Origin of the sequence: Enterobacter sp. MGH85 (assembly GCF_001037655.1) — a bacterium.
GTDB classification, from domain to species: domain Bacteria; phylum Pseudomonadota; class Gammaproteobacteria; order Enterobacterales; family Enterobacteriaceae; genus Enterobacter; species Enterobacter intestinihominis.
The window spans coordinates 2001311-2058981 of record NZ_KQ089925.1; the positions used below are offsets into that span (position 1 = coordinate 2001311).

Annotated in this window: 49 protein-coding genes (2 of these 49 running past the window's edge); 20 read left to right on the top strand and 29 right to left on the bottom strand. The window is 58.0% G+C overall.

Annotation, left to right across the window (positions count from 1 at the left end; translation table 11 throughout):
* From nrdE to SK51_RS09500, 4 genes are all read right to left on the bottom strand, one after another.
* On the bottom strand, positions 1-1525 hold the 5' portion of the coding sequence (gene nrdE, locus SK51_RS09485) for a class 1b ribonucleoside-diphosphate reductase subunit alpha (protein WP_048206660.1). 620 nt of this gene lie to the left of the window's left edge; the window shows 1525 of its 2145 coding nt (coding positions 1-1525); it begins with the start codon at positions 1523-1525; its stop codon lies beyond the left edge, outside the window.
* Positions 1498-1908, bottom strand: coding sequence for a class Ib ribonucleoside-diphosphate reductase assembly flavoprotein NrdI (gene nrdI, locus SK51_RS09490; protein WP_022649128.1), 411 nt, complete (start codon positions 1906-1908; stop codon positions 1498-1500). Before nrdI ends, nrdE begins: the two co-directional genes overlap by 28 nt.
* Positions 1905-2144, bottom strand: coding sequence for a glutaredoxin-like protein NrdH (gene nrdH / locus SK51_RS09495; protein ID WP_017382770.1), 240 nt, complete (start codon positions 2142-2144; stop codon positions 1905-1907). Before nrdH ends, nrdI begins: the two co-directional genes overlap by 4 nt.
* Before the next feature lie 243 nt (positions 2145-2387).
* Positions 2388-2714, bottom strand: coding sequence for an ElaB/YgaM/YqjD family protein (locus tag SK51_RS09500; RefSeq protein ID WP_017382769.1), 327 nt, complete (start codon positions 2712-2714; stop codon positions 2388-2390).
* Positions 2715-2872: 158 nt separating this feature from the next.
* On the opposite strand from SK51_RS09500, the gene SK51_RS09505 reads away from it, so the two are divergent.
* A complete protein-coding gene (locus SK51_RS09505) occupies positions 2873-3217 on the top strand; it encodes a DUF2002 family protein (protein ID WP_006811693.1) in 345 nt (114 codons plus the stop codon).
* Between the two features lie 32 nt (positions 3218-3249).
* Here the strand turns inward: SK51_RS09505 and alaE are convergent, their stop codons facing one another.
* The gene (gene alaE / locus SK51_RS09510) at positions 3250-3699 is read right to left on the bottom strand and encodes an L-alanine exporter AlaE (protein WP_022649127.1); all 450 of its coding nucleotides are present in this window, start codon (positions 3697-3699) and stop codon (positions 3250-3252) included.
* A 497-nt stretch (positions 3700-4196) separates the two neighbouring features.
* On the opposite strand from alaE, the gene stpA reads away from it, so the two are divergent.
* A complete protein-coding gene (gene stpA / locus SK51_RS09515; protein ID WP_022649126.1) occupies positions 4197-4601 on the top strand; it encodes a DNA-binding protein StpA in 405 nt (134 codons plus the stop codon).
* Between the two features lie 37 nt (positions 4602-4638).
* On the opposite strand, the gene SK51_RS09520 is transcribed toward stpA, so the two are convergent.
* Positions 4639-4818, bottom strand: a complete 180-nt coding sequence (locus SK51_RS09520; RefSeq protein ID WP_006811690.1) for a YodC family protein — start codon at positions 4816-4818, stop codon at positions 4639-4641.
* 82 nt (positions 4819-4900) lie between these two features.
* The gene (locus SK51_RS09525; protein ID WP_048206661.1) at positions 4901-5419 is read right to left on the bottom strand and encodes a rhodanese family protein; all 519 of its coding nucleotides are present in this window, start codon (positions 5417-5419) and stop codon (positions 4901-4903) included.
* Between the two features lie 179 nt (positions 5420-5598).
* Between SK51_RS09525 and SK51_RS09530 the strand changes: the two genes are divergently transcribed.
* Positions 5599-5757: a YqaE/Pmp3 family membrane protein gene (locus SK51_RS09530; RefSeq protein WP_003862203.1), complete on the top strand. Its 159-nt coding sequence runs from the start codon at positions 5599-5601 to the stop codon at positions 5755-5757.
* On the opposite strand, the gene SK51_RS09535 is transcribed toward SK51_RS09530, so the two are convergent.
* Complete coding sequence (locus tag SK51_RS09535; protein ID WP_022649124.1) at positions 5754-6683, bottom strand: LysR substrate-binding domain-containing protein; 930 nt, start codon at positions 6681-6683, stop codon at positions 5754-5756. The genes SK51_RS09530 and SK51_RS09535 overlap by 4 nt on opposite strands.
* A gap of 320 nt (positions 6684-7003) precedes the next feature.
* Between SK51_RS09535 and SK51_RS09540 the strand changes: the two genes are divergently transcribed.
* The 7 genes from SK51_RS09540 to SK51_RS09570 all read left to right on the top strand — a co-directional run bounded on the left by SK51_RS09540 (position 7004) and on the right by SK51_RS09570 (position 15457).
* A complete protein-coding gene (locus SK51_RS09540; protein WP_032676476.1) occupies positions 7004-7609 on the top strand; it encodes an ankyrin repeat domain-containing protein in 606 nt (201 codons plus the stop codon).
* Positions 7610-7717: 108 nt separating this feature from the next.
* Entirely contained in the window at positions 7718-9259 is a 1542-nt protein-coding gene (gene fdrA, locus SK51_RS09545; RefSeq protein ID WP_023306799.1) for an acyl-CoA synthetase FdrA, read from the top strand.
* A complete protein-coding gene (locus SK51_RS09550; RefSeq protein ID WP_023298441.1) occupies positions 9259-10674 on the top strand; it encodes a YlbE family protein in 1416 nt (471 codons plus the stop codon). Before fdrA ends, SK51_RS09550 begins: the two co-directional genes overlap by 1 nt.
* An 11-nt stretch (positions 10675-10685) precedes the next feature.
* A complete protein-coding gene (locus SK51_RS09555) occupies positions 10686-12266 on the top strand; it encodes a hypothetical protein (RefSeq protein ID WP_048206662.1) in 1581 nt (526 codons plus the stop codon).
* Entirely contained in the window at positions 12263-13219 is a 957-nt protein-coding gene (locus SK51_RS09560; protein WP_023306797.1) for a carbamate kinase family protein, read from the top strand. The genes SK51_RS09555 and SK51_RS09560 overlap by 4 nt, the downstream gene beginning before the upstream one ends.
* A 1-nt stretch (position 13220) precedes the next feature.
* Positions 13221-14600 carry an amidohydrolase family protein gene (locus SK51_RS09565; protein WP_023306796.1) on the top strand — a complete coding sequence of 460 codons (1380 nt, stop codon included), beginning with the start codon at positions 13221-13223 and terminating at the stop codon, positions 14598-14600.
* Between the two features lie 125 nt (positions 14601-14725).
* Positions 14726-15457 carry a class I SAM-dependent methyltransferase gene (locus SK51_RS09570; RefSeq protein WP_023306795.1) on the top strand — a complete coding sequence of 244 codons (732 nt, stop codon included), beginning with the start codon at positions 14726-14728 and terminating at the stop codon, positions 15455-15457.
* Here SK51_RS09570 and SK51_RS09575 read toward each other — a convergent pair.
* Positions 15454-16056 carry a short chain dehydrogenase gene (locus SK51_RS09575; RefSeq protein WP_023306794.1) on the bottom strand — a complete coding sequence of 201 codons (603 nt, stop codon included), beginning with the start codon at positions 16054-16056 and terminating at the stop codon, positions 15454-15456. The two genes, SK51_RS09570 and SK51_RS09575, sit on opposite strands and share 4 nt — an antisense overlap.
* Positions 16057-16153: 97 nt before the next feature.
* Between SK51_RS09575 and SK51_RS09580 the strand changes: the two genes are divergently transcribed.
* Together SK51_RS09580 and SK51_RS09585 are read left to right on the top strand one after the other, a co-directional pair.
* On the top strand, positions 16154-17041 hold the full coding sequence (locus tag SK51_RS09580) for a LysR substrate-binding domain-containing protein (protein WP_032676474.1): 888 nt from the start codon (positions 16154-16156) through the stop codon (positions 17039-17041).
* Between the two features lie 20 nt (positions 17042-17061).
* Complete coding sequence (locus SK51_RS09585) at positions 17062-18243, top strand: aminotransferase-like domain-containing protein (RefSeq protein WP_022649114.1); 1182 nt, start codon at positions 17062-17064, stop codon at positions 18241-18243.
* A gap of 54 nt (positions 18244-18297) precedes the next feature.
* Here the strand turns inward: SK51_RS09585 and SK51_RS09590 are convergent, their stop codons facing one another.
* Positions 18298-18717: a nuclear transport factor 2 family protein gene (locus SK51_RS09590; protein WP_023306792.1), complete on the bottom strand. Its 420-nt coding sequence runs from the start codon at positions 18715-18717 to the stop codon at positions 18298-18300.
* Positions 18718-18922: 205 nt separating this feature from the next.
* Here SK51_RS09590 and SK51_RS09595 point away from each other — a divergent pair, with 205 nt between their 5' ends.
* Positions 18923-19522, top strand: a complete 600-nt coding sequence (locus SK51_RS09595) for a helix-turn-helix domain-containing protein (RefSeq protein WP_230679786.1) — start codon at positions 18923-18925, stop codon at positions 19520-19522.
* Here the strand turns inward: SK51_RS09595 and nudI are convergent.
* The 6 genes from nudI to SK51_RS09625 form a co-directional block, all read right to left on the bottom strand.
* A complete protein-coding gene (gene nudI, locus SK51_RS09600; RefSeq protein ID WP_023306790.1) occupies positions 19500-19925 on the bottom strand; it encodes a nucleoside triphosphatase NudI in 426 nt (141 codons plus the stop codon). The genes SK51_RS09595 and nudI overlap by 23 nt on opposite strands.
* Positions 19926-20058: 133 nt before the next feature.
* Entirely contained in the window at positions 20059-21258 is a 1200-nt protein-coding gene (locus SK51_RS09605; protein WP_022649110.1) for a beta-barrel domain-containing protein, read from the bottom strand.
* Complete coding sequence (locus tag SK51_RS09610) at positions 21239-23431, bottom strand: type I secretion system permease/ATPase (protein ID WP_023306789.1); 2193 nt, start codon at positions 23429-23431, stop codon at positions 21239-21241. The genes SK51_RS09605 and SK51_RS09610 overlap by 20 nt, the downstream gene beginning before the upstream one ends.
* Positions 23428-24831 (bottom strand): TolC family outer membrane protein, encoded by a 1404-nt coding sequence (locus tag SK51_RS09615; RefSeq protein WP_022649108.1) that lies wholly within the window; start codon positions 24829-24831, stop codon positions 23428-23430. Before SK51_RS09615 ends, SK51_RS09610 begins: the two co-directional genes overlap by 4 nt.
* Positions 24832-24913: 82 nt before the next feature.
* A complete protein-coding gene (locus SK51_RS09620) occupies positions 24914-35713 on the bottom strand; it encodes a BapA/Bap/LapF family large adhesin (RefSeq protein ID WP_023306788.1) in 10800 nt (3599 codons plus the stop codon).
* Positions 35714-36607: 894 nt separating this feature from the next.
* Entirely contained in the window at positions 36608-37525 is a 918-nt protein-coding gene (locus SK51_RS09625; protein ID WP_023306787.1) for a LysR family transcriptional regulator, read from the bottom strand.
* 98 nt (positions 37526-37623) lie between these two features.
* Between SK51_RS09625 and SK51_RS09630 the strand changes: the two genes are divergently transcribed.
* The gene (locus SK51_RS09630; RefSeq protein ID WP_023306786.1) at positions 37624-38346 is read left to right on the top strand and encodes an SDR family oxidoreductase; all 723 of its coding nucleotides are present in this window, start codon (positions 37624-37626) and stop codon (positions 38344-38346) included.
* A 39-nt stretch (positions 38347-38385) separates the two neighbouring features.
* On the opposite strand, the gene SK51_RS09635 is transcribed toward SK51_RS09630, so the two are convergent.
* The 3 genes from SK51_RS09635 to SK51_RS09645 all read right to left on the bottom strand — a co-directional run bounded on the left by SK51_RS09635 (position 38386) and on the right by SK51_RS09645 (position 40739).
* Complete coding sequence (locus SK51_RS09635) at positions 38386-39132, bottom strand: SDR family oxidoreductase (protein ID WP_023306785.1); 747 nt, start codon at positions 39130-39132, stop codon at positions 38386-38388.
* A 101-nt stretch (positions 39133-39233) separates the two neighbouring features.
* Entirely contained in the window at positions 39234-40115 is an 882-nt protein-coding gene (locus SK51_RS09640) for a helix-turn-helix domain-containing protein (protein WP_022649103.1), read from the bottom strand.
* Positions 40116-40133: 18 nt separating this feature from the next.
* On the bottom strand, positions 40134-40739 hold the full coding sequence (locus SK51_RS09645; protein WP_023298426.1) for an NADPH-dependent F420 reductase: 606 nt from the start codon (positions 40737-40739) through the stop codon (positions 40134-40136).
* A gap of 108 nt (positions 40740-40847) precedes the next feature.
* Between SK51_RS09645 and SK51_RS09650 the strand changes: the two genes are divergently transcribed.
* Positions 40848-41777 (top strand): LysR family transcriptional regulator, encoded by a 930-nt coding sequence (locus SK51_RS09650; protein WP_023306784.1) that lies wholly within the window; start codon positions 40848-40850, stop codon positions 41775-41777.
* 14 nt (positions 41778-41791) lie between these two features.
* Here SK51_RS09650 and SK51_RS09655 read toward each other — a convergent pair whose 3' ends face one another.
* From SK51_RS09655 to SK51_RS09680, 6 genes are all read right to left on the bottom strand, one after another.
* The gene (locus SK51_RS09655) at positions 41792-42970 is read right to left on the bottom strand and encodes a cupin domain-containing protein (protein WP_023306783.1); all 1179 of its coding nucleotides are present in this window, start codon (positions 42968-42970) and stop codon (positions 41792-41794) included.
* A gap of 11 nt (positions 42971-42981) precedes the next feature.
* Complete coding sequence (locus SK51_RS09660; protein ID WP_023306782.1) at positions 42982-43773, bottom strand: HpcH/HpaI aldolase family protein; 792 nt, start codon at positions 43771-43773, stop codon at positions 42982-42984.
* A complete protein-coding gene (locus SK51_RS09665) occupies positions 43755-44498 on the bottom strand; it encodes an alpha/beta fold hydrolase (RefSeq protein ID WP_023298422.1) in 744 nt (247 codons plus the stop codon). The genes SK51_RS09660 and SK51_RS09665 overlap by 19 nt, the downstream gene beginning before the upstream one ends.
* 8 nt (positions 44499-44506) lie before the next feature.
* Entirely contained in the window at positions 44507-45271 is a 765-nt protein-coding gene (locus SK51_RS09670) for an SDR family NAD(P)-dependent oxidoreductase (RefSeq protein ID WP_047353156.1), read from the bottom strand.
* A 3-nt stretch (positions 45272-45274) separates the two neighbouring features.
* Positions 45275-46597, bottom strand: a complete 1323-nt coding sequence (gene hisD / locus SK51_RS09675; RefSeq protein WP_022649096.1) for a histidinol dehydrogenase — start codon at positions 46595-46597, stop codon at positions 45275-45277.
* A gap of 75 nt (positions 46598-46672) precedes the next feature.
* On the bottom strand, positions 46673-47911 hold the full coding sequence (locus SK51_RS09680) for an MFS transporter (protein ID WP_048206663.1): 1239 nt from the start codon (positions 47909-47911) through the stop codon (positions 46673-46675).
* Between the two features lie 308 nt (positions 47912-48219).
* On the opposite strand from SK51_RS09680, the gene SK51_RS09685 reads away from it, so the two are divergent.
* The 5 genes from SK51_RS09685 to SK51_RS09705 all read left to right on the top strand — a co-directional run bounded on the left by SK51_RS09685 (position 48220) and on the right by SK51_RS09705 (position 54174).
* Entirely contained in the window at positions 48220-49290 is a 1071-nt protein-coding gene (locus SK51_RS09685) for a LacI family DNA-binding transcriptional regulator (RefSeq protein ID WP_023298419.1), read from the top strand.
* Positions 49287-50258 (top strand): nuclear transport factor 2 family protein, encoded by a 972-nt coding sequence (locus SK51_RS09690; protein ID WP_022649093.1) that lies wholly within the window; start codon positions 49287-49289, stop codon positions 50256-50258. The genes SK51_RS09685 and SK51_RS09690 overlap by 4 nt, the downstream gene beginning before the upstream one ends.
* A 106-nt stretch (positions 50259-50364) precedes the next feature.
* Positions 50365-51507, top strand: coding sequence for a nuclear transport factor 2 family protein (locus SK51_RS09695; RefSeq protein ID WP_015571629.1), 1143 nt, complete (start codon positions 50365-50367; stop codon positions 51505-51507).
* Positions 51508-52803 (top strand): histidinol dehydrogenase, encoded by a 1296-nt coding sequence (gene hisD / locus SK51_RS09700; protein WP_023306780.1) that lies wholly within the window; start codon positions 51508-51510, stop codon positions 52801-52803.
* 54 nt (positions 52804-52857) lie between these two features.
* Complete coding sequence (locus SK51_RS09705; RefSeq protein WP_048206664.1) at positions 52858-54174, top strand: amidase; 1317 nt, start codon at positions 52858-52860, stop codon at positions 54172-54174.
* Positions 54175-54288: 114 nt separating this feature from the next.
* Here the strand turns inward: SK51_RS09705 and SK51_RS09710 are convergent, their stop codons facing one another.
* The 4 genes from SK51_RS09710 to SK51_RS25590 form a co-directional block, all read right to left on the bottom strand.
* Positions 54289-55344: an ABC transporter ATP-binding protein gene (locus SK51_RS09710; RefSeq protein WP_023306778.1), complete on the bottom strand. Its 1056-nt coding sequence runs from the start codon at positions 55342-55344 to the stop codon at positions 54289-54291.
* Between the two features lies 1 nt (position 55345).
* The gene (locus tag SK51_RS09715) at positions 55346-56557 is read right to left on the bottom strand and encodes an ADP-ribosylglycohydrolase family protein (RefSeq protein WP_023306777.1); all 1212 of its coding nucleotides are present in this window, start codon (positions 56555-56557) and stop codon (positions 55346-55348) included.
* Positions 56554-57021 carry a type 2 periplasmic-binding domain-containing protein gene (locus SK51_RS25585; protein ID WP_023306776.1) on the bottom strand — a complete coding sequence of 156 codons (468 nt, stop codon included), beginning with the start codon at positions 57019-57021 and terminating at the stop codon, positions 56554-56556. Before SK51_RS25585 ends, SK51_RS09715 begins: the two co-directional genes overlap by 4 nt.
* A gap of 81 nt (positions 57022-57102) precedes the next feature.
* Positions 57103-57671 carry the 3' portion of an extracellular solute-binding protein gene (locus SK51_RS25590; RefSeq protein ID WP_230679787.1) on the bottom strand. The gene runs 283 nt beyond the window's last position, so only the last 569 of its 852 coding nucleotides appear in the window; the start codon falls outside the window, past its right edge; the stop codon is at positions 57103-57105.

The window sequence follows — 57671 nt, forward strand, 5'->3', positions numbered from 1 at the left end:
AGGTATGCAGCGCATGCCAGGTGATGGTATAGAAATAAAGGTTGGTGAAATCCAGCCCTTCCGGGCTGCCGTAGGCGATACCCTCCCGCGCCAGATAGCCGTGCAGGTTCATCTGCCCAAGGCCGATGGCATGCGACGCGGCGTTGCCCGCCTCAATGGACGGTACGCTGCGGATGTGGCTCATGTCCGATACCGCCGTCAGCCCGCGAATGGCGGTCTCTACCGTGCGGCCAAAATCGGGGGAATCCATGGTGTGGGCAATATTCAGCGAACCGAGATTGCAGGAGATATCTTTGCCGATATCCGCGTAGTCGAGGTTCTCGTCGTAACTGGACGCGCTGTTGACCTGCAAAATCTCCGAGCACAGATTGCTCATGTTGATGCGCCCGGCAATCGGGTTGGCGCGGTTCACCGTATCCTCGTACATGATGTACGGGTACCCGGACTCAAACTGAATTTCGGCAAGCGTCTGGAAAAAGTCGCGGGCGTTAATGTATTTCTTACGAATGCGCTCGTCCGCCACCAGTTCGTCATACAGTTCGCTGATGGCCACATCGCCAAAGGCTTTGCCGTAGATACGCTCGACGTCATACGGCGAGAAAAGCGCCATGTCGGCATTTTCTTTGGCCAGCTTAAACGTGATATCCGGGATCACCACGCCGAGCGACAGGGTTTTAATGCGGATCTTTTCGTCGGCGTTTTCACGTTTGGTATCCAGAAAACGCAGAATGTCCGGATGATGCGCGTGCAGATAAACCGCACCCGCGCCCTGACGTGCGCCAAGCTGGTTGGCGTATGAGAAGGCATCTTCCAGCATCTTCATCACCGGGATGACGCCGGAGGACTGATTTTCGATGCGCTTGATCGGCGCGCCCGCTTCCCGCAGGTTCGAAAGCAGAAATGCCACGCCGCCGCCGCGTTTCGACAGCTGTAGCGCCGAATTCACCGCACGGCCAATCGACTCCATATTGTCTTCAATACGCAGCAGGAAGCAGGAGACCAGCTCGCCGCGCTGGGCTTTGCCGCAGTTAAGGAAGGTTGGCGTGGCAGGCTGGAAGCGGCCTGAGAGGATCTCCTCCGTCAGCCTTTCGGCCAGAGCTTCATCGCCCTGCGCCAGCGTCAGGGCTACCATCACCACCCGATCTTCAAAGCTTTCTAAATAGCGTTTGCCGTCGAAGGTTTTCAGGGTGTAGCTGGTGTAATACTTCCACGCGCCGAGAAACGTCTGGAAGCGAAAACCGCTGGCGTGCGCCCGTTCAAACAATGCCACCGCGAAGGCGCGGTCGTAGCGGGTCAGGACGCGCTCTTCGTAATAACCCTCTTTTACCAGCCAGTCGAGACGTTCCTGCTGGCTGCCAAAGACGACGCTGTTCGGGCGTACATGAGCGGCAAAAAAGGCGTCCACCGCCTCACGATCTTTGCCAAACTGAATGCGCCCCTCCCGGTCATAGAGGTTTAGCATGGCGTTTAATGCATGGTAATCCGGCGTCGCCTGAATCACGCGCTCTGCGGTTGTCGTTGCCAAAATTCGTTCACTCCTTTACGCACGTTCTCTACGTCCTGCTGTGTCCCCATCAGTTCAAAACGATAGAGATACGGCACGCCGCATTTTTGAGAGATGACATCCCCGGCGCGGGCAAAGGCCTCGCCGAAGTTGCGATTGCCTGCCGCGATCACGCCGCGAATCAGCTGCCGGTTATGGGGGTCGTTCAGAAAGCGGATCACCTGACGAGGCACAGCCCCCGCGGTGCCGCCACCGCCATAGCTGGGCACTACCAGAATGTAGGGTTCGTCTACCTGAATACGCTCCCGCTCGTTCAGCGGAATGCGAATCGCGGGCAGCCCGAGACGCTCCATAAACCGAAGCGTGTTTTCCGAGCTGCTGGAAAAGTAGACCAGCCTGCTCATGCACTGACGCCCTGAGCGGCAAGGCGGTTGATCATGTCCGGACGAAAGCCAGACCAGCTGGTGTCGCCGGCAACCACGACCGGAAGCTGACGGAAACCCTGCGCCCGCAGGGTGTCTGCCGCGTCAGGCACCTGATCTATATTGACCATCTCAAATGCCACGCCGCGACTCTCCATCGCCCGTTTCGTGGCGTGGCACTGAACACAATCGTTACGAGTGTAAATAATAATGCTCATGATTCGTATTTCCATTTAGAATGAGAGAACGGCGCGAGTAAACGCGTCATGTTGTGTCTGTCTTGCTAAAGGGAATACTAGATGTAGTTGAGATAACTTTCAACCACACAAGATATGGGAAATTCAGATTGATAAGGCCCCAATGATGAGCCTGGCGGGGCAGGGCGAACTGCGCGGGTTTTTCAGGCTTTCAGGCAAAGAAAAGCCCCGGCGCCTGAGGCTACCGGGGCTGAAAACGCGTGCTTACTTACGCAGGCTAAGCAGGGCGCCGACAAAAATCCCGACTGCCGCGACCGTTCCCAACGTACACAGCGGTTTTTCACGTACGAAGGTGGTGGCGCAGCTTGCCATATCGCAGGCCGCCTGAGTGGTACGTGAGCGGCCATTCATCCTTGCTCGCGTTTCACGCAGCAGAGACTGAGCCTTACGTTTCGCGGCATCTGCTTCGTCCTTCGCGTCAGAGCCCCAGGATTTCAATACGGCTTCCAGCGTGTCCGCTAATTGGCTGACATCGTTACGGATATCCTGGGTGTCGTCGTTAATATCGTTTCGGTTCGGTCTGTTAAACATACGATCCTCCATAATTTGTGTTCCCGTTTAGTTTAGTCCAGAAATGTAATATCTGAAGCGAGTCACGGCTTATCGGGCAGTTTATGGAATATTCTGAAAGCCCTGCTAATGCTGAATACTGTAAGGTTGCCCGGCAGGTATGATAATGAGGAAAAGATATGTATTTACGACCCGATGAGGTGGCGCGCGTTCTTGAAAAAGAAGGGTTCACCATGGATGAGGTAACATCAAAAGCGTACGGATATCGCCGTGGTGAGAATTATGTTTACGTCAACCGTGAAGCAAGAATGGGGCGTACTGCTCTCATTATTCACCCGACACTCAAAGACAGAAGCCTGTCATTTGCTGAGCCCGCCTCGGATATTAAAACCTGCGATCATTATCAGCAATTTCCGCTCTATTTAGGCGGCGAGACGCATGAACATTATGGTATTCCGCACGGTTTCAGCTCGCGTATGGCGCTGGAGCGTTTCCTGAAAGGGCTGTTTGGCGACGTACAATAAATCAGCGACTGGCATGAGCCAGTCGCCTTATCTTACGCTTTTGCCTGGCTATAAGGGCTGACTTTAAACAGGCGGCGGCAGTAGTCAAGGAAGTAACCGTACACCGCACCCATCAGCATAGATACCACGATATTTGAACTTACCGCGGCGGCGATTTGATGCCAGTCTGCGCCCACCGTCAGCAAAATAACCACATACACCGGGGACTGGAACGTCACGTAAGCCAGCACGTCCGCCAGGTTTTTTACCCAACCTGCCGGGCTAATACGTCGGGCGAAACGCATCACCGCATCGCGATACATTCCGTACGGCCAGGCAATCATGATATTCACCGGAATGGCCACCAGGCGCGATGAGAGGGACTGCTCAAAGGTCATTCCGGACAGGAAAATTTCAATCAGCATGTTTACGACGGAACAGTAAACGACCATCGCGAACGTATCCGCTACCGCATGGCGCAGGCGAGACTGCGGTGAGAACATGTCTGAACTCCTCGAACAGGACAAAAAAGTGGCGTTTTTACCTGCGGCGTTTAGTGCTTTAGGTTGGTTTGTTTTGAGTGTATAGCGTATCCCTCTGGCTTTTAACTAACAAGTAGTGATTAATTTTTATTTATGGGCGCTTTGTCCATAAAATTCTCTAAAGTTGGCTGTTTTTTGTGCGAGTCGTTATTTTCTTTCCCATTCACCGTTTTATTAAACGAAATCAAACTATTAGCTTATCTGAGCAAGCGTATAACGTTTGTTATTCGGAGGATGCCAGGCGGTTTTTTGAACGGCATTAAACAGGGATTTTTGACCAGGTGCAGGACGGAATATTACGCATTAAAACTGACAGGTAATTCGGGGTTATATTAACGGGATATTCTAAAACATTTACAATAATGTCAAAACGACAGAGTGGGTAGATATCAGAACAAAAATCAATTATTCTGTTGCCTGATTTATGTTATACACACGAAGAAAGGTTTCTCATTATTATGGCTTTAACGTTACAGAATCTTAATAATATCCGTACCCTCCGGGCGCTGGCGCGTGAATTATCCATGGATGTTCTGGAAGAAGTGCTGGAAAAAGTTCGGATTGTCACAGAAGAAAAACGCAGCGAGCAGGCTGAATTAGAGCGCCAGCGCGCTGAACAGCAGGATAAAATTAATGCTCTGCTGGAACTGATGAAGGCAGACGGTATTTCCCCGAGCGATCTGTTAGGCGGAGAACTGGCTCATGCGGGCCAGCCGGCTAAAAAACGTAAAGCGCGTGCGGCGAAATATCGTTTCATCGACGCGAACGGTGAAGAGAAAACGTGGACCGGTCAGGGACGTACGCCAAAGCCAATTGCGAACGCACTGGCAAACGGTAAATCGCTGGACGATTTCCTGATCTGATGATTATTCGGGCGGTGTATTCCGCCCGATTATTGACTTAGCAGACGCCAAAGTCACCTTCTTCGGAGTACAGAACTACGTCCGCCGCTTTCAGGTGATATTTCTCGCCCTGCTCATTGCTGGCCTGTACGGCCACAATGTTTTCACCATTTACTTCGAGCACTTTCAGTTTCGGACCGCCCTGACGCGGTTGGACATAATCACCGACAGAAAACATAGCACCTCCTCATCATTGTCACGATCTTCACCATAGCCCACGTCCGGGGCGGGGTACAGCCTAATCTTTCAGATACCCCTTATCAGGTACGTCGGTTCCACGGCATCACTTTCAGCAGTCGCGCCATACCGCAAAAACCTGTCACTCCGGCGAACAGCAGCCCGGCGCCCACAAAACCGCTTAGCAGGAAAAAGCCGCTTGAGACGCTGTAACCCAGCACCACGCCGCAGAGAATCAGCAGCCCGGCGGCGATCTGCACCTGACGCATCAGCGGAAGCGGCTGCGATTTATCTTCAACGGTCAGCAGCCCAGCCTGCTTCCAGCCCTGAATGCCTCCCTCAACCACAAAGGCGTTCGCAGGGGACGCTGCCCGGGCAAGACGAGCATCATTGTTTACGGTTCTTGCGCCAGACTGACAGTGGAAAATCAACGTTTCTCCCGGCGCTGCGTTAAGCCCGCCGGGTAACGAATCCAGCGGAATGGAGTGCGCCACTGGAATATGCTCGCGGGCATACTCGTCGGGGTCGCGAATATCGATAAGTTTGGCGCCTTCAGCAATAAGCGCGTTTGCCTGCTGCGGCGAAATAAGAGGAAGAGACATTGTGTTTCCTTACGGTCAATTTCAGAACAGTAGAGCATTTAAGGCAGGGTTTCAGCCAGTGTAAAGAGGGTAAAGGCAGGTAAAAGCGCGAGAGACGAATGGCAGTTACCCGTAAACTGGCTACGCTTAGAGAAGTGTCTTTTATAATTTTCAATTGGTTAGCTTGCACGGAGTTATTTATGGGTTTTTGGCGCGTTGTTTTTACGATTATTCTCCCGCCGCTGGGCGTGCTGCTTGGCAAGGGACTGGGCTGGGCGTTTATCCTGAACATCCTTCTGACCATCCTGGGTTACTTCCCGGGTCTTATCCACGCGTTTTGGGTTCAGACGAAAAGCTAGGTACGCCACAATAGATCACTGTAGATCCGGGTCAGCGCGCCCTCGGGGCCAAACTGCTGTTTGATCCAGCGCGTGACCTGACCGGTCGCCGCATGCTGCGTGGCGAGCAGCATGCGCGAGTCCTGGCGCGGATTATTGATTCGCCGCTTTACCAGCAGCCCGTCCTCCATCGCCTCACGCGTCATATACTCCGGTAAAAATCCAATACCCTCCCCCAGGATCTGACACTGACACTTGGTGTTAAAGTCCGGTACCAGAATCGCCTCCTGACCGTGAAGCAGCCAGCCGACCTTCTTGTTGATGGTATGCGCGGTGTCCTCGACCATGATATTGGGATACAGACGCAGCTGACTTTCGGAAATGGGCTCCGGGGCGAACGCCAGCGGATGCGTGGGCGCGATGGCAAATACCCAGCGGATCGCGCCTATCTCGGTGTAATCGATGCCTCCGCCATCCAGCAGCGTATCCGGCGCGCCAATGGCGATGTTGGCCTGATTATTGATGATGGAATCCCAGACGCCGTTATACACCTCGGTCGTCACCGTGATTTGGCAGGTAGGAAACTGTTTTTTCAGCACCTGGAGCAAACGCGCGGTATGGCGTGGCGTATACAAAAGCTGATTAATGCAGATGCGCACCCGCGTCTCAATGCCCTGCGAAATGGTATCAATCCCGCGCTTGATGGCATGAAAGTCATTCAGCAGGTCGGTCGCTTTACGATAAAAATAAAAACCGGATTCGGTCAGCTCAATGCTGCGCGTGTTGCGTACAAACAGCACCACGTCCAGCCCGGTCTCCATGCGTTTGATGGTGTAACTGATGGCGGAAGTGGTCACGCCCAGCTCGGCAGCCGCTTTGCTAAAACTGCCAAAGCGTGCCGCGGTGGTGAAGGCCAGCAAATTCTCTTCGGTAAAGATGGAATTCATATTATGGCTCCTGGTTACCATCAGTTTTGAACATATTTTAACACCGGCGTTACATCATAGTTGATGTCGGTCACAGTTCTGGATTTTTACGTAGAGCCGCGCTGTGTAAGGCTTTTTCATTCATAAGGATAATGCAGCCCGAGGCGCATAAAAGCGGTAAACCATAAGAAAAAGGTTGCACAGACGCACGTTTTTGCCGGACTGTTGAATTTAACTCAACAATGAATTGCGTGTCGATGAATGATTTTTAAGCGGATTCTTTTATGACCAGGCTGTTGCTATTCTCAGGTCATCAGAAGTGAAACATAGGGAGTCTGAATATGTCTGCAACTGCACTGGTTACAGAATTTTTGCTGGCGGCAGAAGAGGGTAATATCGACGCGCTAAAAGCTTGCCTGGAAAAAGGCGTGGATATTAACGCGACCAACCGCCAGAAAAGAACCGCCATTATTATTGCCAGCCTGAAAAAGCATTACGCCTGTGTGGAATTTTTAATTGCCGCCGGGGCGGATATTGATAAACAGGACCAGACCTGTTTTAACCCCTTCCTGATCGGCTGCCTGACCAATGATTTAACCCTGCTGCGCATTGTCCTTCCGGCGGATCCGGATCTCGACCGTCTGACGCGCTTTGGCGGCGTGGGCATTACCCCCGCCAGTGAAAAAGGGCACGTTGAAATCGTGCGCGAGCTGCTGGAAAAAACCGACATTAACGTCAACCACACCAATTTTGTCGGCTGGACGCCGCTGCTTGAGGCCATCGTGTTAAACGACGGCGGCGCAAAGCAGCAGGAAATTGTGAAGCTGCTGCTGGATCACGGCGTGAATCCGCACATGACTGATAAATACGGCAAAACCCCGCTCGAACTGGCGCGGGAAAAAGGCTTCAACGCGATCGCAGACCTGCTGCTGGCGGCAGGCGCATAGCGCATTCGGTCAGCCTTCCCCTGGCTGGCCGTGAATCAAAAAACGCATTGTTACCGACGTGCCTTTAGCACGACGGCGGCCCCCTTTTATCTTAAACAGGTGAAAATAATGCCAACCAAAATCGTCATAAAAAAGAATACGTATTTCGATTCGGTTTCCTTAATGTCGGTTTCCACCAAAGCCAATAAATTGCCGGGCATCGAGCAGGCGTTTGTGGCGATGGCGACGGAAATGAACAAAGGGGTATTAAAAAACCTCGGGCTATTAACGCCGGAATTAGCGGACGCGAAAAACGGCGACCTGATGATCGTTATTAAAGGCGACGCGGCGAATGAGGAAACCCTTGCCGCCATTGAAGCGTTATTCACGCGTAAAGAGAGCGCTGGCTCCCATGAAGCACGCTACGCGACGATTGCCAGCGCCAAAACCCATCGTCCGGACAGCAACCTTGCGGTGATATCCGTCAACGGCACCTTCGCCGCCCGCGAAGCGCGCCAGGCACTGGAAAACGATCTCAACGTGATGCTGTTTTCCGATAATGTGTCGCTCGACGACGAGCTGGCGCTGAAGCAGCTGGCGCATGACAAAGGATTGCTAATGATGGGGCCGGACTGCGGCACCGCCATTATCAACGGCGCGGGGCTGTGCTTTGCCAACGCGGTACGTCGCGGGCCGATTGGCATCGTTGGCGCCTCCGGCACCGGTAGCCAGGAGTTGAGCGTGCGCATTCACGAGTTCGGCGGCGGCGTGTCGCAGCTGATCGGCACCGGCGGGCGCGATCTCAGCGAGAAGATTGGCGGCCTGATGATGCTCGACGCCATCGACATGCTGGAGGCGGACGACGCGACCCGGGTGATAGCGCTCATTTCCAAACCGCCTGCACCCGCGGTGGCAGAGAAAGTGCTGGCCCGGGCACGCGCCTGCCGCAAACCTGTGGTTGTGTGCTTTCTGGGCCGCAACGAACCGCCAGCCGATGAAGACGGCTTGCAGTTTGCTCGTGGCACCAAAGAGGCGGCCCTGAAAGCGGTGCTGCTTACCGGCATTAAAAAAGACTCCCTGGATTTACATCCGCTCAACTGGCCGCTGATCGAAGAGGTGCGCGCCCGCCTGACGCCACGGCAGAAGTACATTCGCGGCCTGTTCTGCGGCGGCACCCTGTGCGACGAAGCGATGTTTGCCGCGCTGGAGAAGTTTGACGATGTTTACAGCAACATCCAGCCGGATCCGGCCAGGCGTCTGAAGGACATCAGCGTCAGCCAGGCCCACACCTTCCTTGATTTCGGTGACGACGATTTCACCAACGGCAAACCACACCCGATGATCGACCCGACCAACCGCATCAGCCGCCTGCTACAGGAGGCGCGCGATCCGCAGGTGGGCGTCATCGTGATGGACTTCGTGCTGGGCTTTGGCGCACACGAGGATCCGGTGGGGGTGATGATCGAGGCGATCAAAGAGGCACAGGCAATCGCGAAAGCCGACAACCGTCCGCTGGAAATTCTCGGCTACGTGCTCGGCACCGATCAGGATCCGCAGTCGCTGGCCCAGCAGTGCCAGCTGCTGACCGACGCAGGCGTCATCTGGGCCAGCAGCAGCACCAATACCGGATTACTGGCACGCGAATTTGTCTGCAAAGGGGAGAGAGCATAATGACGACCTTATTCAACCAACCGCTGAACGTGATTAACGTCGGGATTGCGATGTTCAGCGACGACCTCAAAAAACAGCACGTTCCCGTGACCCAGCTCGACTGGACGCCGCCGGGGCAGGGCAATATGCAGGTGGTGGACGCGCTGGATCGGCTGGCGGAAAAACCGCTGGCGGAGAAAATTGCTGCCGCGAACAACATTGCCCTTGAGCGCATTATTCAGTCCCATCCGGTGCTGGTGGGCTATGACCAGGCGATTAACGTGGTGCCGGGCATGACCCGCACCACCATTCTGCACGCCGGTCCGCCTGTTACCTGGGAAAACATGTGCGGGGCGATGAAGGGCGCGGTTACCGGCGCGCTGGTGTTTGAAGGGCTGGCGACGGATCTGGAGGACGCCGCAAGGCTGGCGGCTTCAGGGAAGATCACCTTCTCGCCGTGCCACGAGCACGACTGTGTGGGCTCTATGGCGGGCGTCACCTCCGCGTCGATGTTTATGCACATCGTTGAGAACAAAACCTACGGCAACCGCGCCTTCACCAACCTCAGCGAGCAGATGGCGAAGATCCTGCGCATGGGGGCCAACGATCAGAGCGTGATCGACCGCCTGAACTGGATGCGCGACGTGCTCGGCCCAATGCTGCGCGACGCGATGAAGATTATCGGCGAAATCGACCTGCGCCTGATGCTGGCCCAGGCGCTGCACATGGGCGACGAGTGCCACAACCGCAACAACGCGGGCACCACGCTGCTTATCCAGGCGCTGACGCCGGGGCTGATCCAGGCGGGCTATCCGGTGGCGCAGCAGCGTGAAGTGTTCGAGTTTGTCGCCAGCAGCGACTACTTCTCCGGTCCGACGTGGATGGCAATGTGTAAGGCCGCGCTGGATGCCGCCCACGGCATTGAGTACAGCACCGTCGTCACCACCATGGCGCGCAACGGCTACGAGTTCGGCCTGCGCGTCTCCGGCCTGCCGGGGCAGTGGTTCACCGGCCCGGCGCAGCAGGTGATCGGCCCGATGTTCGCGGGCTATAAGCCGGAAGACTCCGGGCTGGATATCGGCGACAGCGCCATCACCGAAACCTACGGCATCGGCGGCTTTGCGATGGCGACGGCACCGGCAATCGTGGCGCTGGTGGGCGGCACGGTGGAGGAAGCCATCGATTTCTCCCGCCAGATGCGCGAAATCACTCTCGGCGAAAACCCGAACGTCACCATTCCGCTGCTGTCGTTTATGGGCATCCCGTCCGCCATCGACATCACGAAGGTCGCGGGCAGCGGCATTCTGCCGGTCATTAATACCGCCATTGCCCATAAGGACGCCGGTATCGGCATGATTGGGGCGGGCATCGTTCACCCGCCGTTTAGCTGTTTTGAAAAGGCGCTGTTAACCTTCCGCGATCGCTACGTTCTATAAGGTATGCATCCATGAAAAACATGAAACTGGAGTGGAAAAGAGGTGACTGGGCAGCTTATTTCGGGTTGATGACCAACAACCTGACCAATTTGCTGACCATGATGGGGTTGCTCATTTTTGTCGTCGGCATCCCGAAGGAGATTGTTTATGGACGCATCGCGCCAGCCTTCGGGCTGGCGGTGCTGGTGGCGAGTCTTTGCTATACGTGGTTTGGCCTGCAAATGGCGCGCGCCACCGGACGAACGGACGTCACCGCGCTGCCGTCCGGCCCGAGCGCGCCGTCGATTTTTACCGTGACCTTCTTGGTCTTAATGCCGGTTTACCAGCAAACCGGCGATGCGGATTTCGCGATTCAGATTGGCCTGGTGTGGTGCTTTGTGGAAGCGATGATCCTCGCGGGCGGTTCCTTCCTGGGGGAAAGCATCCGCAAGATGATCCCGCGTACCGTGCTGCTGTCGTGCCTGTCCGGTCTTGGCCTGCTCCTGCTGGCGATGAACCCGATGTTGCAGGCGTTCGAAGCGCCGACCGTGTCGTTTATCGTCCTGCTGCTGATCTTCATTAACTGGTTCGGTAAAAAGCCGATTTTCGCCCGCATCCCGACCGGCCTGCTGCTGTTGATTGCCGGTACTCTGCTTGCGTGGATCTCCGGCCTGCAAAGCCCGGATGCCATTAAAGCGTCCATGTCATCCTTCGGCTTTAACCCGCCGGAAGTGCATGTGGACAGCTTTATGCAGGGGGTGCCGCACGCGCTGCCGTATCTGGCGTCCGCCGTACCGCTGGGGCTGGCGAACTACATCTTTGACCTGGAGAACATCGAAAGCGCCCATGCGGCGGGGGATGAATACCCGACCCGCAAGGTAATGCTGGCGAACGGTCTGGCCTCCATGCTCGGCTGCTTGATGGGCAATCCGTTCCCGGTCACGGTCTACGTCGGCCATCCTGGCTGGAAAGCGATGGGCGCCAGCATCGGCTACACCCTGGCGTCCGGCGTGACCATGTTCATCGTGCCGCTATTCGGGCTGGGGGCCTTTATGCTCGCCATCATACCGATGACCGCCATCGTGCCGATTCTGGTGTTTATCGGCGTCGTCACCGCCAACCAGGTGGTGAGGGAAACCCCGAAAGTGGAGGTGCCCGTCATCTTCATCTGCCTGTTCCCGTGGATTGCCAACTGGGCGCTGACCATGATGAACAGCGTGATGAGCGCGGCGGGGACCAGCGCGGCGAAAATTGGCACCGACGTGCTGCACAGCAAGGGGATCTACTACGAAGGCCTGATGCATCTCGGCAACGGCGCGCCGCTCGCCAGCATGCTCTGGGGCTGTATCGCCATCTTCGCCATCATCAACAAACCGCTACGCGGGGCCGTCGCCGCCGCAGGAGGTGCGCTGCTGGCGCTGTTTGGCGTGATCCACGCCCCGGTGGTGGGCTTTGCCGAGGGCAGTTCCCTGATGTTCGTCACGGCCTACCTGATGATGGGCGGGATGTTTGTGGTGAAGCATGTTCTCGATATCTCTGTTAATCCCCCTCTCCCAGTGGGAGAGGGCCAGGGTGAGGGCGCCAGAACGCACCTTCTAAAGGAAACAAAATGAAAGAGCTTATGGTCGTTGCCATCGGCGGCAACAGCATTATCAAAGACAACGCCAGCCAGTCGATTGAGCATCAGGCGCAGGCGGTCAAAGCGGTGGCTGAGTCGGTGCTCGAAATGCTGGCCTCGGACTATGACATCGTGCTCACCCACGGCAACGGCCCTCAGGTGGGGCTGGATCTGCGCCGCGCCGAGATCGCCCACGAGCGGGAAGGGCTGCCGCTGACCCCGCTGGCAAACTGTGTGGCAGATACCCAGGGTGGGATCGGCTACCTGATCCAGCAGGCGCTCAACAACCGCCTGGCGGCGCGCGGGGAACAAAAAGCGGTCACGGTCGTCACGCAGGTGGAGGTGGATAAAAATGATCCTGGCTTTATGCACCCGACGAAACCCATCGGCGCGTTCTTCAGCGAGGCGCAGCGCGACGAACTGCAACTTGCGCACCCGGACTGGCATTTTGTCGAGGATTCAGGCCGGGGCTATCGCCGCGTGGTAGCTTCACCGCAGCCGCGGCGCATTGTCGAGGCGGATGCCATCAAGGCGCTGACGCAGAAAGGATTTGTGGTGATCGGCGCAGGCGGCGGAGGCATTCCTGTGGTGCGCAGTGACCAGGGCGATTATCAGAGCGTGGACGCGGTGATAGATAAAGATCTCTCCACCGCGCTGCTGGCGCGCGAGATCGGCGCCGACGTGCTGGTGATCACCACCGGCGTGGAGAAAGTGTGCGTGAACTTCGGCAAGCCGAACCAGCAGGCGCTGGATACCGTCAACGTGGCGCAGATGACGCGCTACAGGGATGAAGGCCACTTCCCGGCGGGCAGCATGTTGCCAAAAATCGTCGCTTCGCTGGAATTTTTACGCCATGGCGGCAGGCGCGTGATCATCACCTCGCCGGACTGCCTGCCCGCAGCGCTGCGCGGTGAAACGGGTACCCACATTGTTAACGAAGGAAGATAAGATGAGTGAGAATAAAAGCCGCCGCGAGTTTATTAGCCAGAGCGGTAAAATGGTTACCGCCTGCGCGCTTTTTGGCGCCACGGGTTCCGTCGCGTATGCTGCCGATTCTGCTAAGGCAACCTGCGTGACGGGTAAACCGATGAACATCACCGCAAAACATTACTATCTCGACAACGTGCTGCTGGAAGCCGGGTTTAACTTCGACGGCAGCGTGGCGACAAGCACCCGCACCGAGCTGAAAACGCTTGAGATCAAAGACGGGAAAATCGTCGCCCTGCGCGATAACAACAGCCACGCCGATGCGGCCCTGCCGCACTTCGATGCGGGCAAAAAGCTGATGCTCCCGGCGATGCGCGATATGCACATCCATCTGGACAAAACCTTCTATGGCGGCCCGTGGCGCTCCCTGAACCGTCCGGCGGGTACCACCATTCAGGACATGATCCGCCTGGAGCAGAAGCTGCTGCCGGAATTACAGCCTTACACGCAAGAACGCGCCGAAAAGTTGATCGACCTGATCCAGTCCAAAGGGTCCACCATCGCCCGCAGCCACTGCAACATAGAGCCGGTTTCCGGCCTGAAAAACCTGGAAAATTTGCAGGCGGTACTGGCGCGCCGTAAGCCAGGTTTTGACTGTGAAATCGTTGCCTTCCCGCAGCACGGTCTGCTGCTCTCCAACTCTGAAAAGCTGATGCGCGAGGCGATGCAGGCGGGGGCGCATTATGTGGGCGGGCTGGACCCAACCAGCGTCGACGGCGCGATGGAGAAATCCCTCGACACCATGTTCCAGATTGCGCTGGATTATGACAAAGGGGTGGATATCCATCTGCACGAAACCAGCCCGGCCGGCGTGGCGGCGGTGAACTACATGGTAGAAACCGTGGAGAAAACGCCGGAGCTGAAGGGGAAGCTGACCATCAGCCACGCCTTCGCGCTGGCGACGCTTAACGAACAGCAGGTGGATGAGATCGCCACCCGCATGGCGGCGCAGCAGGTGACCATCGCCTCCACCGTGCCGATTGGCACCCTGCACATGCCGCTGAAGCAGCTGCGTGAAAAAGGCGTGTTTGTCATGACCGGTACCGACAGCGTGATTGACCACTGGTCCCCGTACGGTCTGGGGGACATGCTGGAGAAAGCCAACCTCTACGCCCAGCTCTATATTCGCCCGAACGAACAGACGCTTTCGCGGGCGCTGGGCATCGCCACCGGCGACGTGTTGCCGCTGAACGACAAAGGTGAGCGCGTGTGGCCTAAAGCGCAGGACGACGCCAGCTTCGTGCTGGTTGACGCCTCCTGTTCCGCCGAGGCCGTGGCGCGTATCTCTCCGCGTACCGCGACGTTCCACAAGGGGAACCTGGTCTGGGGCTCTGTGGGCTAATGTGGTGCCGGGTGGCGCTGCGCTTACCCGGCCTACGGTTCGGAGATTTTGTAGGTCGGGTAAGGCGAAGCCGCCACCCGACAATGCAGTATACTGCTATGCACATTCTTCAAGAGGGATCTGCCATGGCACAAAACATCTACGACAATCCGGCGTTTTTCGAAGGCTACGCCCAGCTTCCGCGCTCGGTTCAGGGGCTGGACGGCGCACCGGAGTGGCCTGCGCTTAAGGCGATGCTGCCGGATTTAACTGGCACATCGGTTATCGATCTTGGGTGCGGCTACGGCTGGTTCTGCCGCGTGGCGCGCGAGCTGGGCGCTTGCGACGTCACGGGCGTCGATATCTCTGAAAAGATGCTCGCCCGCGCGGCAGAACTGACGGATGACACGCAGATCCACTATCAGCGTAGCGATCTGGAATCTCTTCAGCTTCGCGAAAACAGTCTCGATCTGGTCTACAGCTCGCTGGCGCTGCACTATCTGCCGGAACTGGACGCGTTATTCGCCAGGGTGCAGCGTGCGCTTAAACCCGGCGGCAGCCTGGTTTTCTCGATGGAGCACCCGATTTATACCTGCGCCACCCGTCAGGGCTGGCTCACCGACGACAACGGTGAGCGGTTCTGGGGCGTGAACCATTATCAGGACGAAGGCAAGCGCGTCAGCAACTGGCTGGCAGAGGGGGTAATCAAATACCACCGCACGCTGGGTACCACGCTTAACGCGCTGATCAAGGCCGGATTGACGATAAGCGAAGTCAATGAGTGGGGACCAACGCAGACGCAGGTTGACGCCTGGCCCGCGCTGGCCGAAGAGGCGGAACGCCCGATGCTGGTGCTGATCGCCGCCCGTAAGGCTTAATAGCCGACTTTATATACCCGCCCGCTCTGTACCCCTTCCACGCTGCGGCGGTAGGCCTGCGCAACGGTCGCAGCGGGAACGCTTTCAAAGCCCGGGAAGAAGCCATCATATGCTTCGACGGATTCCGTCAGCACCGTCGGGCTGATCAGGTTAATGCGGATCCCGCGCGGCAGTTCACAGGCCGCGGCGCGCACAAACCCTTCCAGCGCCGCGTTTACGGTGGTGGCATTGACGCCCTGAGCAATCGGTTCGTGCGCCACAATCCCGCTTATCAGCGTGATCGAGCCGCCTTCGTTCAGGAAGTGCTGGCCGGTCAGCGCCAGACGAACCTGCCCCAGTAGCTTATCCTGCAAGCCCCGGTTGAACTCGCCGTCGGTCATGGTTGCGAGCGGGCCGAAGTGTACCCCACCGCTGGCGGAGACAATCGCATCCACCGGGCCGATCTTTTCGAACAGCGCCTGTACGCTCGCCTGCGAGGTGATATCCACCTGATGCTCGCCCTGCGTGCGACCCACGCGGATCGTCTCGTGGCGTTGGCTTAACTCTTCTGCGACTGCACGACCGACCGTACCGCTGGCACCAATAATGACGATTTTCATAGCAGACTCCTTATGTTGTGAGCCTTCATTCTTTAATAAATAAAAACTCAGATAAACTGGGCTAACGTTAGAAGATTACTAACCAGAGGTTTGGAATATGGATAAGCTTCGCGGGATGGAGACGTTCATCGCGGTGGTGGAAAGCGGCAGCTTCACCGGCGCGGCGGCCCAGCTGGAGATGTCGGCGGTGATGGTCGGGAAGTATATTGCGTTGCTGGAATCGCAGCTCGGCACGCGGCTACTGGAACGCAACACCCGTCGCCAGAGCCTGACCGACGCCGGACGCGTTTATTTCGAAGAGGCCAGGCGCGTGCTGGAGCAGGTCTCGATTGCTGAAAACGCAGTTGAACGTCTGCGAGCCACGCCCGCCGGCACCCTGCGCGTGACGGCACCCACCTCGTTTGGCGGCTGCGTTATCGCGCCTCTGACGGCCACGTTTTTACAGCGCTACCCGCAAGTGCGCATCGAACTCGATCTCACCAACCGAATGGTGGATCTGGTGGAGGAAGGGGTCGATCTGGCCATTCGCATCGGGGAGATCCGAAATGAGGATCTGGTGGCGAAATACCTGTGTCCCTACAACATGACGATCTGCGCCGCGCCGGAATATCTGGCGCGTCACGGTACGCCGCAAACGCCAGCCGATCTGGTGGATCACCTGTGTCTGTCGCACACGGTATGGACGGCGCGTAACGAGTGGCGGCTGCCCGGTGTGGAAGGCGAGGTGCGCTGGAAGCGTGATGCCGTCTTACGATGCAATGACGGCTACGGCTTACGCATGGCGGCGCGAGCCGGGGCAGGACTATTGCTGCAACCGGAAGTGCTGGTGGCTGAAGAGCTGGCAAACGGCAGGCTGGTTCGGGTTCTGGAAGCGTTTACGCCCGCGCCGAGGCCGGTGCATTTATTGTGGCGCCAGGATTTGCGTCCGCTGCCTAAGCTAACGGAATTTATTGCCCATATTCTGCTAAGATTGGGCACAATATAAAAAAAGAAGGTAAGTAAAGAATGTCTGCAAACAAACTCGCCAGCAGCGCGCAGGGCCTGCAATCCTCTGCCATCCGTGAATTATTAAAACATAGCAAAATGGCAGGCGTGATTTCGCTGGGGGGCGGTATTCCAAACCCGGATCTGTTCGATCATGAAGGTTTAAAAATTGCCGCTGATGCCGTGCTGTCTCAGCATTTTGGCGAAGCGTTCCAGTACGGCCTGACGGAAGGCGTCCCGGGGCTGCGCGAAGAGATCCAACGCATCTGTGAAGGTCGCGGCATCGCCTGTAAAGCCGATGACGTGGTCATTACATCCGGCTCTCAACAGTCGCTTGACGTGCTGGCACGTGCGTTAATTAACCCGGGCGATACGGTCGTCGTTGAGCGTCCGACCTACCTCGCCGCGTTGCAGGTCTTTGGCCTGGCACAGGCGAATTTTGAATCCGTCGGCACCGACGGCGACGGCATGAAAGTAGATGAACTTGAAGCGCTGGTGGCAACCAAAACCATCAAAGCGGTTTATATCGTGCCAACCTTTGGTAACCCGGGCGGCGTGACGCTCTCCGAGGCGCGGCGTAAACAGCTGGTGGAATTATCGAAGCGCTATGACTTCGTGATTATCGAAGACGATCCGTACAGCGAAATCAACTATACCGAGGAAGCGTTCCGCCCGCTGATTGCTCATGCCAAAGATATCGGCAATGAGGATAACGTGGTGTACACCTCCACCTTCTCTAAAATCCTCGCGCCGGGCACCCGCGTGGGCTGGGTGCTGGTGCCGGAGTGGCTGAAGCGTGCGGTGGTGAACCTCAAGCAAACCACCGATCTGCACACCAGCACGCTGTCGCAGCTGATGACGTACGAATATCTGAAAACCGGTCGTCTGGCGAATCAGATTAAAATGATCCGCGAAGCCTATCGCCAGAAATACCAGACCTTTGCCAGTGAACTGGAAGCGGAGCTGGGCGATGTGATGTCGTTCCACAAGCCAAAGGGCGGCATGTTCCTGTGGGCGAAAATGAATAACGGCATCAATACGACGAAATGGCTGGAAAAAACGTTGAGCAACGGCGTCGTGTTTGTGCCGGGTGAGTTCTTCTACTGCAACGAGCCGGACCACACCACGCTGCGCATGTCTTTCGTTACCCCAACGGATGAGCAGCTTAAAGAAGCGGTTCGACGTCTGAAAATTTCCCTGTAAGCGGATGCGCATAATGGCAGATGCCGTTATGCGCTGTTCCCGTGTAGGGTAAAGTTATTGCGTGGCGTGGGCGAGGGTGCGGTCAAATGCATCGCCGTCTGGCGCCTGTGTGACTTCATGGATCCGACAAATTTTCCCCTCGCGCAGCGTGGCAAACATATACACCTCTAATTCTGCCTGGCGACCATCCGGATATGTCACGGCCACTCTGTGCCGGTCTGCCACACATTCGTTATGGCAACATAACGCTTCCACGGTAAACGTAATCTCGCGGATCTGCGCACGCACATGGTTCAGGTGTTTCATAAATCCCTGATAATCAAGCATGTGACCGTCCGTAACCTGCTGGTAATCGGGCGTAAACACCTCTGCCGGATCTACATTGCCATTGAATAAGCGGGTTAACAGACAGGCCATTTGCTCGCGCTGCGGGGTGTTGTCGGGCTGGTTTATCAGGGATGTAATGATGGTCATGTTAGCTCCTCGTGATGTTGAGCCGCTATTATCCTTGACAGCATAAGGCGTAGTTTCTGTAATAAGTTGAAGAATAACGATTTTCGGTCAAATTCATGCTGACAACTGAGAGGCTTGTTCATCCCGGCGGCTATCACACCCCGTGGCACAGCCATCATGCCGGCCAGCTCTGGCGCATTGCTGCGGGGCTGCTGGTGATTGATCGGTGGTACCCGCAAAACATATCGGCTGGATCCCGCCTGGTCAGCAGCACGCTGCCTTTTCGGAAAGTGCGATTGAAGGTTGCGCTGTCTATCTTGACCCTGCCCATTGTGAAGGGCTTCCGGAAGAGGCCACGCTTTTCGAGTCGGACGATTTTACCGATGCACTGTTTTCCCGTTTAAGCGTTGCCGGGAGTGAATACGATCCCCGAAAGCTCATCCTGCTGCTGGAGGAGTTGGCTCTGGCGTCTCAGGTCCGCTTTTATCTGCCCGTACCGACCGATCCCCGGCTGAAAAATGTGGTCAGGAAACTGCTGCAATCCGTCGATGATAATCAGACGGTGGAAAGCCGTGCCAGCCGTGCCGGGATGAGCGTACGTACATTCAACCGGCGGTTTAGCGCGGAGACGGGGATGAACTTCGTCAACTGGCGCCAGCTGGCGCGCGTCATGCAGGCGATGGAGTGGCTGGCGGCGGGGAAGCCGGTGGGGTGGATTGCGCTCTCGTGCGGATACAGCAGCGTCAGCGCATTTATTGAAGTTTTCAGAACGTGGACCGGTAAAACGCCGGGGCAGTGGGCGATTAAAGAAGGCCCTTTTGCGTAAAGGTAATGCGCGTGGCCTCGTTGAGATCCAGCTCTCTTAACGATTCCGGATAAACCCAGGCGATCTCCTGAAACTCGTCGTTAAACGTAACATCCCGATTGGCGCTGATGCAGTCGAAGATCAGATAAATCATATAAATTTCCTCGGTGGTACCATCGGCGTAAGTTTTGACCCTGATGTCATCGCGAAAAGCCCAGGGCTTGACGTCGATAATGTCCAGCGCGTCGCCCAGCTCCTCACGGACTTCACGGCGCAGCGCCTGTTCCATGGTTTCGCCTGGTTCCATTCCACCACCGCAGAGTGCCCACTGACCGGGGAATACACCGCGATCGTCGGCCATTTTACATAGCAGGTAGGCTCCGTCATTCTGGATGATGGGGCAGACAATGGTTCGTTGGCGCATGATTTCTTCCTGAAAAATGAATTTGGGCTACTATAGCAGATTGGTGATGGAGATCATGTTAGGTGTGTTGGATCCTCATCACTCGGAACAGCGGTGTAGGCCGGGTAAGGCGAAGCCGCCACCCGGCGTTTGACTACCGCTCCCTCAGCGCCTCCTTCGCCCGGTTAAACGGCTTAATCAGATAATCCAGCACCGTTTTCTCCCCGGTCTTAATATCCACCGTCGCAATCATCCCCGGCACAATCGAAAAGTGCCTGCCCGCCTTGTTCACCAGATAATCCTGGCTTGTGCGAATGAATACACGGTAGTAGAACACCTCCGGCTTCGCTTCGTCCTGAATGGTGTCCGGCGAAATGGTCTCCACCACCCCGTGCAGCCCGCCGTAAATCGCGTAATCGTAGGCGGTGATTTTCACCAGCGCCTCCTGATTAGGATGGATAAAGGCGATATCCCGGGGCGAGAGGCGGGTTTCAATCAGCAGGTGATCGTCCACCGGCACAATCTCCATTAACTCGCCGTTGGGCGGTATGACGCCGCCGATGGTGGTCACCTTGATGTTTTTCACGATCCCGCGCACCGGCGACTTCACCGTCAGGCGGGTAACGGAATCCTCGCGGCCTTTCAGGATCGCTGACACCATATCCACCTCGGCGTTGGCCTTCGACAGCGCTTCACGGGCCTGCACGTAATACTGGGAACGCACGTCGGTGAGCTTCAGCTCCAGGTCGCTTTTCTGCCGTTGCAGGCGCAGCACTTCCACGTGGCTGGCGGCACCGGTTTTCACCAGCCGTTGAGTGATCGCCAGTTCTTTATTGGCGAGCGCTAACGCGGAGCGAAGTTCACGCTGCGTATCCTCCAGCTGGGCGCGGCGAGAGTTGTAAAGCCGCGTTTCTGCGGCGGTCAGGTCGGTCCATTTCGCCAGGGAAGGCGGGAATTTCAGCGGGAGATCGTTCACCTCGGCGTACAGGCGCACGCTGGAGGCCAGCGACGCGCGGTAACGCGCCGCGCTTTCGCCGACGTTAGATTCCGAGCGGGTAGGATCCAGCCGCGCCAGCACCTGTCCGGCCTGCACCTGATCCCCTTCGTGTACGTTCAGCTCAGTGAGGATCCCCCCATCCAGCGACTGCAATACCTGCTCGCGTGAACTGGGGATCACTTTTCCGGTGCCGGTTGAGACTTCATCCAGCACCCCGAACCACGCCCAGACGCCGAGCACCACAAACATCAGCAGGGAGAAGAAAACGATGCGCCGGGCACCGGTATAACCGCTTTCGGAGTCGAGCGCGTTATCCAGATCTTCTACTGCGGCAACGTCACGCTGATTGATTTTCATTATTCCACTCCCGTCCGGTTGCCTGCTGCTGTTGCTGCATACGGCTGTTGTTCAGCGCCTGCGCTTTTGGCGCGTCCATCACCAGCATGCCATCTTTGAGTACCACCACGCGCTCCACCAGCTCCAGTACCGGCACGCGGTGGGTCGCGACAACCAGCGTGCGGTTGCCGAGCCACGCCCCGAGACGTTGAATAAATTCCCGCTCGGTATGTTCATCAAGGGAGGCGGTCGGTTCATCCATCAGCACGATATTCGGGTCGCGCAGCAGCATCCGCGCCAGCAGAATAGACTGCCGCTGCCCGCCGGACAGCCCGACGCCGTTCTCCATAATCGGGTAATCCAGCCCCTTTGGCAGCTTCTGCACAAAGCTGGCCGCGCCGCACATCTCCAGCACCTCGAAGATCTCTTCATCGGTGGCGCGCGGCATGCCGAGCGTGATGTTCTCGCGCAGGGTGCCGTAAAACAGCCGGGCGTTTTGGGTCATAAAGCCGACGTTTCTCCGCACGTCAGCCACGTCCAGATGCGGCAGGCTGAGGTTGTCGAGCCGCAGTTCACCGCCCGCCAGATCCATCCCGCCCGCCATCGCCTGCAACAGGGTTGATTTGCCCGCGCCGTTGCGCCCGAGGATCGCCACTTTTTCGCCCGCTTTGATCTCCAGGCGGTTAATGCGCAGCGCCATGCGGGGATCTTCCGGGTGATAGCGGAACTGCGCCTGCTCGAAAAGATAGTGGCCGCGCAGCACGTCCTGGCGGATCGGCGTCTCTTCGCGCTGGTTCTCGGTCGGCAGCTGCATAATGCTGTCCAGCCCCTCTTTGGCCGCCTTCACCTGCTGCCAGCGGGCCAGCACGCCGCACAGCGTCGCCATCGGGGCGATCATCCGTGAGGCGAGCATCGAGGCGGCCACCACCGAACCGGTGGTTAAGGTGCCGTCGATCACCATCGGCGCGCCCACCACGATCACCCCGGCATAGACCAGGCTCTGAATGGTCATCCCCCAGCTGATCAGGTTCTGCGTCAGTTCGCGGGTGCGCAGGCCGGATTCGGCGGTGATCTGGATATAGCTGTTCCACTGCTGCAAAAAGCGGTTCTCCGCCTGCATCAGCTTGATGTCCTCCAGCCCCTGCACGCTCTCCACCAGCACCGCGTTGCGCAGGGTAGATTCATGCGCCGACTGCTTCGCCAGCTCTGCCAGCTTCTTTTGCAGCAGCAGGCCAGGCAGGACCATGATCACCGCCGCCACCGGGGCGATCCACGCCAGCTGCGGGGCGATGATCGCCAGCACAATCACAAACAGGATAAAGAACGGCAGATCGACGATGGTGGAAATGGTGGAGGAGGTGACCATCTCGCGGATCTGCTCCAGCTCGCGCAGCTGGGAGATAAAGCTGCCGGTGGAGCGCGGAATGGCGCTGTGGCGTAGCCGCAGCGCGTGGCCGAAGACCCGATCCGAGACGCGCATATCCGAGCGTTTGCCCAGCAGATCCATAATGTGCCCGCGCGCCACGCGCAGCACAAAACCAAACAGCGTGGCGATCAGTACCCCAATAGTCAGTACGTAGAGCGTCGGGTAGGACTGGGCGGGGATCACCCGGTCATACACCTGCATGGAAAAGACAATGCCGGAGAGGGAGAGCACGTTGATAAACAGCGCCGCCAGCATCACCCAGCTGTAAGGGCGAAGGTCGCGCATCACCAGCCGGTAGAGCCAGTCCGGGCGGTATTTTGAGATATAGGCGTCCACGCGGCTGTCCTTCAGCGCCGCCAGCGGACGCAGGGCGATGACGTGGCGGATGGCAGGCAGCATCGCGCTCATCGACAGGCGGTTGGTGTGCGTGTTGTCGTCGAAAAAGCTGACCTCAAGCGTATCCTCGCCGTCGAAATTGTCGATCACGCCGATTTTACCGTCGTTTAGCTCTACCACCACCGGCAGACGCCAGCTGTTGATGGCGTGCTGATCGGCCGTCAGCAGCTGGAACGTCAGCCCGGCTTCACGGGCGAGCTGCGTCAGCGCGGGCACCATCGGTTTGCCTTTCAGCCACGGCGCGCCCGCGATCAGCGAGCCTGGCGAGCAGGCAACGCGATAGCGCGTCGCCACATAGCCAAACGCCTGCGCCCACTGCTCCAGCGCCTCATCCGTCATGTTTTCACCCTGCGGAATATCGCGTTGCTTCATGGCTGGATCTCCACGGTCTGGATGGTGCGGTTTTCAAGATCGAACGCCTGACGTATGCGCCCGGTTTGGTAGAGACAGTTCAGCTGAAGCTGGCGGAGCTGTCCGGCGGTTTGCTGCTGGGTAAAGCGCGCCTGATACACCTCCTGCTCGGCGTTGAGCACGTCGAGCAGCGGGCGGGAACCAAGATCGAGATACTGCTGCTGATACAGCTCGCGGGTACGGGCGCTGAGCGCTTCCTGGCGGCCCTGGATCTGAAGCGTGCTCATCAGGCTCATCACCTGGCTGCGCGCTTCCAGCAGTTTTTGCCGCACCTCAAGACGGGTGCGCTGAATGGTGGACTGGGCCGATTCCACCGCGTGTCCGGCGGCGTTACGCCGGGCGGTGAGGCCGCCGCCCTGATAGAGCGGCATCTGCACTTTTACCCACGCGGAGTACTGGGTGCGGTCCCGCGTTTCGTTGCCTGAGTAGCGGTCGTTAAGATAGTGGCGGACTTCCGGCTCCAGCGAGACGGTAGGGGTCATCTGCGCGTTGGCATAGTCGAGATTGGCCTGCGCGACGTTGGCCTGCGCCCAGGCCGCTAAAACCGAGGGTACCAGGCGATCGTCCGGCTCGGCAATATCGCAGCTGCGGGCCAGACTTTGCGGAAATTCATTGCTGACCGCGTTCAGGCCGTCCCAGCCCAGCATGCTCATCAGCGTGGCGCGTGAGCTGTCGAGGCTGGCCTGATACTGCATCAGCTGCGCTCGCGCGCCTTCGATACGGGCATCGGTCTGCACCACGTCAGAGAGCGACGTGGCGCCTTCGTCATTACGCAGCTTCGTCAGTGTGCCGATGGAGGTCAGGGCGTCCAGCTGTTCTTTAGCGGTCTCGACCATCTGCTGCCAGGTCTGCACCTGCACCATAGCGATGGCGGTATCGTGGGCGATAGTGTCGATGCTCACCAGCACGTTGGCCTGCTGCTGGGCGACGCCCGCGTTTTCGGCGCGCACTTGGCTTGCGACTTTGCCGAAGTCGTAAAGCATTTGCGAAAGCGAAAGCACCAGCGAGGGGGTAAAGCCATTATCGTCGCCGTCGTGGCTATAGCCGTTATCCATGCCGGCGTTAATTTGCGGATAATATTTCGATTTGGCGACGTCCACATTTTCGCTCTGCTGATAAAGTTTGCCGACGGCTTCACTGATGGCCGGATGCCAGGTCACGGCGCGGTTTACGGCTTCATCCAGCTGTAGCGTGCCGGGGGCGGCTTTGCTGGCTACGGGCGCCACGCGGCCATTTAAAGAGGGGAGTTCCTGCGTTTCGCTTAATTGTCCGGTATTAATCATCGCCGCAGGGTTTGCCGCGATAGCGGGCACAGATATCAGGCAGCACGAGAGCCACCAGTAAGGCATCTTCTTTCCCATGTCTTGTCCCTAATAAAAAAGTACTGCTTTTTTGTTTATGCCCGGGCGCTGTGCGCGCCCGGGTCATTTCTTGCAGGTGCTATCAGGTAATGATGTGTTGCTGGTTTACAAGCTCGTCGTAGGTGGTCTGAACGTTGTCCAGCGTAACGAGCGTAGATTTAGTGTAGGCGGCTCCCGTGCCGTCACGGTCGATGGAGATCACAGTATTGTTACCGCTTTGTGAAACAGAGACATAGTTCCCCAGCGTCGACGCGCTACCGTTCCAGCCCACCAGCAGATCGCCAATGTCGATCTTGTCTCCCTGCGACAGGGAGAAGTTCGTCCAGTGGTCACCCGTGCTGTTACCTGCGGTGGCGTTACCCGCCGTAGTGTTCAACACCTGATAAATCAGCGTGTCGCCGTAGGCCGTGCCGCTAATCACATCGTTATGTTCCGAACTGACAAATTTCGGTGCCATATTGATGGTCAGCGAGGCGGTATCCCGGGTGCCGTTGGCGTCGGTCAGGGTGTAGTTAAAGACCTCCTTGCTGGTGATGGTAGAGAACGATATCCCCGGGTTGAGTGTGTAGGTGTAACTGCCGTCTGCGGCAATCGCCAGCGTGCCGTAGTGACCCGTGATGTTTACCTGCGTGCTGCCGGTGTAAGGATCCAGCGTGGTGGTTACGCCGTCGTAGCCGGTAATGCTGAGACGGGTATCCACCGAGTGCAGCTGGTCCATCGCGCCCGCAGAGCCGGTGCCGTCGAAGATATTGCCGTCAACGGTGTGGGTGCCCGTGGCGTCAAACTGCGACAGGGAGTAGCTGGTCCCGGTGACGCTTGGGGTAACGGTGATATTTCCCACCCCCAGCGGTCCCATTCTGCCGGTATAGTTCAGCGTATAGGTTCCCGCTTCCAGATCGAGGCCCGTCAGGTTGATCGTCGCCCTGCCGCCCAGCAGCAGCCCGCCGTTAAATGAGCCGGATCTGAGGGTGGTGGTGCCGTTGGTCAGCGTCCAGTCGACCGTTAACCCGGTAAGGGTCAGCAGCGAGGCGACGTTAAACGACAGAACCACGTTATGCAGTGCAGTATTAGGATCCACCACGAAGGTCCCGCTTCCGCTGCCCTGGGTTGAGGCAAGCAGCGCGGCGTTCCAGCTCGCCGACCCGACGGTGGTATCCGAGTATGCGGCGGTGCGGTGCACCGAGTTCACGTCCATCGCCGTGCTGACATCGTTCACCGCGTCCATTGGCTGCGCGGTCGGGGTGATGTTCAGCGATGCCGTGTCTTTCGAGCCGTTCGGCGCGGTGATGGTGTAGACGAAGGTATCTGGGGTGCTGATGCTGTCAGCGCCGACTCCGCTGTCCAGGGTGTAAGTGTACTCCCCGGCTGCGTTGATCCGCAGCGTACCGTACTCGCCGGTGATCTCCGTCAGGCCGCTGCTGTTCACTGCTACGCCGTTAACGTCGGAGACCACGGTACCTGCTGGCGCAATATCATCCGCCAGCACATCCCCGGTCGTGCTCTCGCTCACGCTTGCCACGCTGTAGACATGATCCTGCAAGACGTTCAGCGTGTAGGCCGTCAGCGCGGTGATCCCCGCCGCCGTATTGAGCAGGAACAGGTACTCGCCAGCGGGCAGGTTCAACGTCAGCTGCGGGGAGGTGCCGCCCAGCAGCGGCGCGCGCAGCCAGCCGGGTTCAACGCGCATCTGCTCGAAGGTCTGCGTCGCATTGTTGAACTTATAGATGTAGAGGTCGAACACCGAGGCCAGCGCGACGCCGCCCACGGACGCCTGAACGGTCATGGTGCGGGTGGTGCCTTCTTCCACGTTATAAATGATCGGGTTGGCCAGATCGTCCAGCAGGTTCAGCCCCAGGGTATTGCCAAGGTTGATCCCCACCAGGGTAAAGCCGCCCTGCGACGAGGTGCCGTTGTTGATCGCCTCCACGGTGGTGTCGAAGGTCAGCGAGGCGGTATCGTCCACGGCCACGATCCCGCTGCTGGTAGTGCCTTCGCCCAGCGACAGAACCAGATTTGCCGAGGCGCTGGTGCCGTTATGGGTGATGGTGTAGGTAAAGTTCTCCGTGCGGCCAATGACGGCGGCGCTGGTGTTGGTCAGGTTATAGGTATAGCTGCCGTCCAGGTTGATGGTCAGCGTGCCGTATTGCCCCTGAATCACCGTGCCGTCAGCCGTAACGCTGGTGGTGGTGCCCTGGGCGTTGGTGACCGTAGTGACGGTGGTGCCCGCCGGGGCGTTGTCGCTGCCTGCGGTTGGATCCACGTCAGTGATGACGTTCCCGACAACGCTGGTCTCGCCGGACACGGTGCCTGCGCTGGTCTCTTTCACCGCCACATCGAGGCTGGTGTAAGAGCCGGTTGCCAGCAGGTTAGTGTTGTAGCTCAGGACGCGATACTGACCATTCGCCAGCCCGGTCAGGTTCAGCGACACACCCGTCGCGCCGAGGGTCAACAGGTCAGCGAACTGCGGCTGCCCGGTATCGACCACGGTGGTCCAGGTGTTGTTGGCGGCGTCGAAGCGCTGTACCACCAGCTCAAGGGTATTGAGCAGGGAAAGAACGGCACCCGTGGCGTTGGCGTTCACGGCAATATCCGCACTGCCGCCGTTGCCGACGGTGAAACCTACCTGCGCGGTGTCGTTGCCGAGCAGCGTCAGCACGTTACCTAAGGCGCCTACCAGCAGGAAACCATAGTCGCTGTACTGCGAGTTGGTCACCGTGGCGGTGGTCGTGAGCGCCAGTTCTTCAGCGTTGGTGCTGGCAGAGAGCGGCACCACCGGCGCAAGGGCTGAGCCGGGCAGCGAAACGTTGCCTGCCGCATCGGTGGCGGTGATTTGCAGCGTCTGACCTTCCGTCTGTTTATTGAGGAAGGTGTAGCTCCAGGAACCGTTGCTGTCCGCCGTGGCGGTGACCGTTGAATTATCCGCCAGGCGGATGGTGACGGTACTGCCCGCTTCGGCGCTACCGGTCAGTACGCTGCCGTCTGCGTTGAAGGTCCCGGTTGGAGCCGTTGGCGCAGTGAGATCGACAATCACCGTGGTCGAGGTGGAAATCGGGCTGGTGCCCGAGCCGTTGGTCGCCGTGGCGGTGAAGGCATGCGGCCCTTCGCTCAGCACCGGTGTGGTGAAGCTCCAGTTGCCGCTGGCGTTCGCGGTGACCGTGCCCATCAGCACCCCGTTGTTATAGAGGGTGATGGTCGCGTTCGGCTGCGCCGTGCCGCTCAGGGTTGGCGTGGTGTCATCGGTGGTTTTCCCGTTGGTCAGGTTGCCCGTCACCGTGCCGACGTTATCATCGATGTTTGCGATAACCGGCGCGTTCGGGATCGTGGTGATCGGGGCAATCACGGAGGTGGTGATACCCGCGTTACCGGCCTTATCCGTAGCAAAGACGATCAGGGATTCACCGGCGGTCTGTGCAGGGGTGATGGTGGCGTTGAAGCTTCCGCTACCGTCCGCGACGGCCGTTCCAAGCACGGTTCCGGTGCTGCTGGTGATGGTGACGGTGCTTCCCGCTTCCGCTGTACCGGTGACCTGCGTCCCGTTGGTGATCACCGCCAGCCCGGTTGGGGCTGGTGGCGGCGTCAGGTCAACGTTAATCGTGATAATCGGTGAAGCCACGCTGGTATTGCCCGCGGCATCGGTGGCGGTTGCGGTGAAGTTATGCGCGCCTTCCGTCAGCGTGGTGCTGGTTTGCGGCAGCGTCCAGTTGCCGTTGGCATCGGCAGTGACGGTCCCCACCAGCGTCGTGCCGTCGTAAATACGTACGGTGGCATTGGCTTCTGCCGTACCGTTTAAGGTCGGACGGGTGTCGTTGGTTGGGTTGGTGCCAGTAACAGGTCCGGTGACGGTCCCCACATCATCCTCAATCGAGGTGATTGCCGGTACGACAGGGGCGGTGGCATCCACATTAATGGTGTAACCGCCGGTCTGCGCGCTGGCGTTGCCCACCGCGTCGGTGGCGGAGAAGGTCAGATTATGCGGCCCGTCAGCCAGCGGGGTGGAAGGCGTAAAGCTCCACGCGCCGCCGGTGGCGACTGCGGTGCCAATCTGTACCCCATTATCAAAGATGGTGACCGTCGCGCCGGCTTCTGCCGTACCGGTGAGCGTTGGCCGCGCATCGTTGGTTAACCCGCCGTTGGCGACAGGCGCAGCGGCGTTACCGACATCGTCGGTGATGCTGGTCAGCACCGGCAGCGCTGGCGGTGTGGTGTCAATGGTCAGGCTGAAGTCGGCGGACGACGTGCTGGTGTTACCCGCCTGATCCGTTGCTTCTGCGGTAAAGGTGTGTGACCCACTTTCCAGCGGCACGGTGATATCGACGGTCCAGTTGCCATCGGCATCGGCAGTACCGGTGCCCACCAGCGTGGTGCCCTCATAAATATTCACGGTGGCCAGCGGCTCGCTGGTCCCCACCAGACGCGGGAGAGGATCGTTGGTGGTCTGGCCGGAACCTATTGCCCCGGTGATGGTGCCAACGTCGTCAATCGCCTGGGTGATAACCGGCGCGACAGGCGCAGCCGTATCTACCACCAGCGTAAAGCCTGGTGAGGCAGGGCTGACGTTGCCCGCGGCATCGGTTACCGTGGCGGTCCAGGTGTGGCTGCCGTTTGCCAGCGTACCGGTGGTAAAGCTCCATACGCCGTTTGCGTCCGCCACGGCGGTACCCACTTCACGGCCACTTTCATAAATGGTGATGGTCGCGTTGGCCGCCGCGGTGCCGTTCAGTGTTGGCGTGGTGTCGTCTGTGCTTTGTCCCGAGGCGACCGGGCCCAGCACGGTACCAGCATCGTCAGTGGCCGGGGTAAAGACCGGTGCCTCGGGCACCGAGGTATCCACCGTCAGGTTGAACGGTGGTGAGGTGACCCCGGTATTGCCTGCGGCATCGGTGGCGTTGAAGGTAATAACGTGCGGCCCTTCGCCCAGTTCAGTGGTCGGCGTGAAGGTCCAGTTACCCTGGGCGTTGACGACCGCCGTGCCGATTTCCACATCATCGACAATAACGTGCACCGTTGCGCCCACTTCCCCCGTACCGTTGAAGGTTGGACGGGTGTCGTTCGTGGAGCCGTCGCTGGCGAGGGTTCCCGTTCCCGGGCTGACATCGTCTATTACCGTGGTAACCATCGGGGCCGCAGGCCCGGCGGTATCCACCGTAAAGGCGAACACTGGCGAGTTGGCGGAGACGTTTCCGACATCATCGCTGGCGTTAACGCGCAGGTTATACGTCCCGTCCGTCAGTACCGGATCCGGCGTAAAGGTCCAGTTGCCGCTGCCGTCGACCGTGGTGGTGCCAATCTCCACGCCGTTATTAAGCACGTGAATGATGGTACCCGCCTGGCCGGTGCCGCTGAGGGTTGGCGTGGTGTCATTGGTCACCTGCCCGGCGGTAAGCGGGCCGGTTGCGCCTCCCGGGGCGTTGTCGCTGACCGTAACGATCGTCGGCACCTGTGGCGCAGTCAGATCGATTTCGACGCTCCAGGCGTTGGACGGCTGGCTGACGTTGCCCTGCGGATCCGTCGCTCTGACAGTAAAGTCATGCGTCCCTTCGCCGAGGGCGGTTTCAGGAGTAAATGTCCAGGCACCGGTGCCGTCTGCTGCCACCGTACCAATTTGCGTAGCGCCATCAAAAATGGCGACGACGCTGTTCGGCTCGGCGCTACCGGTCAGGGTTGGCGTAGTGTCGTTGGTTGGATCGCCGCTTGGGACAGGCGTTGCCGCATTCCCTGCGTTATCCGTCACGCTGGTAATTACCGGCGTGGTGGAAACGGTGTCGACCACAATGGTGATCCCGGCCGACGGGGCGCTCTCATTGCCTGCCGGGTCGGTGGCGGTCACGGTCAGGGTGTGGCTGCCGTCGTCCAGCGCAGGCGGCGTGTAGCTCCAGGTGCCGGTCGGACCGACAACAACGGTGCCCAGCGGGTCGCCGTCATCGTACACCGTAATGGTGTCCCCGGCCGTGCCTGTTCCGGTCAGGGTAGGACGGTTGTCGTTGGTGCTCTGCCCGTCAGCGATTGGGCCGGTGACCGGGCCTACGTCATCGGTCACCGCACCGATGGCTGGTGCGGTCGGATCGGTGAGGTCGACGGTGACGGTCGCGATCGGCGACTGCCCGCTGGTCGCGCCGGTGGTGGTGTTTGTGGCGGTGACGGCGAAGGTGTGTGGGCCTTCCGCGAGCGGCAGTAGAGGCGTATAGCTCCAGTTGCCGTCTGTATCCGCAACAATTTCGGTCAGCGGAACCAGCGCCCCATCCAGATAAATGGTGATGACGCTACCCGGATCGGCGGTGCCGGTAAGGGTAGGCGTGGTGTCATTGGTGGTTTTATCTTTCACATCGCCAGTGACGGGATCGGCGTCATCGTTGATTGCCGTAATCACCGGCACCGCTGGCAGAATAAGCGGGGAGTCCGGTACGTCAAAGGTGGTTGTCGGGCTTGCATTACCTGCGGCGTCCGTGGCGAACAGCGTCAGCGTCGCGGGATCCAGTTGGGCCGGGGAGAGGGCGATGGAGAAGGTGCCTCCCGTCGCGACCCCGGTCCCGATGATATTGCCGCCGGCGTCACGCACCGTCACCGTGGTTCCGTCATCTGCCGTACCGGTCAGCGGCGTGCCCTCTGCGGCAATGGTGATATTGGTTGGCGTTGCAGGAAGCAGCGTATCCACCGTCACGCTGAGATCGCCGGAGCTGGCGGAGGTATTCCCCGCCGCGTCACTTGCGGCAACCGAGAAGGTGTGCGGCCCTTCCGCAAGCGCGGGGTCGGCTGTCCAGGACCATGTCCCGTTCGGCTGAACCACCACGACCACCGGAGACGGCGTGCCATCAACAGAAACGGTTACGCTCGAACCTGGCTCGCCAATCCCGGTGAGGGTTGGGGTACCGTCGCGGGTGTAAAGCACGCTGTTGGTCAGTTGGCTGTCAGAGACGGCGTCAATTTGCGGCACGGTCGGTGCCTGCGTATCGACCGTCACGCTAAAGACCGGGCTGACCGGGCTCAGGTTACCCGCGTCGTCCACCGCGGCGACGGTGATATTCAGCGGGCCATCGGTTTGTGTCGGCAGGGTGTATGACCACTCGCCATTGGCGATTTCAACGCGATCCACTTCCACGCCGTTGTTGTAGATAATCACCGTTTCGCCGGTCGTGCCGCCTCCGCCAATGACAGGTGTATTATCGTTGGTTGAGCCTCCATTCTGAGCGCCGCCAATGGAACCGATGAGCGGGGTATCCGGGGCGAGGGTGTCGACCGTTATCGTGATACCGGTTGATGGCAGAGATTCATTGCCAGCTTCATCGGTGGCGGTCGCCGTGTATTGGTGCGTCCCTTCGCCAATGTTGCTCTCAGGACGCCAGCTCCAGTTACCGCTACCGTCCACCGTGACGCTGCCCACGGCCTGCGGCTCGCCTGTACCCACCTGGTCATAGATGGTAATGACGTCATTCGGCGTACCGGTGCCGCTCAGTACCGGGCGCGGATCGTTGGTGGTTCCGCCGTTGTCCACTGGCCCGGTGATCTGGCTTACGCTGTCTGTCACCGTCGGGATCCCCGGCTGGCCCGGCGCGTCGGTATCAATGGTAATGGTCACTGGCGTGGACGGTGCGCTTTCGTTCCCGGCGCTGTCCTGATTAGTCACCGTCAGGGAGAGATCGTAGGTGCCGTCAGGGAGCGGATCTTCCGGTGTCCAGCTCCAGTTACCGTCGCCATCGATCTCGGCTTCACCTATTTTGGTTGCGCCATCGTAAATGCTTACGGTATCTCCCGGCGTGCCCGAGCCGCTCAGGGTTGGTGTGGTATCGCGGGTGGTCTCCCCAGGATTCAGAGCCGTCCCCGGTGTGGCGCCGTCCGGGTTCACGGTGATCTCAGGAATATCCGGCGTTGCAGGCGCGGTCGTGTCGATCGCCAGCTCAAACGGTGGCGAGATGGTGGTATTACCCGCCTCATCCGTCGCGTGGACCGTCAGCGAATGCGGGCCGTCCGTCAGCGGCGTGGTTGGCGTAAAGCTCCAGCCGCCGCTGCCGTCAAGCACGGCCGTGCCGAGCAGGGTGGTCCCGTCATAGATAGTGATGGTGGTGCCTTCCGGTGCGGTTCCCTGCAGCTGCGGCAGCGTGTCATCGGTAGTATCCCCGCTGTTAAGCGGAACCTGCACAGTGCCGATGTTATCGGAGACGGTGTCAAGGGTGGCTGCCGGTGGCGGAGTGGTATCGACGGTAAAGGTAAAGCCGGGTGATGATGCGCTGGTGTTGCCGGCCGCATCGCTCGCGACGACGGTGAACGTATGCTGCCCGTTCCCTAATGCGGTAGTGGGCGTGAAGGTCCATGCGCCGCCGTTGTTCACAATGGCAGTACCAATATCCTGTCCGTCCAGGCGGATCGTCACGGTGGAGCCCGGCTCGCCGGTACCGTTCAGCGTCGGGAGCGTGTCGTTGGTGATTTGGTTGTTGTCGAGCGGCCCCGTGCGGCCCGGTACGTCATCAATGACCTGCGTAATGGCTGGAGCGCCCGGCGCGGCGGTATCCACCGTGATGCTCCAGGTGTTCGATGTCCCGCTGAGGTTATTGTTGGCGTCAACCGCCGTCGCCGTCAGCACGTGCCCGCCGTCGGGAAGATCCGTTTCCAGCGTGATGGACCACTGGCCGTCAGGCCCAACCACCGCGGTGCCGATTTCAGTGGTGCCGCTGTAGAGGGTGATCGTTGTTCCGGGCTCGCCCGTTCCGTTGATGGTCGGGGTTTTGTCGTTGGTGAGACCGTTCTGGCTGACAGGACCGGTGACGTCGAGCGCATCATCCTCCACGCCTGTGATGACCGGGGTTTGTGCCGCGGTGATGTCCGGCGCGTCAAACGGCGCGGTCGGGCCGGTGTTTCCGGCGGTATCGGTGGCATCTGCGGTCAGGGCTTCGCCGTTGGCTTTCGGCGGGATCAGATCAACGCTGAAATTACCCTGATCGTCGGCGACCGCTTCCCCGACCTTAATGCCATTTTCACGAATGGTGACGGTGCTGCCCGGCTCGGCTGTACCGGTTACCGTGGTGCCGTCGGCAGAGATCACCACGTTTTCCGGTGCCAGCGGTGGCGTGCTGTCTGGCGCGTCGGCAAAGCCGGACGGACTGGTGTTGCCGCTGCCGTCGGTGGCCGTCACTTCAAGGGCTTCACCGTTGGTCTGGGCTGGCGAAATCGGGATGGTAAAGGTGCCGTCCGGACCGGCGGTGGCCTGGCCGATGATCGTACCGTCCGGCGCTTTAATAATAATCGTGCTGTTTGGCTCGGCGGTTCCGCTGACGCTTGCCCCGTCTTCCGCCACCACCAGGTTACCCGGTGCGGCAGGCGCGGTGATGTCCGCTGCGTTAACCAGCGCCGGGGAACTCTGGTTGCCTGCGGCATCGGAGGCGACCACGGAGATGATCTCGCCGTTCACTTGTGCAGGGTTCAGGTTGGCGACGTAGTTGCCGTTGCTGTCGGCAGTGGCGGTCCCGATTTGCACCCCGGCGTTGTTGGTGATGACAATTTTGCTGCCCGGCTCGGCAGTACCGGTGATTTGCGTGCCTGTCGAATTGAGCGTCGCCTCCGGCATGTCTGGCGGCGTAAGATCGACGGTAAAGTTGATCGGCTGAGACAGGCCGCTCTGGTTGCCTGCCGCATCGGTCGCGGTGGTCGTAATGGCGTGGTTTCCTTCAGACAGGTTGGTCGACGGGGTAAAGCTCCATTTCCCGGTAGCATCGGCCGTGGCGGTGCCGATCGGCTTGCCGTTGTCATAGAAGGTAATAACGGTGCCAGCTTCACTGATGCCGCTGAACGTCGGGCGTGCATCGTCCGTGTGTTGTCCGTTGCTCAGCGGGCCCGCTTCGGTGCCCACGTTATCATTGACGGTGACAATCTCGGGGGCAGCCGGCGCGGTTGAATCCGGTGCCGTGACCTGAACGCCCGGGCTGGTATTGCCGGACGGATCGGTGGCGGTGGCGGTGATCTGCTCCCCGTTGGTGAGCGGCGTGCCGAGATCGATAGTAAATTTCCCGTCGCTGCCAGCCTTGCCCGTTCCGATGGTGTTGCCATCGGCATCTTTCAGTGTCACGGTGCTGCCCGGCTCAGCCGTACCGGACACGGTTTTGCCGTCAGGCGAAACCTCCAGATTGGCAGGTGCATCCGGCGCGGTGAGATCCGGTGCTGTGACCTGACCACCCTGGCTGGTATTGCCGGACGGGTCGGTGGCCGTGGCGGTGATCTGCTCCCCGTTGGTGAGCGGCGTACCGAGATCGATAGTAAATTTGCCGTCGCTGCCGACCTTGCCCGTTCCAATGGTGTTGCCATCGGCATCTTTAAGGGTAATCGTGCTGCCCGGTTCAGCCGTACCTGTTACGGTTTTGCCGTCAGGTGAGACCTGAAGATTAGTGGGAGCATTCGGAGGCGTAGTATCAGGTTCGGAAGGATTTCCCGGATTACCGGGATTCGGGTTGTTGTTATCGTCATCTCCGCCACCTCCACCGCCGGTTCCCGCCGCAATAGCAATCCCACCTGCGGCGGCCAGGCCACCCAGCACCCAGGGCCACGCAGCGGCGCCGCCGGCATCACTCCCTGACGCCGCCAGTAATGCATCGGTGGAGGCGATGGATTCATAGGTCGCGGCACCGGTTGGATCTTCAATCCACCACAGCGCTCCGTCACTCTCTTCAAGCACCAGCTGGCTTACGCCCTGCGCATCAGTAACGTAGAAATTCTTGAGGGTAATCACTTCGCCCGAGTTGAGGGTAATCACCAGATCGTTTCCGCTGCGGGAGTAATCTGCGATGTTGGCTCGATCCACGTTAAGCTTAACGATTGAGGAGTGATCGAGTGTTATCTGTGTCCCTTCCGTGGTCGTTTCCACGCCAGTTAATTTAGATATAACAGATATTTGGCTCATACAGTTATTACTCCAGCAGAGTGATTGGTTACGGCGTGTCAAACAAAGCCATCGTTTCTGAAGGGATGAACGCGCTCCCGGCGAAAATACTGTTTAATAAACAGGATTTACCGTTACTTTCTTTAGCGCGACCGATGCCCGCCAGGATTAAAAGTGGCAACCTCAGGGCAAAGCTAATTATTTACATAGGAAATAGTTGTTTATTTATATGTTTGCGATTTATAAGCCTTATTATTTGTGCAGGTATTAAATTATTTCGTTATAAAAATGATATAGCTATAAATGTCTGAATACGCAAATTAAGTGTTCGTAAACCCAACGCGGCTATTGCAGGGGAGATTAATTGATAGCGTGAATATATTTCGTTAGCTATGAGGGCGCGTGGATAAAGGGTTTCGGCGTAAAAGGTGCAACCCTTAAAACGGTGCTGGTGGGGCGATATTAATAATTATAATATGCGATAAATATCTAATTTTGGTTAGGTTTAATTGCTGCTTAATTGTAGTTTAAGTTAGGGTAAAATATCTGGTGTATGATATATTTAAAACTCTCTCATTTATAAAATATATTTTTACGGGCGGGTTAATTTCTGCTACTCAAAAAAATTACGTATTTTCTTCTCATGTTTAATAAATAAAAGGCCGCAAGCGTGGCCTTTCAGAGGCTATCGGTATTAGCCTAAAGAAATTATGCCGATTTCCACGAGGGCAGCTAATGTCAAAAGAATAAAGAGGATAACAACTATTGGTCTGTACATTTTTAAGGTTCCATCCTTGTGTGAAGTCCTGCCCATCGTGTCCGTTGTCATTTTCCATGGTAATGACGTGCTGTCGTTGATGCTCATCAAAGGGATGCAGTAGATTGAGGAAAATCTGCATTCAGGGTTGGAACCATTTAACGCTGTGTGGGTTGCGTGGCGGGGAGCTGTCGCCACTGGCGGATGTGCTCGATCAGGGCTCTGAGCTTGGGGGCCATATTGTGGCGCTGGGGAAAATAGAGATAAAAACCAGGAAAAGATGGAAGAAACGCATCCAGTAAGGAAACCAGCTGTCCTGATTCAATGTACGGTGTGAAGGTGTCCTCCGTGGCAAAGGTTATACCACCGCCGGCCAGCGCGAGGCTGAGCATAAGACGCAGATCGTTAGTGGTGATTTGTGGTTCAATTGCCACATCGAAAGGGACGCCTGCTTCCTCAAACTCCCAGCGATAGGGGGCAACGTCCGGGGAAGGGCGCCAGCCGATACACCGATGAGCGACCAGCTCACGGGGGTGCGTCGGTGCGCTGTGTGTCGCCAGATAGGAAGGTGAAGCCACCACCCGTTCACGCTGCTGGCCCGTAAGGGGAATAGCGATCATGTCTTTTTCGATAACTTCGCCCAGCCTCACCCCGGCATCATAGCCCGCTGCCACGATATCGAATTCCTCATCTGACACGAAAACATCAAGCGATACCGCAGGATGCGCGGCCGTAAACGAGGCGAGCAGTGGGCCCGAAAGAAACGCTTCCGCAATTGAGGTGACAGCGATCCTGAGCTGTCCGCGCGGTATGCTGTCCGAGGTGACGTCGTCAAAGGCCGCCTCAATGTTGGCGATGGGCCCCAGCAACGATTTATGCAACCGTTCACCCGCTTCGGTGAGCCTTACCGAGCGCGTGGTGCGCATCACCAGCAGGGTCTGAAACCCATCTTCGAGACGTCTTATTCCCTGGCTGACAGCGGAACGGGTTATGCCCAGGCGCCCGGCGGCAGCGCTGAAGCTGCGTTCTTCGGCGACCGCCAGAAAAAGCGGTAACAAATTAAGATCGATTTTCATTGTTTAACATTGCTAACCAGTGAGTCCAGTAAAGGCAGGATACAAGAAACAATGGTCTGTATCTATGATTGCAGTGAACTCAACTGAAGGAGTAAAACATGAACAAAGTCATCTTAATTACCGGCGCCTCCAGCGGTATCGGAGAAGGTATCGCCAGAGAGCTCGGCAAGGCAGGCGCAAAAGTGTTCGTGGGTGCACGCAGGCTAGATCGCATCCACGCTCTGGCTGATGAAATCCGCAGCGCAGGAGGGGAGGCAGAGGCTCAGGTATTAGACGTTACCAGCCGCCAGTCGATGGCCGCCTTCGTTCAGGCAGCACGGGATAAGTGGGGCCGAATTGACGTACTTATTAACAACGCGGGCATTATGCCTCTCTCTCCGCTTTCGGCTGGCAAGCAGGATGAGTGGGAACGCACCATTGACGTAAATATCAAGGGCGTACTGTGGGGTATTGGTGCTGTTTTGCCGATTATGGAAGCCCAGGGCTCGGGGCAGATCGTCAATATAGGCTCGATTGGTGCCTTGTCCGTCGTGCCCACGGCCGCCGTCTATTGCGCGACCAAATTTGCGGTACGGGCCATTTCCGATGGTTTACGTCAGGAAAGTTCGAACATCCGTGTGACCTGCGTCAACCCTGGGGTAGTGGAAAGCGAACTGGCCTCGACCATTACGCACGAAGAAACCATGGCGGTGATGGATGCGTACCGGGCTATTGCTCTCAAACCGGCTGATATCGCTCGCGCCGTGCGCCACATCATCGAGGCGCCTGAGAGTGTCGATACCACCGAAATCACCATCAGACCTACGGCCTCTGCAAACTAACGTAGCGGGTCAGGCACCAGCCTGACCCGCTTCACCCTCTTACCACGGCTGTTCGGTCGGCATAATAAACAGCTCTGCCACGTCCACATGTTCCGGTGCCTGCAATACGTAAAGAATCGAGTCGGCGATATCATCGGCTTTCAGGAACGTCATCTTCTCCTTCAGCTGTTCCATCTGTGCACGATAATTTTCGTCACTGATATGCTCGAATAATTCACTTTCAACGGCACCCGGCTGAAGCGAGGTGACGCGAATGTTGAACTGAGGGGCCAGCTCCATACGCAAAATATCCGAGAAGGCGGCAACCGCGTGCTTCGTCGCGCAGTATACGCCCAGTCCGGGAAACGTTTTACGCCCGGCGATCGACGAGGTATTGATGATATGACCCGAGCGCTGTGACTGCATAATCGGCAATACGGCCGCGACCGTGTTAAACAGGCCCTTTACGTTTACATCTACCATTCGATGCCACTCGTCAACCCGGAGGCTGGCGATATTCGAAATCGGCATCAGCCCGGCGTTATTAAAGGCGATATCAATATGGCCATAGCGTTTGTGCAGTGCCTCCACCCCTTTATTAACTGAGGCCGGGTCAGTGACATCCATGGCCAGCGCCATGGCTTCCCCGCCAGCAGCCTCAATTTCAGACACCAGCGCCTGAAGACGATCCAGACGGCGGGCAGCGAGACCCACCCTGACGCCCTGTTCCGCTAACTTTTTGGCCGTGGAGGCACCAATTCCGCTTGAAGCACCGGTGATGAGCGCGACTTTACCGTTGAGTTCCATAGTTGATCCTCTTGAGAGTTAATTTCAACGCTTCAGAAAGAATGTCTGAAGTACGGGTCAATAATGGATCTTTCTGGCAATCGCTTCGCGCGGGCTTTTGCTCAAACTGTCGGGCTTTTGCTGCGAACGGCATCGCTGCGATAGTGGGAGGGCGTCACGCCGTTATGCCTGAGGAATACGGCAGCAAAGTGGCTGGGGCTGGTGTATCCGACGTTCAGTGCAATATTGATAATGGAATCATTGCTTTCCGATAGCATGCGACGCGCCTCCTCCATGCGTAGCCGGATAAAGTAGTGAGAAGGGGAAAGTCCGGTTGACTGTTTAAAGGCGCGGCTAAAATGGTATTCGCTAAGATCGGTCAGTTCAGCCAGGCGTGCCAGGTCAAATGGCTGGGCTAACCCTTCACGCATTGCCGTGAAGACCCGGTGCAGCTTAAATGCCTGCAAGCCCCCGCGGTGTCGTTTCGCATGTGTGCCATAGGTGCGAATCAGATGTACTGCCAGCGCCTGCGCAATGCCCTGAATAAACGGGCCGCTGGGTGGATTTTGCAGATACAGCTCCTGACGTATCTGCTCCAGCAGGGCGGATAGCGTGTCGTCGCGCGCGCCGGAGACTTCCCGCAGTTCATACTCCTGCATCATAGCCACTCCCATATAAACATGCATAACGACGAAAGGCGTATCTGGCCCGGCGTGCCAGCGCATTTCAGTAGGAGAAGCCGCCGTTGTGAGAAAGAAATCGCCTGCGGTAACGCGGTTTGCTAACCACGGCTCACCGGGGGAACGCTCCTCAACGACGGCATTACCTGAGAGGATCCAGACGATAAAAGGCTCCGGCACTGCCGGAATAATGACGTTTTCCTGCACGTGTCTGCGCGCCAGAATTTGCACGAATACATCCCGGGAAGATTGCGCCCGATGTTCTCTGATCAGCTTGCCGGGAAGGTATTCTTCAAAGGTCTCTGCGGAAGTACGCTGCGTCATATTTATCGTTGCCTTTAGCTATGCCAGTTGCACCAGGTTCACCGCCGGGAGAGGCCCTCCGGGGAATTGTTGTAGCGTACCGCCAACCTCCAGGCTGCCTAAATCAATACTTGCGAAGCCCAGTTGCCCGGCTAAGGCTGTTATTTCCGCCTTTGCGTCAGGATGGTCTCCGGAGATAAAGACGACACGACGGCCACCCGCCTGCGCCGGATCCTGAGCCAGCACCCCTGCAAGGAGAGTATTGAAGGCTTTAACGACGCGTGCACCTGGAGCCCACTGTGTCACCACCTGGCTTGAGTTTTTTCCGCCCAGTTCAGCCAGCGTGAAGCCTGGCAGTATGACCGGGTTGGTCGCGTCGATCAGGATACGCCCCTCCCAGTTGATGCCGCGTAACGCGGCCTCGGTTTTGTCCCAGTTTGTGCTGACAAAAACGAGGTCGGCCTGGGCGGCCTGTTCTACGGTGCCAGCGCGAGCCCCGTGGCCCAGTTTCTCAACCACCGCAGTCAGGCTTTCCGGCCCGCGGCTGTTACTCAGAATAGCGTTCATGCCCGCTTTAACCAGTTGTTCTGCAAAGGCTTGCCCGATAGCGCCAGCGCCGATGATACCTACAGTAGTCGTTTTCATATTGTATTTCCTTCATTGAAGAGTAGTGAACATGCACTGAGAGTAGTAATCTTTGACCTATCTGAATAGCCTATATAATTAGATGGGATCCATCTGCTGGAGCGATACATGCTGGACGGTATGTCTGTTGATCAACTCCGCACCTTTATTGCTGCCGTTGATGAAGGGAGTTTTTCCGCCGCCGGTCGCAGGCTGCGGCGCGCGCAGTCGGTTGTCAGCGCGACGCTGGCAAACCTTGAGGCACAGGTCGGGTTTCCATTATTCGATCGTACCGGGCGTTATCCGAAGCTGACGGAGGCGGGCGTCGCCATGCTGGAAGCGGCGCGTCTTGCCACTGCCGGGATGGACGCCTTTAAGGCGAAGGCGCGCACCTTAGCCGAAGGTCTTGAGCCTGAACTGGCGGTGTCCGTCGACGTGATGTTTCCCGTAGCGCAGCTCACCGCTGCGGTGCAGGCGTTTCAGCAGGCATTTCCTGACACCCCGCTGCGTTTGTATGTGGAAGCGTTGGGGGCGGTGTTCCAGCCTTTACTGGACGGTCATTGCCGGGTGGCGATAACCGGATCGCTGCCGCATCTTCCGGCGGGATGCATCTCAGAATTCCTTCTCAGCGTGCCTGCGATGGCCGTTGTCTCCCCTGAGCATCCGCTGGCGAACGCGTCCGGTCCGATCCTTCGTTCACTTTTACAGGAACACGTCCAGCTGGTGCTGACCGATCGCTCCTCTCTCACCGTGGGCCGAAGCTTTGGCGTCATGTCGTCAAAGACATGGCATTTAGCGGATATGGGCGCGAAGCACGCCTTCCTGCGTGCCGGACTGGGGTGGGGTTATATGCCGCTGCCAATGGTCGAGGAAGATCTCGCAGCGGGAAAACTGGTTACGCTGAACGTGCCGATGCAGCCCGACGTCGGGCCCGGTTTTTCCATGCAGGCGGTGCACCTGGAGGAACATCCGCCCGGCCCGGCCGGACGCTGGTTCGTTAACAGGCTGAAAATGCAGGCTGGCATGCCTCTCAACGAACGCAGCGGATCCGGCAAGTGAGCTCAACGGATAATTCAGGTTTTGTTGCTGTTGCATGTCTCCAGTATCGCACCGGCCCGACGGGCCGTGGCAGGCAGGATGTCGGCATCGGCCACGTAGCCATCGGGATCGAGACAGCGATTGTGTTCTCTCGCCTGTTGCAGGATCGCTTCATCCCAGTAGAGGCGCTTACGCTGATCGCCGCGGGTCGTCAGAATAAACTCCGTTTTGCCGTCAACCGCGCGGTAGCGACGCCAGCTGTTTGCCGGAACAGAGATCACCGAACGTTCCGGAGCGATAACGCTCACTTCTTCGCCCGCCTCGTTCCAGGTGACCTCCAGCTGGCCTTTAAAGACCATAATGACCTGAATATCCGGGCAGAGATGGCGGCCCACAACGTGATCCTCGGCGAGACGCAGCCATTCGACGGAAAAACCGTGCGGGCTCACGATAGCGGGAGCGGAATCCCGATCCTGTGAAATGCCGAAACCGATAACCGGCGCAATTTCGCCGCCGTGTCCTGGCAGCACCGAATCCAGCAGTCCCTGGGCTGACCAGCAGCGGTCATCGCCGGTTACCGCACGCTGGCGCATCTCCTCAACGCTGTAGTCACGCAGCCCGGCAATATATTCCTCTGACAGCGGCGTCAGCAGCGCGGCGGGGTCAGGCCGCGGATCGCCGGTTTCCTGTGTGATGAGCATGTTGTCTTTACTCAAATACATTCCGTATTCGCTGGCTGCCGTCAGCACGGAAGGATGCCAGATGATGCCGCCCGTGTTGTCCCCGCCGAGCACCGTAAACACCATACCGCTGGTCTCTTCTTTACTGACGTTGATGAAACCGCGGAAGATCCAGGTCGGTATTGAAAGGATAGTGGGTGCGCTAAATTCAGCTTCATGCTCGCCGTTGGCGCCCCAGCGAAAACGCCATGTTCCTTCATGGATCAGGAACACCTCGGCGGTGAAATGCAGATGCAGATTATTTGTCACCCCTTTCGGCATAGCCGCCGCGCCAATGTTAAAGCCGTGCGGCTCGGGAATATTGACGACCTGCTCGCTGGACTGGGTTACACCCGGGCCGATGAAGGAATAGTTTTGTTTGAGATGCGAGCCGGGTAGCTTGCAATCAATAAAAGCAAGATTACAGGAAACCATGTCCTCGGGGGCGATTAACCGTGTTCGTGCCTGACTCTGGGTAAGATGGATGGTTTTCATTATTTCTCCTTTTAATAACCGGATGCACCGGTGGTAGGGATAGCGTTGCCGCGGGCGAGGGCAATGGCTTCACGCGAGGCGCGACCCAGTTGCATAACGTCGTTTGCAGGGGTAACAAACTGAAAACCCTGATCAATGCGCGCTGCGGCGGCCGCGCCGGAAGTGCAGAAAATTCCGGCAATCTTCTGCTGCTGGCGGCAGCAGTGAATCACCCGCTCAATAGCAGCAAGCATTTCGGGATGTTGCGATTCGGCGCTGGCGCTGCCGGTCAGCGTCAGTGAGAGATCGTTGGGGCCAATAAACACACCGTCCAGCCCTTCGGTATCAAGGATGGCGTCAAGATCAGCCAGCCCTTCGCGGGTTTCAATCATCGCCAGCGTCAGGATCTCGTTGTTAGCGTGCTGTGGATAATCAATGCCGCCGTAGAGTAGACCTCTGGCCGGACCAAAGGAGCGAACACCCAGCGGTGGATAGCGACAGGCCGCGACAAAACGGCGAGCCTGTTCCGCGCTGGAGATCATCGGGCAGATTACGCCGTAGGCTCCTGCGTCTAATACGCGCATGATTTGCGCCGGATCGTTATCTGCCACCCGCACCAGCGGCACGGCAGGCGTGGCCGATAGCGCCTGTAGCATTGACAGCGCGCTGGCAAAATCAATCATGCCGTGCTGCAAATCGACGGTGACGGCGTCGTAACCCTGATGGCCCATAATTTCCGCGCTATAACCGGACGGGATCGCCAGCCAGCCGTTTATGATGGGAGTATTTTCCAGAAATGCGGTCTTTAAACTGTTTTTGCGCACTGTATGCACTCCGTTATCCACTGACGCAGCAGCGGCGCGATCTCATCCGGGGTTTCCAGCGGAATAAAATGCCCGCCAGCCTCCACCGTATGTCTGGTCACGTTCGCGTTGCCTGCGGCCAGTAGCTGATGATGATGGGGCGTGCAGATAACGTCCTGCGCGCCGTTTAGAAGTAATGTGGGGCAGGAGAGGGCGTTAAACGCAGTCCGGTTGTCCTGCCGGTGAATGGCCATTTCCGTTTGCCCGGCAAAGGTCTCAATGCCGCACTCTTGCGCCATTCGGCAAATAGTCTCTTGCAGGATCCGATCGGACAGACGTGACGGGGCGACATAGCTCTGCCACAGCGAGGAGACCAGCCAGTCGGCCAGGCCCCGCGCCTGTGCGGTGCGTACCGCTTCCCGGCGTGAAGCGAGGGTGTCTGGCGCAACGGGCAACGGATTAACGGAAATCAGCGTCAGCCCGTTCACTCTTTCTGGCGCGTCGGCGGCCATTTGCAGCGCGACTATGGCACCGAGAGAAAACCCTGCCAGCAGAAAGCGCGGCGGCAGAACCTCTAATAACCGCCGTGACGCCTGCGGCGCGGACTCCGCACCCGTCAGCGTAATACACGACACCGCTGCGACATTCAGCCGTTCAATAACGGGCTGCCAGAGCCGGGCGTTACAAAGCGTGCCACCAAGCAGCACCAGTGGCAGATCGGTATTGTCCAGAAGCGGATATTCCATTGCATCCCTCACGTAGCGGTCCAGCCGCCGTCAACCATCAGGGCACTGCCGGTGATCAGCCCGGCGGCATCTGAGGCGAGAAACACTACCGGGCCCATAATGTCCTCCAGCCTGCCTAACCGGCGCAGCTTGATGTTGTCCAGCACGTACTGGCAGAACGTCGGATCGGCGAGCGCCGGGCGCGTCAGGTCGGTTTCAATGAAGGTCGGGCACAGCGTATTAACGCGGATCCCCGCATCGCCCAGCTCCAGCGCCATCGTTCGGGTTAACCCTTCAAGCGCAAATTTGGAGGCACAGTACACGCTACGCTCGGGGCCACCAACGTGTCCCATTTGCGATGAGATGTGAATAATCGACCCTCCCTTACCGCCCGCCCGCATTCTGCGCGCCACGCGCTGGCTGACAAAAAAGGTGGCGCGCAGGTTAAGCGCCATCACCGCATCGAAATTGTCCTCGTTCACCTCAAGAAACGGCTGGTGGCGGGCCAGCCCGGCACTGTTCACCAGAATGTCGGGAGCGGGCAATGTCGCCAGCACACGCTCCACCTCCTGAGCGTCGGTAATATCCAGCTCCAGCGGGTGAAATGCGAGCCTGTGTTCCGCTGCCAGACTTGCGGCATGCGCCAGCGCCTCGTGGCCCCGGGCGGCGATCCATACCTCTGCGCCCGCCTGTGCGAGGGCGACGGCGGCAGCGAAGCCAATCCCTCTTGACCCGCCGGTCACCAGCGCGCGTTTGCCGTGCAGGGTGAAAGAGGGCGTTTGCAAAAGCGTCATGGCTTACACCTTTTCCCTGACCGGGGCCGGTGTGGCGTAGGGAACCTCCGTCTGGCCATAACGGCGCACGCGAATATTGGCCTGCTCGGCATGTCCGGCGAACCCTTCCAGCAGCGACAGACGCGAACAATAGCTGCCGATTTCGGCGGTGGCTTCGTCGCTGAGGACTTTCTGGAAGGTGCAGGTTTTCATGAACTTGCCCACCCACAGGCCGCCGGTATAGCGTGCGGCTTTTTGCGTCGGCAGGGTGTGGTTGGTTCCGATCACCTTATCGCCGTAGGCCACGTTAGTACGCGGCCCAAGGAACAGCGCGCCGTAATTGGTCAGGTTAGCCAGGAACCAGTCGTCCCGGTCGGTCATCACCTGAACATGTTCGGAAGCGATACGATCTGCCTCCAGCAGCATCTCTTCGTAGCTGTCGCAGACGATGATTTCCCCGTAGTCCTGCCAGGACTGGCGGGCAATGTCGGCGGTAGGGAGCTTTTCCAGCAGCCGTTCCACTTCGCTGAGCGTCTCTTTGGCAAGCTGGAGCGAGTTCGTCAGCAGGATGGCAGGGGTGGTGACGCCGTGTTCGGCCTGGCCCAGCAGGTCCGTGGCGCACATTTCCGCGTCAACGGTGTCATCGGCAATCACCAGCGTTTCCGTCGGACCGGCAAACAGATCGATACCTACCCGGCCGAACAGCTGGCGTTTGGCCTCCGCGACGAAGGCGTTACCGGGGCCGACCAGCATGTCGACCGGTGCCAGCGAGTCCGTGCCCAGCGCCATGGCGCCTATCGCCTGAATGCCGCCAAGGGCATAGATTTCCGTTGCGCCAGCCATTTTTTGCGCCGCGACAATCGCCGGGGCGGGCTGACCGTTAAACGGCGGGGCACAGCTGATAATTCTTGAGCACCCCGCCACGCTGGCGGTGATAATCGACATGTGCGCGGAGGCGAGCAGGGGATATTTTCCGCCAGGCACGTAACATCCCACGGCGTTAATCGGAATATTTTTATGCCCGAGAATAACGCCGGGACGCGTTTCAATTTCCAGATCCCGCAGGCATTCTTTCTGCGCGCGGGCAAAATTCGCCACCTGCTGTTGGGCGAATTCAATATCCTGAATATCCTGGCGGCTTAACTGTTTTATGCAGCGGTCGATCTCCGCGGGGGTCAGACGATAATCCTGACGGTCATAACGATCGAATTTAATGGATAATTCGCGAATGGCTTTATTTCCACGTTTTTCAATATCTGCAAGTATTTGCTCAACCGTTTCTCTTATTTGCTGGTTGGCTTGCTGGCGCTCTTCGGTAGATTTACCGGTTTTTAATTTCCAGGACACACGCTTCTCCTTAACTTTTTTAGATGTCAGTTGTCCTCCCGGCAGACCGGGAAAGGGTGTTTACTTCTAAGTGGGTTATTGATCCGGCGCGGCGGCGTACGCACCGTTTTTTAATAATTGGGCTGAGGTTTGCGTTTTACGGGCATATACCCATCGAGCGGACAGCGGCGTGGCAATAGCGGCCACAACGGAAAGGGCGGCAATCAATATATAACCGGACGACAGGTTAATATGTTGCATCATTACGCCCATCATTACCGGCCCGACAAACATGCCGCAGGAATAAATGGTCTGGAATAGTCCCATTCGCGTGGATTGTTCATCAGACGAGGTATTCACTACGCTGAGCGACATGAATGCGGCAAAGGCCATACCGAACGAAAAACCTGCCAGCGCCTGCCACAGGTAAATGACGTACATATTGCTGGTAAAGGGAATGCCGAAGGTGGAGATCACCTGTAAAACGATGCCGAGCACGGCGGTTTTTACCAGCCCAAGGCGCTGATAAAACACCGAGCTGCACAGGGCGATGGCCAGCCCGTAAAACAGAAGGTGGATGTTTCCGAGCACCGCGAGGATCCCCGCCCGGGCGCCGAGCTGTTCGGCGTAGACCGGCGTCAGCGTGTCCCGGGTGGCGAAGGGCACCAGAATGACGACGGTCGCCAGGATGCCAATCAGCCAGACGGAACGGTCGGCCAGCTGCTGGCGCGCGCCGGTGATGCAGGCTTTAAGCGTGGGGGCCTGCACCGGGTCGTGCACGTCCTGAATGCGGGTCGTCAGGATCAGCGCCACCAGGGCGGAGATGCAGGAGACAAAAAAGGCGATGTTATTGGCAAAATAGTGAATCAGCACCGCGCCAATACAGTTGCCGAGAATCACGCCGATGGGCCCTGCCAGCGCCAGCAGCGCGACGGCGGCAGGGGCTTCGTTGCGACCGAAGTAACGCATGAACAGGATGTTGTACAGCACCCATGTCGCCGCCGTGACGCCGTCTGCCGCTTTCGCCAGATACAGCGTAATGGCATTGGGTTCAAGCCAGGCAATTGGCCAGGCGATAATTGGCAGCAGCAGGCCAATCTGGATGAAGATCCTGCGGCTTTTAACCACGTCGGAAATAATGCCTAACGGGAAGCGTATCAGAAGGGTTGCCAGCCCGGATGCGCCCATGATGATGCCCATGATCTGTGGCTCAATGCCCTGGTTGATCATCATGGGGGCCAGGAATGCATCAATGCTATGGATGCAGATAAAGAACAGGATGCTGATGATGAAAAAGAGCCGGGCTTCCCGACGGCGTAACAGTGCTTGAAACATGGTTTTGAACCTCTTAAGAATTAATGGGTTATAACCAGTCAGGGACGACGTTTACCGGTTCAATCCTTTGGGCGACTCCTGTTCTCTCCGGTACCATTGACGGTATGAAAACTCTTTGCATACGTATTCAAGATTTGAAGTTACGAAAAGGTTTCATGTTTGTAAAGTGATCTCGATCTTGTTGTGAGAATTTTAATTTTTTGTGTTGCATACGCATGCAAAGGTGGTGTAAGTATAAAAAACACCCACTTGCTGAGGCGTTTGAAGCACGCGCAAATGGGCAGGACGTTGATAAGGAATCAGGGGTAATGAAACGTAAGACTTTTGCAGCAGTCACATCCCAACAGGTCGCTCAACTGGCGGGGGTATCGCAATCTGCGGTGTCGCGAACGTTCACGCCGGGGGCCAGCATTTCACCGGCAACGCGTGAAAAAGTGCTGAAGGCGGCGCGCGAGTTGGGCTATCGCCCGAATGCGATAGCCCGTTCGCTCAACACGGCGCGTTCGCGCATTATCGGTGTCGTCATTTCTTACTTTGATAACCCCTTTTACTCGCAGGTGCTGGAGGCGCTGGCACAAAAGCTGGATACGCTGAACTATCACCTGCTGCTGTTCGTTGGCGACCGGGACGGTAACGTTGACCGTATTTTTGACCAGATTATGCAGTACCGGGTGGATGGCATTGTGCTGGCCTCGGTGACGCTGTCGCTGGAGTTATCCGAGGAGTGTCTTGCCGCCGGGATCCCGGTAGTGCTGTTTAACCGCAGCGAAGAGAGTGGCATGGCCTCCAGCGTCAACAGTAATAACGAAGCGGCCGCGCGGCAGATTGCCGAGTTTCTGCTGGCGGGGGAGCACAAGCGTTTTGCCTACGTGGGCGGCGTGGCTGATTCCCCGGTCAATATCGCCCGCCAGCGCGGGTTCATCTCCACGCTGGAAGAACATGGCATCACCGATGTGCGGGTGGTGCACGGGAATTACGACGCTCAGCAAACCACCCGGGCGGCTTATACCCTGTTTTCGGCGTCGCCAGCGCCGGATGCGGTCTTTGTCGCCAACGATCATATGGCCGTCACGGTAATGGATGTGGCGCGCTATGAGTTTGGTTTGCGCATTCCGGAGGAGGTCTCCATTGTCGGGTATGACGACATCGGCCCTTCCGGCTGGCCCTCTTATGCGTTGACCTCGGCGTCGCAGCCGGTCGGCGCGATGGTAGATGCCACGGTGGAACTGTTAATGAAGCAAATTGACAGCGGAACCATAGAGCCTGAACAGATTACGGTGCCCGGTACGCTGGTGATACGCCACTCGGCGCGTCGCCCACGCAGCGGCGTTATCGAAACCAATGGTTTAACGCTATTCCAGTCTAAGGAGCGCACATGACCAGATTGCGGGGCTTCAGCCCTCAATTCGACTCTATCCAGCAGTTCATTTTGACGCTGACGCATGTCGTCTGGGAGCAGAAAGATATCGGCCAGCTGGCGGATTTTTACGCCACGCCGGTGGTTTTCACTACCCCCGAAAAACAGCTGCATGAGCTTTCCCAGTTTATGCGCCTGACGCTTGAGGCGATGCACAGCTTCCCGCAGCGAGCGGTGCTGACGGAGGATATTCTGTGCAGCCAGAACCCGGGGGACGAGTACTATGCGGCTCAGCGTACCGTAGCCCGCATTCAGCATCAGGGGGAGGGATTTTTTGGCCCGCCGACCGGGAAAAATGTCTGGGTCCGCACCTGGGCCGATCGCATCTGTGTTGATGGGGCCGTACGCCAGGAGTGGCTGCTTCAGGATCGTGCTGCGATTGTGGCGCAACTGGGGCTGGATATCCGCGAATTTGCCTTTAACCTGGCGACCATGCGCCAGCAGCTTGGCGTGGAGGCGGTCTCTGCCGAGACGCTGGATGCCCGCTGGGCGGGCGGGCCCGAGGGCGACGACGTAGAAGGGGCGCTGGCAGGCGTCGTTGAGCGCTACTTAACCATGTGGGCGGGCGGTAACAGTGGCGTGGTGCCCGGTCTCTATCACCCGGCGGCGACGCTTTACGCGCCGGGTCATTGCCTCTGCACCGGTGAGCAGGAAATTGGCGCACAGCTTTCTGGCTACCGCGCTTCATTTGCCGACAGCGAAACGCAGCTCCATCATCTGATTGTGCGTAAAGATCCTAACGAGCCGATTCGGCTTTCCCTGCGCTGGTCGTTATTAACCTGGCATGACGGTTACGGCAAATTTGGTGCGCCAACCCGTAAACCCATATCAATTACCGGTATCAGCCAGCTTGAATTACGTGATGGTTTAATTTTCCGTGAATATCTGGGGATCGATGAATTAGCGATCTGGTCGCAAATAGTGAATTAACAGGGGCGGCAGCCCCCTTATTCTGGCTGCCGAAAATAATCGAGTTTAATTCACCCTCACTTACGGGTGCGGGTTCCTATTGTCTGAAAACAGAGCAGGAGTTTATATGTCTTCCACCGAAGCAACAAATAAAGCACCAGCTGTACCCGAAAAAAGCAGCGTGAAATCGCTGAAAGAGGAACCTGTATTACAGGTGGAGCGTCGTGATTTTGTCGATCTGGTACCGGAAAAAAGACCGCGCGTGCAATCATTACGCGGCTTTGATGACTGCTATACCGATATTGTCGATTATATAGTTCGCTGCACCCATAAAATATGGGACGAGCGCGATGTCGGCTTAATTTATTCTCACTATACCCATAACTGCGTGCTGTATAACGCGCTGGGGACACTCTATAACCGTGAGCAGGTGGTACAGGATACGCTGCAACGCTTAATTGCCTTCCCGGAGCGGCGCGGCATGGCAACCCAGGTTATCTGGAACGGAAATGATGTTGACGGTTTTTATACCTCTCACCTGGTGACGGGAAGCGGGCGGCATACCCAGCACAGCCATTTAGGCAAGCCGACCAACCGCACCTTCGTTACCCGTACCGTGGCAGATTGCATGATCCACGAGAATAAAATTTACCGGGAGTGGGTGGTCAGCGACAACATGTCGTTAATGAAACAGCTTGGCCTGAATACCGATCAAATCGCATTTAATATGGCAAAGGAGCAGTTTGATAAAGGCTTCCGCGTGATGGACATCGGCGAAAATGGCCGCATGCTGGGACAATATCCGCCGGAGATGGAGTGCGATGTATCCATTGCACACACCGATACGGAAGAGCAGTGTCTGCGCTGGCTGCACGAGATCTACAATCGTCGGATGTTCGGCAAAATCAAAGAGGTTTACGCCCCTAACGTGCAGTGGCATGGCCCGCTGATGAAAGAGCTGTACGGCACCGCGGCGGTAACCCATCAGACGCTGGCGCTGGTGGGGATGATCCCTGACGGCGCGTGGCTGCCGCAGCATATCTGTTCCAACCCGTGCGATGAAGGCGGCGTCAAAGTGGCGGTTCGCTGGATCATCGAAGGGCATCACCTGGGTTACGGCGAACTGGGCAAGCCGACCGGAGAACGACTGTTCGTGATGGGCATGTCGCACTACCACATCGTCAACGGCAAAATTGTTGATGAATGGGTCGTGTATGACCACCTGGCGCTGCTGGCGCAAATCAAACTCGGCCAGATGGAGGACGCGTAAATGTTAAATCAGGTGAGCTGGATTAAGCGCCCGCAGGGGCAGGATGCGCAGGCCGATCGTTCCCTGACGGAGAAGGTCAGCGCCATTATCGAGCGCGTGAAAACCGAAGGCGATACGGCGCTAAGAGCCTTTTCGCAGCAGTTTGATAACGTCGTGCCGACGCAGTTTGAGGTGAGCGAGCAGGAGATCGCCGAAGCACTGCAGGGGATGGATGCCCAGACGCGCCGCGACAGCGAGTTTGCTATTAATCAGGTGCGTCGTTTTGCGCAGGCGCAGCTGGCGACCATGCAGCCGCTGGAAGTTGAGACGCTGCCTGGCGTACATCTCGGTCACCGGATCATCCCGGTGCAGACGGTGGGCTGCTACGTACCGGGTGGGCGTTACCCGATCCTCTCTGCGCCGGTGATGTCGATTGTCCCTGCGACGGTGGCGGGCTGCGAACAGATCATCGCCTGTCTGCCGCCGGGAGCGCATCCTGCGATGATCGCGGTTTGCCATCTGGCGGGCGCGCACCGCATTTTCAGGGTAGGTGGCGCGCAGGCCATTGCGGCCATGGCCTGGGGAACGGAGAGCATTCCATCGGTGGACAAAATCGTTGGGCCAGGCAACGCCTTCGTTAACGAAGCGAAACGCCAGGTGTTTGGTCGAGTCGGCATTGATGCCCTCGCCGGGCCGAGCGAGATTTTCACTATCGCTGACGACAGCGCCGATCCGCGCATTCTGGCCGCCGATATGCTGGCGCAGGCAGAACACGATATTCATACCCGCGTCGGGCTGGCGACAACCAGCCGGGATATCGCTGAGTGTACCCTGGCGGAGGTTGAGCGTCAGCTTGCCAGCCTGCCAACGGCCGCCACGGCGGGGGAGGCGTGGCGCCGGCAGGGTGAGATTGTGCTCTGTGAAGATGAAGCGCAGCTGATTGCGTTTGCTGACCATATGGCGACGGAGCATTTGCAGGTGCATACCCGCGATCCGCACGCGACGGCGGCGAAGATCCGCAACTATGGCTCGCTGTTTATTGGTCAGAACGCCAGCGTGGTGTTCTCTGATAAATGCTGCGGCACCAACCATACGTTACCGACGATGGCGGCGGCACGCTATACCGGCGGTCTGTGGGTTGGGGCGTACGTCAAAATCTGTACCCATCAGTGGATTGACGAGCAGGGTATCCCGGCAATCGCAGAACCGGCGATCCGCCAGAGCCGTACCGAGGGGATGCAGGGGCACCGACGGGCGGCGGAAATTCGTCTGCGTCCGCAGGACATTGATGCCATTACTACCGGCATGCGGGACTAAAACGTATCCCGGGCAGCCTTCTGCCCGGTTTTCATCACGAGGGAGCCTGAGACTATGAAGCGCCTGATACCGCCAGACGACTGCCCGGAGGAAATTGCCCGCCGTCTCGACGTCATTCAGCAGCACCGGGCGCTCAACGCGATCCTCGGGGTTAACCCTGACGCCATGTCTCAGGCGGAACAGCATCAGCAGCAGCGTCGACGCGGGGAGCCGATCGGCCCCCTGCACGGCGTGCCGTTGATCGTCAAAGATAATATTGCCTGCGCACCGATGCCCATTACTCTTGGCTGCGGGGCGCTGGCCTCACTTAACGCGACGTCGGATGCGCTTGTTATACAGCGGTTGCGCAGGGCAGGAGCGATTATCCTCGCCAGAGCGAATATGTCCGAGTTTGCTTTTGACGTGCGCTCGCGAAGCTCGCTGGGGGGCGATGTGGCAAACCCGCTTCGCCCGTCACTCACCGCCGGAGGTTCCAGCGGAGGATGCGCCGCGGCGGTGGCGGCGGGGATGGCGGATGGCGCATTGGGTACCGATACCGGCGGCTCTATCCGCATTCCCTGTAGCTATACCGGGCTGGTGGGGCTACGGCCTGCTTTTCGCCGTTCACAGCTGGATGGCGTGGCGCCGCTCTCGCCCAGCAAAGATACCGTTGGGCCAATGGTACATAGCGTTGAAGATGCCGCCTTGCTGCATGCGGTGATCCATGGTTTGCCACCGGTTGCGCTTCCTGTGCGTTCGCTGAAAGGCGTTCGCTTTGGTGTGGTAACCGCGTTACAGGGAGAGGATGAGGTACAGCTGGAGGTCTGGCAGTCGGCGCTGCACACGTTGCGTCGTGCCGGAGCAACGCTGGTGGAGGTATCATTACCTTTGCTGGACGACGTAAGTCAGGCGACATGCCTGAGCCTGTATGAATTTCGCGTGGCGATTGACGACTGGCTTAGCAAACAGCCTGGCGCTCCCTCCGGACTGACAAGCAATGTGGACTCCGGCGCTTACCTGCCAGAGTTTGCGCCGTTTCTACGTCAGATGCTGGCGAGTAGCACGCTGAAAACTCCGCTCTGGCTGGCGGGGCGTCGCTTTCAGCGCCTGTTACGGCAGAGCCTTTGCCAGGTGGCGGAGGCGCAGCGCATCGACGGATTTGTGTATCCCACCGTACAACGGTTACCAGAAAGTATGGCGAAGATGCCGCCAGGCTGCGCGCCGGAACTGGCCGCCATCAGCGGCCTGCCAGCTATAACGTTGCCGTGCGGCGTAAGCCGTATCGGTCTGCCGGTGGGGATGGAGATGTTATCGGTGCAGGAGGATGAGACGGCGCTGATGGTGCTGGCGCTGGCGTGTGAGGGGGCATTGCTCAGGGAATGTAAGATATAAAGCCCGCAGGGCTTGCCCATACGGGTTTTGATGAGCTCACAGGATAGTTATGATCATATTTCACGCAATGCTATAAATCCCCCCTGCGATTGCAGGAGGGATTGATTAAGCAATCTATGACCGCAGGCGCTTACCGGTCTGGGCATCAAACAAGAACATTTTTTCCGCGTCTAGGGTGAGGAAGACCTTCTGACCCACGTTGATATCCAGCTTTTCATGGGACACCACGATCAGCTCCTGATCGTTGATACGCACCAGGATCTCCTGTCCTTCCCCGGTCATCTCTATTAGCACGATTTCCGCTGGCATCCCTGACTCGCCGAGCCGGATATAGTGCGGCCGGGTGGCGCAGATGATTTCCATCCCTTCAATATGTGAGCTGAGGGGGCAGGGGAAGCGATAGCAGTTGTGCAGCACAATCTCGCCGCGCTGAATAACGCCTTTGAGGGTGTTAATTTCCGGCGTGCCGATAAAGCCCGCGACAAACAGATTATCCGGGTCACGGTACAGCTCTTCCGGGGTGCCGACCTGCTCAATATGTCCGGCATTAAGCACCACAATCCTGTCCGCCATGGTCATCGCTTCCGTCTGATCGTGCGTCACGTAGATGGTGGTGCGCCCCATCCGCTGGTGGATCTTACGAATTTCGCCACGCATTTTATGGCGCAGTTTGGCGTCCAGGTTGGAGAGCGGTTCATCAAACAAAAAAGCCTTCGGGTCACGCACCAGAGCGCGCCCCATCGCCACCCGCTGACGCTGGCCGCCGGAAAGATCCCGCGGGTGGCGATCGAGCAGATGCGTCAGGCCGAGGATTTCCGCTGCCTCTTCCACGCGCGCCATCCGTTCCGCTTTTGAGACGCTGGCAAGCTTCAGGGCAAAACTCATGTTGTCCCGCACCTTCATGTGTGGATAGAGCGCATAGCTCTGGAACACCATGGCGATATCGCGTTTTTTGGCGGGCAGAGTGTTGACCACCTCGCCGTGCATCAGCAGTTCACCGGACGTGATGTCTTCCAGACCCGCAATCATGCGCAACAGGGTGGATTTCCCACACCCGGACGGGCCGACCAGCACAATAAATTCGCCTTCGTGAATGCTCAGCGAGATCCCTTTAATGATGCTGACGTTGCCGTAGGATTTGCCGAGATTATTTAAAACGATTTGGCTCATGTTACTCTCCTCGCCCGGCGGTGTGGCCTGGCTGCAATAATGGCATGACGTGCTGGCGGTAAAGCGCCGCCGCAGCGAGATCCTGCTGGATAATGCTTTGTGCTGATTCGCTGAAGCGCAACGCGGCCGTACGCAGATCCAGGCGGTTGGCGCTGTCAATACCTGCCAGCACCTCAGGTTCGACAATGGCTTCCCCGTGCAGCGCGCCTAAAATCGCTCCGCTCATCACCCCGATAGAGTCGGTATCACGGCCTGAATTGATGGCGTCTTCCACCGCGCCGCGAAACTCGCCTTCGCGCAGCAGGCAGAAGGCCAGCGCCATTGGCAGTTCCTCAATCGACATCAGGCGCGAGGGCTGGTAGGCCATGGTCGGGACGCCCGCTTTTTCCGGGCCATGCATCAGATCATCACCCATCGGCGAGAAGGGCAAAAGTGCCTCATGCAGGGCGTCAACAACCTGTTGATAATCCCATGCGGTTCCACGATAGCGGCGCGCGACGTCGAGCGTTGCCGCGATGGCCTGACGGGTGCCGTCTTTCGCCAGTTTCAACGCGATGTCGGTGATGGTCTCAATGGTGATGCCAGGAATAAATGCCGCCGCAACGCAGGCGGCGAAGACCCCCGCGGCCTCCAGCCCGTAGCTCTGCTGATGCCCTTGGGTGAAGTTGATAGCTTCCTGGTAGGCCGCCTCCGGATTGCAGGCATTGATGACTCCAATGGGGGCGGCATACATTGCTGCGCCGCAGTTCACCATATTGCCCACGCCTCCCTGGCGCGGATCGCAGGCGGCCAGTTGCAGTCGATGGAAGATCCATTTTTCCGGATAAAACAGGCGCTCAATAACCAGCGCTTCCCGATCCAGTTCCGGCACCCAGCGCGGTTCCCAGGCAATCTTACGTACAAAAGACTCTCCCATATCCCACGCATCAACGTGACGGCCCAGTTCGCTGTAAACCTCCATCAGGCAGAGTGTCATCAGCGTATCGTCGGTGATGATACCGTTGCCGCGTACGCGGTTGTTGCGCCGTGCGGACGGCTCGTCCATCCGGTGCCAGCGCTGGTGGATGGAGGTGACGCGGCCATATTTCTCCGCGATTTGCCGGGCGGAGAGTTTCTCAACCGGTCCGCCTAAGGCATCGCCGAACGCCACGCCATACAGCATGCCCAGAATGCGGGAAGTGAACGATAAATCAGCGGCTTTAGTAACGGTCATTTTAATTTTTCCTCTGCATATTCGGTCATGGCGTTTCCACCTGCGGCTTTCCAGGCGCTGACATACTGATCCCACTGATCAAATGACGCTCTGCCAGAGACAAACTGGTACGCCCACTGGTTATAAATACTGCTGGTTGAGTCGATGGCGGCGGCAAACGACGCCGGGAAGATAAAGGCGTTATCCGCCGTAAAATAACGTTGTGAATTGTCGATATAGCGCTGCATCGCAGGCGTCCGCCACTCCACCGGTGGCTTCCAGTTGGCGGCCTGGATAAACCGCGGATACCAGGCATTAATTTTTGGCGTCACGTTAATCGTGTTGCCCTTACGAACGTAGTGCGTGTTCTCGAAGCCCATCTGTTCCATTATTTGCCCTTCCGGGCTTGCCAGAAAGTCGAGCAGGATCATCACTTCCTTTTTATGTTTCGAGAGCGAGGACATGGCAAAGCCGCGCGTTTCCATGGAAACATCTGTCGCCGCCAGCCCTTTACCTGCCGGGCCTTCGGGTGGGTCGAGCAGGGTGAGGGTGGCGTCAGGATGGATCTAGCGCATCTTTTCCTGGTACACGCAGACGTTGCCCGGTGAAGAGACGGACACGACGCCAACCTTGCCGGTATAAAACTCATCCTCTTTTAGCTCCCAGTTGGTGGTGATGTACTGGGAGGAGAGCAATCCTTTCTGATACAGCGAATGGTAGAATTCGAGCTTGTTCCGCTCCTGTGGGCTTATCTGCGCATTGCGCAGCTTGCCCTGGTCGTCCTTCAGCCAGGTGGCGTGAATGCCAAACGCCGGGTTCATAAAACCGTCGAGATCGCGCAGATCTTTCTCGGAGGTGATCCCCCAGCTATCCATCTTACCGTCGCCGTTGTAATCACTGGCGTGGATCTCATTAAACAGCGTGACGTACTCTTCCAGCGTTTTGGGTGATGCGCTGAATCCGCTCTTCTGTAACCAGTCCTCGCGGATCACCGGCTGGCGAGCGCGTAGCGGAAAGACATACAGCAGGGTCGGATGATTTTGCAGGCGAAGCCGGTTGTGCGGCCACAGCGCCTCTTTCAGATAGCGGGTTTGCGCAATCCAGGGACGCCAGTCTTCAAGAATGCCCTGTTCGA

Bases quoted from the DNA above. Each gene is read 5' to 3' on its own strand.
- SK51_RS09685 (WP_023298419.1), top strand. From the start codon at position 48,220: ATGAAACGTAAGACTTTTGCAGCAGTCACATCCCAACAGGTCGCTCAA.
- SK51_RS09505 (WP_006811693.1), top strand. From the start codon at position 2,873: ATGTATTTACGACCCGATGAGGTGGCGCGCGTTCTTGAAAAAGAAGGG.
- fdrA (WP_023306799.1), top strand. From the start codon at position 7,718: ATGCCAACCAAAATCGTCATAAAAAAGAATACGTATTTCGATTCGGTT.
- nrdI (WP_022649128.1), bottom strand. From the start codon at position 1,908: ATGAGCAGGCTGGTCTACTTTTCCAGCAGCTCGGAAAACACGCTTCGG.
- SK51_RS09715 (WP_023306777.1), bottom strand. From the start codon at position 56,557: ATGACCGTTACTAAAGCCGCTGATTTATCGTTCACTTCCCGCATTCTG.
- SK51_RS25585 (WP_023306776.1), bottom strand. From the start codon at position 57,021: ATGGAAACGCGCGGCTTTGCCATGTCCTCGCTCTCGAAACATAAAAAG.
- SK51_RS09705 (WP_048206664.1), top strand. From the start codon at position 52,858: ATGAAGCGCCTGATACCGCCAGACGACTGCCCGGAGGAAATTGCCCGC.
- SK51_RS09555 (WP_048206662.1), top strand. From the start codon at position 10,686: ATGAAAAACATGAAACTGGAGTGGAAAAGAGGTGACTGGGCAGCTTAT.
- stpA (WP_022649126.1), top strand. From the start codon at position 4,197: ATGGCTTTAACGTTACAGAATCTTAATAATATCCGTACCCTCCGGGCG.
- SK51_RS09645 (WP_023298426.1), bottom strand. From the start codon at position 40,739: ATGAAAACGACTACTGTAGGTATCATCGGCGCTGGCGCTATCGGGCAA.
- SK51_RS09615 (WP_022649108.1), bottom strand. From the start codon at position 24,831: ATGGGAAAGAAGATGCCTTACTGGTGGCTCTCGTGCTGCCTGATATCT.
- SK51_RS09520 (WP_006811690.1), bottom strand. From the start codon at position 4,818: ATGTTTTCTGTCGGTGATTATGTCCAACCGCGTCAGGGCGGTCCGAAA.
- SK51_RS09630 (WP_023306786.1), top strand. From the start codon at position 37,624: ATGAACAAAGTCATCTTAATTACCGGCGCCTCCAGCGGTATCGGAGAA.
- SK51_RS09665 (WP_023298422.1), bottom strand. From the start codon at position 44,498: ATGGAATATCCGCTTCTGGACAATACCGATCTGCCACTGGTGCTGCTT.
- SK51_RS09590 (WP_023306792.1), bottom strand. From the start codon at position 18,717: ATGACCATCATTACATCCCTGATAAACCAGCCCGACAACACCCCGCAG.
- SK51_RS09625 (WP_023306787.1), bottom strand. From the start codon at position 37,525: ATGAAAATCGATCTTAATTTGTTACCGCTTTTTCTGGCGGTCGCCGAA.
- SK51_RS09585 (WP_022649114.1), top strand. From the start codon at position 17,062: ATGTCTGCAAACAAACTCGCCAGCAGCGCGCAGGGCCTGCAATCCTCT.
- SK51_RS09560 (WP_023306797.1), top strand. From the start codon at position 12,263: ATGAAAGAGCTTATGGTCGTTGCCATCGGCGGCAACAGCATTATCAAA.
- SK51_RS09650 (WP_023306784.1), top strand. From the start codon at position 40,848: ATGCTGGACGGTATGTCTGTTGATCAACTCCGCACCTTTATTGCTGCC.
- SK51_RS09565 (WP_023306796.1), top strand. From the start codon at position 13,221: ATGAGTGAGAATAAAAGCCGCCGCGAGTTTATTAGCCAGAGCGGTAAA.
- SK51_RS09620 (WP_023306788.1), bottom strand. From the start codon at position 35,713: ATGAGCCAAATATCTGTTATATCTAAATTAACTGGCGTGGAAACGACC.
- SK51_RS09655 (WP_023306783.1), bottom strand. From the start codon at position 42,970: ATGAAAACCATCCATCTTACCCAGAGTCAGGCACGAACACGGTTAATC.
- SK51_RS09575 (WP_023306794.1), bottom strand. From the start codon at position 16,056: ATGAAAATCGTCATTATTGGTGCCAGCGGTACGGTCGGTCGTGCAGTC.
- SK51_RS09550 (WP_023298441.1), top strand. From the start codon at position 9,259: ATGACGACCTTATTCAACCAACCGCTGAACGTGATTAACGTCGGGATT.
- SK51_RS09610 (WP_023306789.1), bottom strand. From the start codon at position 23,431: ATGAAGCAACGCGATATTCCGCAGGGTGAAAACATGACGGATGAGGCG.
- SK51_RS09540 (WP_032676476.1), top strand. From the start codon at position 7,004: ATGTCTGCAACTGCACTGGTTACAGAATTTTTGCTGGCGGCAGAAGAG.
- SK51_RS09530 (WP_003862203.1), top strand. From the start codon at position 5,599: ATGGGTTTTTGGCGCGTTGTTTTTACGATTATTCTCCCGCCGCTGGGC.
- SK51_RS09570 (WP_023306795.1), top strand. From the start codon at position 14,726: ATGGCACAAAACATCTACGACAATCCGGCGTTTTTCGAAGGCTACGCC.
- alaE (WP_022649127.1), bottom strand. From the start codon at position 3,699: ATGTTCTCACCGCAGTCTCGCCTGCGCCATGCGGTAGCGGATACGTTC.
- SK51_RS09695 (WP_015571629.1), top strand. From the start codon at position 50,365: ATGTCTTCCACCGAAGCAACAAATAAAGCACCAGCTGTACCCGAAAAA.
- hisD (WP_023306780.1), top strand. From the start codon at position 51,508: ATGTTAAATCAGGTGAGCTGGATTAAGCGCCCGCAGGGGCAGGATGCG.
- SK51_RS09670 (WP_047353156.1), bottom strand. From the start codon at position 45,271: ATGACGCTTTTGCAAACGCCCTCTTTCACCCTGCACGGCAAACGCGCG.
- nrdH (WP_017382770.1), bottom strand. From the start codon at position 2,144: ATGAGCATTATTATTTACACTCGTAACGATTGTGTTCAGTGCCACGCC.
- SK51_RS09635 (WP_023306785.1), bottom strand. From the start codon at position 39,132: ATGGAACTCAACGGTAAAGTCGCGCTCATCACCGGTGCTTCAAGCGGA.
- SK51_RS09680 (WP_048206663.1), bottom strand. From the start codon at position 47,911: ATGTTTCAAGCACTGTTACGCCGTCGGGAAGCCCGGCTCTTTTTCATC.
- SK51_RS09525 (WP_048206661.1), bottom strand. From the start codon at position 5,419: ATGTCTCTTCCTCTTATTTCGCCGCAGCAGGCAAACGCGCTTATTGCT.
- SK51_RS09605 (WP_022649110.1), bottom strand. From the start codon at position 21,258: ATGAAAATCAATCAGCGTGACGTTGCCGCAGTAGAAGATCTGGATAAC.
- nudI (WP_023306790.1), bottom strand. From the start codon at position 19,925: ATGCGCCAACGAACCATTGTCTGCCCCATCATCCAGAATGACGGAGCC.
- SK51_RS09640 (WP_022649103.1), bottom strand. From the start codon at position 40,115: ATGACGCAGCGTACTTCCGCAGAGACCTTTGAAGAATACCTTCCCGGC.
- SK51_RS09535 (WP_022649124.1), bottom strand. From the start codon at position 6,683: ATGAATTCCATCTTTACCGAAGAGAATTTGCTGGCCTTCACCACCGCG.
- SK51_RS09580 (WP_032676474.1), top strand. From the start codon at position 16,154: ATGGATAAGCTTCGCGGGATGGAGACGTTCATCGCGGTGGTGGAAAGC.
- SK51_RS09690 (WP_022649093.1), top strand. From the start codon at position 49,287: ATGACCAGATTGCGGGGCTTCAGCCCTCAATTCGACTCTATCCAGCAG.
- SK51_RS09500 (WP_017382769.1), bottom strand. From the start codon at position 2,714: ATGTTTAACAGACCGAACCGAAACGATATTAACGACGACACCCAGGAT.
- SK51_RS09710 (WP_023306778.1), bottom strand. From the start codon at position 55,344: ATGAGCCAAATCGTTTTAAATAATCTCGGCAAATCCTACGGCAACGTC.